We start from the raw sequence: 51977 nt of genomic DNA, 5'->3' as shown, positions 1-51977 counted from the left end.
GCCCGGGGCCGACGTGTCCCGGACCCCCGACGCCCGGACCGGCCCCGAGCCCCGGCGGCCCCGCCCCGCGCCCGCCGAACCGGTCGTCGCCGACGCCCCGCTCGAGCCGCTGCTCGACTGGGCCCTGCACGCCCTCGCCTCCGTCGGAGCCCTCACCTACGGCGACGGGCAGGCCACGCTCACCCCGCTCGGCAGCTGGGCGGTGTGGGTCAAGCTGGAGCAGATCTGCGTCGCCGCGCAGAGCCCCGCCGGGAACATCGAGCAGAGTGCCGAGGACATGCTCCGCGGCTGCGCCCAGCTGCGGCCCAACGCGGCCCGCGCCGAGTACCGCGCCTGGCTCGCCGCCCGCCCGGTCGGCAGCGCCGTCACCGAGCTGATCGGCGCCGCCCGGGGCGAGGACGCCCTGCTGCGCGGCCTCGCCTTCGAGGCCCTGCGCGTGGTCGGCGCCCCCGCCGAACCCGAGGTCCGCGCCGTGCTCGACGAGCCGACGCTGCGGCCCTACGCCCTGCTGTGGCTCGCCGAGCACGACGGCGCCGACCCCGAGGACGCCCACGAGGTCCTCACCCGCGAGGAGGCGACCTGGCTGTGGGTGGACACCGCGGCCGCCGTCGCCGACCACGGTGAGGCCCCCCTGCTGGTCCGGCACCTGGAGTCCGCGGTGCAGCCGACGGTCCCCGCACTGCTCAACGAGGTGCGCGCCGTCGGCCACCCGCGCACCGTGCAGGTCCTGGTCGCGCTCGCCGCCGCGCATCCCGATCCCGCCCTGGCCAAGGCCGTCCGCCGGGCCGCCTTCCAGGTGCACACCGGGGGCTGACACCGACGGCCGTCCCCGTCGGGCCGCAGCCCCGGACCCTCAGGTGCCGGTTCCGGTCCCGGTCTGCGGCGCGTACGTGCCGAAGCTCCAGATGTTGCCCTCGAGGTCCCGGGCCATGTAGTCCCGCGAGCCGTAGTCCTGGTCCGTCGGGGGCATCAGGATCTCCGCGCCCTGCTCCACCGCGCGCCGGTGGTGTGCGTCGACGTCGTCCACGACGATGTACACCCCGGCCGGGCCCGCGTCCTTCATCGCCGTGTCGAACACCCCGCCGCGGCCCTTGGAGCCCAGCATCACCGCGCCGTTGCCCTGCACCAGCTCGGCGTGCATCACCGTCCCGTCCTCGCCCTCGTACACCGACCGCTCCGTGAAGCCGAAGGCCTCCGTGAGCTGCCGGATCGCCGCCTTCGCGTCCGCGTACAGCAGCGTCGGAAAGATGCTCGGACGCCCGCCGTCCGTGCCTGCCATGACGATCACTTCCTTGTGTGCCGTAGCCGGACATCGCCGGACATTCCATCTGCCGCTCAGTGTGGCACCGGTCACTGACGACGCCACCGGGCCGCTCGCACGGGGCGTGGACGGGGTGGGGGACGGGGCGGGCACGGGGCGCGGCCGGTCACCGCGCGCAGAAAAAAAACTGGTTGCACGGCCCCGTTAGAATGGCTCGCATGGCCATTCTCCTCGCGCATTAGACGGCGGGAACGCCCTCAGCCGCCCACCCCGCCACCCTCCCAGGAGTCTGTCCGTGATCTCCGCTTCCGGCATCGAGCTGCGCGCCGGTGCCCGTGTCCTCATCGAGAGCGCCACCTTCCGCGTCGCCAAGGGCGACCGCATCGGCCTGGTCGGCCGCAACGGCGCGGGCAAGACCACCCTCACCAAGGTCCTCGCCGGCCAGGGCATCCCCGCCGGCGGCACCGTCACCCGCTCCGGCGAGGTCGGCTACCTCCCCCAGGACCCCCGCACCGGCGACCTCGACGTCCTCGCCCGCGACCGCATCCTCTCCGCGCGCGGCCTGGACGTACTGATCCGCAAGATGCGCGAGAACGAGCAGCGCATCGCCAACGGCCAGGGGGCCACCCGGGAGAAGGCGCTCAAGCAGTACGAGCGCCAGGAGACGGAGTTCCTCACCAAGGGCGGTTACTCCGCCGAGGCCGAGGCCGCCACCATCGCCGCCGCGCTGAACCTGCCCGACCGGGTGCTCGGCCAGCCGCTGCACACGCTCTCCGGCGGTCAGCGCCGCCGTGTCGAGCTGGCCCGGATCCTGTTCTCGGACGCGGACACGCTGCTGCTGGACGAGCCGACCAACCACCTCGACGCCGACTCGATCGTCTGGCTGCGCGACTACCTCAAGACCTACCGCGGCGGCTTCATCGTGATCTCCCACGACGTCGACCTGGTCGAGACGGTCGTCAACAAGGTGTTCTACCTGGACGCCAACCGCGCCACGATCGACATCTACAACATGGGCTGGAAGCTCTACCAGCAGCAGCGCGAGGCCGACGAGAAGCGCCGCAGGCGCGAACGGCAGAACGCCGAGAAGAAGGCCGCCGCGCTCAACGCGCAGGCCGACAAGATGCGCGCCAAGGCCACCAAGACGGTCGCCGCGCAGAACATGGCCCGCCGCGCCGAGCGCCTGCTGGCCGGCCTCGAAGAGACCCGCCAGTCCGACAAGGTCGCCAAGCTGCGCTTCCCCGAGCCCGCCCCCTGCGGCAAGACCCCGCTGATGGCCGAGGGCCTGTCGAAGTCGTACGGCTCCCTGGAGATCTTCACCGACGTCGACCTGGCCATCGACAAGGGCTCCCGGGTCGTCATCCTCGGTCTCAACGGCGCGGGCAAGACCACCCTGCTGAGGCTGCTGGCCGGTGTCGAGCAGCCGGACACCGGCGCCGTCGTCCCCGGTCACGGCCTCAAGCTCGGCTACTACGCCCAGGAGCACGAGACCCTCGACCCCGACCGCACGGTCCTGGAGAACATGCGCTCCGCCGCCCCCGACATGGACCTCGTCGAGGTCCGCAAGGTGCTCGGCTCGTTCCTGTTCTCCGGCGACGACGTGGACAAGCCGGCCGGTGTCCTCTCCGGTGGCGAGAAGACCCGGCTGGCGCTCGCGACCCTCGTGGTCTCCTCGGCGAACGTGCTGCTGCTCGACGAGCCGACCAACAACCTCGACCCGGCCAGCCGCGAGGAGATCCTCGGCGCCCTGCGCACCTACAAGGGCGCGGTCGTGCTGGTGACGCACGACGAGGGTGCCGTCGAGGCGCTCCAGCCGGAGCGGATCATCCTGCTGCCGGACGGCGTCGAGGACCTCTGGGGATCCGACTACGCGGACCTCGTCGCCCTCGCCTGAGCGGCGGCGGACCGCCCGGGGCGTCCGCGAGCGGTCAGCCCGGGTTGATCGAACGGATGATCCACTGCGTATGGATCATTCGGCTTACCCGTGATCCATCATTCGTGTGAGATCTCCTCATACCGAGGTGTGTCCTACAACGACATCGCGGCCGCGTCCCTGCCGTACCGGGGCGCGGCCGCCGCGCCTTTCTGACCTGGGGCTTCGTGGAGGAACCTGTTCGGCGGTACCGGCGGCATCGATCGGAATCTCCTCTTCCGTATGTGGGGATGCGCTCCCGTCGTCACAACCTTGTCTCACAGACCTTGCCGAATGGGTGGCCATGAAGCCCGGGAGGGGTGATCATGAGGAGACCAGAGCGCACTTCCCATGAGGAGGCACGGGTGGCCGAGACTCTGAAGAAGGGCAGCCGGGTGACCGGCGCCGCGCGCGACAAGCTCGCGGCAGACCTGAAGAAGAAGTACGACGCCGGTGCGAGCATCCGGGCGTTGGCCGAGGAGACCGGCCGCTCGTATGGCTTCGTGCACCGCATGCTCAGTGAGTCGGGCGTCACGCTCCGAGGGCGTGGCGGGGCGACACGGGGCAAGAAGGCCGCTTCGGCCTGACCCCGGGCGCCCCGCGATCCCGATGGTGGCCACCCGGTCGGCCGACTGACCGGCCGGGTGGTTACTGTGCAGTCACTTAACTGTGCCGAAGGACGGGCCCGGCCCTGCCGTACGGCACGGAAGACGACCGCACCCATCGGAGGCGCCCCATGGCTTCGTCCGCCCAGGACCTCGGTCCGGTACTCGACAAGGACGGCGTACGGCTCACCGTCGACGACGCGATCGCCACGGTGACGCTGACCAACCCGGCCAAGCGCAACGCGCAGAGCCCCGCTCTGTGGCGGGCGCTGACCGAGGCGGGCCGGCTGCTGCCCGGCTCCGTCCGCGTCGTGGTGCTGCGCGGTGAGGGAAAGTCCTTCTCCGCCGGGCTCGACCGGCAGGCGTTCACGCCCGAGGGCTTCGACGGCGAGCCGTCGTTCATCGACCTCGCGCGAGGCGGCGAGGACGAGCTGGACGCGACCATCGCCGAGTACCAGGAAGCGTTCACCTGGTGGCGGCGCAACGACATCGTGTCCGTCGCGGCCGTGCAGGGACACGCCATCGGGGCCGGTTTCCAGCTGGCCCTCGCCTGTGACCTGCGCGTCGTCGCGGACGACGTGCAGTTCGCCATGCGCGAGACCGGCCTCGGGCTCGTCCCGGACCTGACCGGCACCCACCCGCTGGTCGGACTCGTCGGATACGCCCGCGCGCTGGAGATCTGCGCGACCGGGCGCTTCGTCACGGCCGAGGAGGCCGTGAGCACCGGCCTGGCCAACCTCGCCGTGCCCGCCGGCGAGCTGGACGCGGCGGTGCGGGACCTGGCCGAGGCCCTGCTGGCCGCGCCCCGGGACGCCGTGATCGAGACCAAGGCGCTGCTGCGCGGCGCGCAGGACCGCACGTACGAGGAGCAGCGGGCCGCCGAGCGCGCCGCACAGGGCCGCCGCCTGCGGGACCTGGCCGGCCTCGGCGAATAGCCCACCGGCCACCGACGGCGGGGCCGGAAACCCGCGGCACCCGGGGACGCGCCCGGCGGTGTCCCGCGGTTGACGCCGCCGGGAGGCGGCGGGCGGTCAGTCGACCGCCGCGACCAGTACCGCCACCGTCGGGCGGTCCGGCAGTGCCTCCGACACCGCCGCGCGGACCGCCCGGGCCACGTCCAGGGCCCGGTGGTCCGTCCGGACCGCGAGGCCCACGCGCGCGTGGCGGCGGGGCAGCGCGGCCCCGCCCGGCCGCTCCGTCAGCTGCACCGGGCCGCCCGGTGCGTCCGCCAGCCGGGTCACCCCCGGCACGGCGAGCACCGCCGCCGCCACCCGCTCGGCCTCGGAGCCACCGGGCTCGACGGCTGCCCGGGGCTCCGGCTCCCGTGGCGGCTCGGCGGTCCGGTCCGGTGACGGTTCCCCGTCCAGCAGTTCCGTCACCCGCAGGTCCACTTCCGTGACCGACAGCCCGATCCGCTCCGCCGCGGCGTCGGCCAGCACCGTACGCAGGCGGGACGCCGTCGTCGGCAGCGGTTGTGCCGCCGTGGCCGCGAACTCCGCGGTCAACCGCAGCGCCCCCGGCGGCAGCGCGCTCGGCGGGGGCGGGACGACCGGCTCGTGCGTCCGGTCCGGATCGGCGAGCGCGATGCGCAGTCCGCCCAGGCGTACGCCCGGCACACCGTGCGCCGCCGCGTGCCGCAGGACCGTTTCGGCGGCACGTTCCGCGATCCACGCGCCGTCGCGCGGGCCGCCCAGGGGCAGGAACCTGCCCAGTCCCACCTGCTGCCGCACCGCATGCGCCCACCGGTCCGTCGTCATTCCTCCATCCTGCCGCATCACGGGCGCGGTACCGCGCAACCGCGCATACGGTGGTCGAAGGAGGCCGATCGAAGGGACGTACGGCGATGACGGACATGACCGGAGAGGGCTCGACGAGGGCCCCGGAGATCGAGAAGAACCTCCCGGACCCCACCGCGCGCAAGGGCCAGGGAACCCGGCGCGGCGGTGGTGACCCGTCCAGCCGTGGCCGCACCACGATCGCCGACGGCGTCGTGGAGAAGATCGCGGGGCTGGCCGCGCGGGACGTGCTCGGCGTGCACGCCATGGGCAGCGGGCTGTCGCGGACCTTCGGAGCCGTGCGCGACCGGGTGCCGGGCGGCTCCAAGTCGGTGACGCGCGGGGTGAAGGTCGAGGTCGGCGAGGTGCAGACCGCGCTCGACCTGGAGATCGTCGTCGACTACGGCGTGTCCATCTCCGACGTCGCCAGGGACGTACGGGAGAACGTCATCGCGGCGGTCGAGCGGATGACCGGCCTGGAAGTGGTCGAGGTCAACATCGCGGTGAGCGACGTCAAGCTGCCGGACGAGGAGGAAGAGGAGCCGGAGCCGCGGCTCCAATGAGGCGCCGGCGCGCGGATGCCCCACCCGGACGGCGAACCACTGAGAAGCTGAGGAGCGCACCATGAACATGGCCGTGGTCGGCATGATCGCCGGCATGGCGCTGGGCTTCGCCGGATACTTCGGCGGATTCGGGGCCTTCCTTCTGGTGGCGGCCCTGGGAGCCGTCGGATTCGTCGTCGGGCGGTTCCTCGAGGGAGACCTGGAGCTCGGCGACTTCTTCCGTTCCCGTGACGAGCGGCGGCGGTGACGGCCGTGGACGCGGGGACCGGCGAACCCGGCGGGAGCCCGGCCGTGGTCCCGCCGGGAGAGCGCGGCGCGACCAGGATCGCCGACCGGGTGGTGGCGAAGATCGCCTCCCAGGCGGCCCGCGAGGCGGTCGGAACGCTCCCCCCGGGCGCCGCCCCGCCGCACGCCACGGTCGTCGTCCACCACGACAGCGCCAGGGTCCGGGTGCACGCCGAACTCGACTATCCCGGCGACATCGGCGGCCGGTGCCGGCAGGTGCGCCGTCACGTGGTCGAGCGGGTGGGCACCCTGGCGGGCATGCAGGTGCCGGAGGTCGTCGTCCAGGTGGAACGACTGCACCTGACCGCCGAGTTCCGCGCGGCACGAGGGAGGACCCGATGAGCGAGTCCCGGAGCACCGAGGAGCCCGCGGGCGCGGTCCTGCAGCAGACCCCGCCGCCCGCGCGGGACGCGGACGGCGGAGCGGGCCCGCACCGGCGCTTCTGGTCGGCCCGCCGGGTCCCCGCGGGCCTGCTCGCGCTCCTGACGCTGCTGATCGCGGGCGCGTTCCTGTACGACATCGCCGCGGTGCGCACCGGCCGGCCCGCGATGAGCTGGCGCCGGGAGCTGGCCCGGCAACTGGCCGGACGGCCCCTGGACGACATCTGGGTGCTGGTCGGCGCCGGTGCCGCCGCCGCGCTCGGACTCTGGCTGATCCTGCTCGCCCTGACGCCCGGCCTGCGCTCCCTGCTCCCGATGCGCCGCACCCGTCCCGGCGTACGCGCCGGACTGCACCGGGACGCCGCCGCGACGGTGCTGCGGGACCGGGCCATGGAGGTGGCCGGCGTGCAGTCGGTCCGGGTGCGGATGAGGCGCGCCAGGGCCGACGTCCGCGCGGTGTCGCACTTCCGCGGGCTGGACGACGTACGGGCCGACCTGGACACGGTGCTCGACGACGCGGTCCGGGGGCTGGGCCTGGCCCGGCCGCCCGCGCTGTCGGTGCACGTGCGGCGGCCGGGCCGGAAGGGGTGAGGGCGGTGCTCGGACGCGTCAACCGGGTGCTGCTCGCGATCGCGGGCCTGGTGCTGGTCGCCCTCGGCGGGTCCGTGCTGGCGATCGGGCTGGGAGTGCCGGCGCCCTCCTGGTGGCTGCACGACGGGCGGCACGACGTGCTGCTGGACGAGGCCGAGCGGACCCGGTGGCGGGACGCCGGCTGGTGGTGGCCGGTCGTCCTCGCCGCCCTCGCCGCCCTGGTCCTGCTCTGTCTGTGGTGGCTGGTCGCGGTGGTGCGCCGACAGCGCCTGGCCGAGGTGCTGGTCGACACCGGCGACGGCGAGGGCGCGGTGCTGCGCGGCCGGGCGCTGGAGCAGGCCTTCGCCGAGGAGGCGGGCCGGCTCGACGGGGTCGCACAGGCCCGCGTCCGGCTCACCGGCCGCCGCACCGCCCCGAGCACCCGGGTCCGTCTCCACCTGGAGCCCCACGTGGACCCCGGAACCGCCCTGCACGCCCTCACCACCGGCGCCCTGACCCACGCCCGCGACTCGACGGGCCTTGCGGACCTGCCGGCGGAAGTGCGCCTGCACGGTGTCAAGCACCGGACGGAGCGGGTCAGCTGAGCACGGATCGGCCGAGCAGGTGCCGGCCGGCCACGGGCCGGCTGCTCGGGCACGCCCCGGCGCCCCGGGGCCTCGGCCACCGAAGGCCCGGCGACGGGACTAGAACCCGTGCCGTACCCCGCCGTCCACCGGCAGCATCACGCCGGACAGGTAGGACGCCGCCGGGGAGAGGAGGAACGCTGCCGTGCGGCCGAACTCCTCCGGGGTGCCGTAGCGGCGCAGCGGGATGCGGGACTCGGCCTCGCGGCGGGTGGCCTCCGGGTCGGCGGAGAGGGAGTCCAGCTCGCGGACCCGGTCGGTGTCGATGCGGCCGGGGAGCAGGCCGACGACGCGGATGCCGCGCGGACCCAGCTCGTCCGCGAGGGACTTGGCGAAACCGGCGAGACCGGGGCGCAGACCGTTGGAGATGGTCAGGCCGGGGATCGGCTCGTGCACCGAGCCGGACAGCACGAAGCCGATGACACCGCCCTCGCCCAGTTCCGCGGCGGCGGCCCGGGCCAGCCGCACCGCGCCCAGGAACACCGACTCGAACGCCGTCCGCCACTGCTCGTCGGTGGTGTCGGCGACGAACCCCGGCGGCGGCCCGCCCACGCTGACGAGGATGCCGTCGAAGCGGCCGAACCGCTCGCGCGCGGTCGCGATCAGCCGTTCGGCCGCCCCGGGGTCGGCGTTGTCGGCGGCCACCCCGACCGCGTCCGGGCCGAGCGCGGACGCGGCCTCGGCGACGCTCTTCTCCTCCCGCCCCGTCACGACCACCTTCGCGCCGTCGGCGACCAGCTCGCGCGCGGAGGCGTGGCCCAGCCCGCGGGTCGCCCCGGTGACGACGTACACCCGGTCCTTCAGTCCAAGATCCATGGCCCCTATCCTGCCTCCTCGCTCCCGAACAGGGCGAGGGCGGTGTGCACCAGGCCGATGTGGCTGAACGCCTGCGGGAAGTTGCCCAGCAGCCGCCCGCCCACCGGGTCGTACTCCTCCGCCAGCAGACCCACGTCGTTGGCGAGCCCCAGCAACCGCTCGAACAGCTCGCGCGCCTCCTTCGTCCGGCCCGTCATGTGCAGGGCGTCCGCGAGCCAGAACGAGCACACCAGGAACGTGCCCTCCCCTCCGGGCAGCCCGTCGACGGCCGCCCGGTCGGTGGAGTAGCGGTGCAGGAAACCGTCCTGCCCGAGTTCCGCGCGGACCGCGTCGATCGTGCCGAGCACCCGCGGATCGCCGGGCGGCAGGAAACCCACCCGGGGGATCAGCAGCAGGGCGGCGTCGAGTTCGCGCGAGCCGTAGAACTGCGTGAAGGTGTTCCGCTCGGGGTCGTAGCCCTTCTCGCACACCTCCCGGTGCACCTCGTCGCGCAGCGCCCGCCAGCCGTCGAGGTCGCCGTCGAAGTCGGGGTGCTCCTGGAGCGTGCGCACGGCACGGTCGGCCGCCACCCACACCATCACCTTGGAGTGCACGAAGTGGCGCCGGCCGCCGCGCACCTCCCACAGTCCCTCGTCCGGCTGCCGCCACGCCGTGCGCAGGTAGTCCATCAGGACCCTCTGCAGCGCCCACACGTCCGGCTGCGGGGACAGCCCCGAACGCCGGGCCAGCGCCAGGGAGTCCATGACCTCGCCGTACACGTCGAGCTGGAGCTGGTCCACGGCGGCGTTGCCGACTCGTACGGGCGTGGCGCCGTCGAAGCCGGACAGCCACGGCAGCTCGAACTCGGGCAGCCGCCGTTCGCCCGCCAGGCCGTACATGATCTGCAGATCCGCGGGGTCGCCCGCGACCGCGCGCAGCAGCCAGTTGCGCCAGGCCTCCGCCTCCTCCTGGTAGCCGGCCGCCAGCAGCGCGTTCAGGGTGAGCGTGGAGTCCCGCAGCCAGCAGAAGCGGTAGTCCCAGTTGCGCACGCCGCCCGGCTCCTCCGGCAGCGAGGTGGTGGGCGCGGCGACGATGCCGCCGGTGGGGGCGTAGGTGAGCGCCTTGAGGGTGATCAACGACCGGACGACCGCGTCCCGGTACGGGCCGTCGTAACGGCAACGGGCCACCCAGGCGCGCCAGTCCGTGGTGCTGTGCCGCAGCGAGGAGTACGGGTCGATCAGCGGCGGCCGCGGCTCGTGGGACGGGTGCCAGGTGAGCACGAACGCGACCCGTTCGCCCTCTCGCACCGTGAACTCCGAGAGCGTGCCGTGGTCCTCGCCCCAGGTGTGCACCTCCGGCACACTGCGCAGCCACATCGAGTCCGGCCCGGCCACCGCCACCCGGTGGCCGTCCTCCCGGCGCACCCAGGGCACGACCGAGCCGTAGTCGAAGCGCAGCCGGAGCGTGCTGCGCACGGTCACCTCGCCGCGCAGGCCCTGCACGATGCGCACCAGGTCGGGCGCGCGGTCGCGCTGGGGCATCAGGTCGGTGACCCGCACCGCCCCGTCCGGGGTCTCCCAGTCGGTGTCCAGGATCAGGGTGTCGGGCCGGTAGGCGCGGCGGGCGCACCGGTCCGCGCCGACGGGGGCGATGCGCCAGTGGCCGTTGTCCTCGTCACCGAGCAGCCGGGCGAAGCAGGCCGCCGAGTCGAAGCGGGGCAGGCAGAGCCAGTCGACCGAGCCGTCCGCGCCCACCAGGGCAGCGGTCTGTTCGTCGCCGATGAGCGCGTAGTCCTCGATACGGTGCACGGTGTGCGGGTTCCCGGCCGTGCGGCGCGGCAATCAGGGCGGAGGCGGGCGAGTGGCGGAACCGCCGCCGACCGCGCCGCCGCCGACCGGGCCGGCGGCGAGTCCGCGCGCCGGGCGGGTCCTAGACCGCCGCCGGTTCCGACTCCTCGGCGCCGGCCTTCCCGGCGGCCGCCTCCGCGCGCTCCCGGGCCTCGCGGCGGACCAGGATCACCCAGCCGACGGGGACGCCCGCGGCGAACAGCCACCACTGGACGGCGTACGCCATGTGGTTGCCGATGCCCTCGTGGTCGGGGGCGGGGATCAGCTCGGGCGTGTCCCCGGCCGGCGCGGGCTCGGTCAACTCGATGTAACCGCCGAGGACCTGCTTGCCGAGGCGCTCGGCCGCCTGCCCGCTGTTGATCAGCATGACCTGCCGGTCGGGCAGCTCCTCGAGGTTCTTGATGCCGCTGTCCTCGGTCGTCTGGTCCGGCAGCAGCCGCCCGGTGACGGTGATCTCGCCCTCCGGCGGCGCGGGGATCTCCGGGAACGTGCTCTGGCTCCGCTCGTCGGAGGGGACCCAGCCCCGGTTGACCATGAGGACCCTGCCGTCGTCGAGCACGAAGGGGGTCAGGACGTGGTAGCCGACCCTGTCGTCCGCGTTGGTGCGGCGGCGCACGACGACCTCGTCGTCGGGGGCGAAGCGGCCCTTCGCCGTCACCCTGCGGTACCGGTCGTCGTCGTCGACCTTCGCCCCGGGCGAGGTCAGGGACTCGGCCGGCACCGGCTCCGCGGCCAGGGAGTCGGCGATCACCCGGTTCAGCGCGACGCGGCGCTCGTGGCGGTGCAGCTGCCAGAAGCCCAGCTCGATCATCGTCGGGATGAGCACGAGCGCCACGAGGGTGAGGATCACCCACTGGCGGGACAACAGGAAGCGGTACACCCCACGACCGTACAACTCGGTCGTGGGGTCCATGGAGGCGGGTGCGTCCTTCACACCCGGTCGACGATCCCCGTCTTCCCCTCGGCGCGGGCGCAGTGGGCGCCGCAGTACCAGTGGCCGTCGGCCTCGACGCCCTGGCCGATGATCTGCACCCGGCAGTGCTCGCAGATCGGGGCCATGCGGTGGATCGCACAGGAGAAGCAGTCGAAGACGTGCACCGCGCCCTGCGCGTGTACCTCGAAGGTCATTCCGTAGCTGTTGCCGCAGACTTCACATGTCGCCATGCGCCACAGGGTGAGCCGTCGGCCCGGCGCGGGCGAGCGGGCGGCGGGCGAGTCGCCCGGCAATCACCCGTCCGTACGGTCCGGCCCTCCCGTGTGCCCGGATCCCCCGTCTCCGCGTCGGTCAGCCGTCCGAAGCGGGTTCGACGTCCCCGAGCAGCTGGCCGAACGCGGCCTCGTCGACGATCGGCGTGCCGTACTGCCGGGCCTTGACCACCTTGGAGGTGCCCGAGTCCGGGTCGTTGGTGACGAGGAGGCTGGTGAGCCGGGACAGGCTGGTGGCGATGTGCAGCCCGGCCTCGGTCGCGCGGTCCTCCAGCAGTTCCCGTTCGACGGAGGTGTCACCGGAGAAGGCCACCCGCATGCCCTGTTTGAGTCGTTTGCCCGGTTCGTATCGGCCCGGGTTGGGGTAGGGGCAGGCGGGCCTCTTGCGGGACGGGCGCCAGCCGGCCGACCGGTACCCGCCGGGCCCCGCCTGCTGCGCGGTGCGGGGCCGGTCCGTCCACTCCGTCAGCGGCCGGCACTCGTGCAACGGCAGCCGCACACCGCTCGCCGCCGCGGCCCGCAGGCTGGGCCGGAACGCCTCCGCCAGCACGCGCGCGTCGTCCAGCGCGTGGTGCGCCCGCCGCTGGACGACACCGAAGTGCGCGGCGAGCGACTCCAGCTTGTGGTTGGGCAGCGGAAGCCCCAGCTCCTTCGAAAGGGCGATGGTGCACAGCCGCTGCTTGACCGGCGCCTCGCTCCGGGCGCGGGCGTACTCCCGGGCGATCATCTGCCAGTCGAAGACGGCGTTGTGCGCGACGAGCACCCGGCCCTCCAGCCGGGTCGCGAACTCCCCGGCGATGTCCCGGAAGAGGGGCGCCCCCTCCAGCGCCTCGCTCGTCAGGCCGTGGATCCACACCGGGCCCGGATCCCGCTCCGGGTTGACCACCGTGTACCAGTGGTCCTCGACCTCGCCGCGCGCGTCCAGCCGGTAGACGGCCGCGGAGATGATGCGGTCGTCGCGGGCCAGCCCCGTGGTCTCCACGTCGACGACCGCGTATCCCTGCGGGTACGCGGCCGGCCACGCGGTGGGGGAGGGCGCTGCGGTCGTGAGGTCTTCGAGCATGGTTCACGAGGATACGGGCCACGACTGACAGTGCTGCCCGTCAGGTTGCCGCGCGCGGCCCGCCCGTCCGGGAAGGGGGGCCGGAGGCCGGCCGGCCCGGCCCCCCCCCCTCACCAGCGGATCGGTACCGGCAGAGCGGTCAGCAGGCCCGACACGGCGACCACCACGCCCAGTAGGTACACCTCCGCCCGCGCGGGGGTGGCGGCGGTCAGCGGATCGGACGCGCGGGCCAGCCGGACGCGGGCCCACAGGGCGAGGGCGGCGACACCGGCCATCAGGACCACCTTGGCGAGCAGGACGCGCCCGTACGCCGTGTCCGTCAGCTGCTCCAGGATCGTCTCCGGCGGCATCCTGCGCAGCGAACTGCACACCCCCGTCGCGGTGATGGCGACGAGCAGGACGGCCGCCACGCGCGCGTAGCGCCCCAGCAGCGCGCCGCCCGCCTCCGCTCCCCGCCACAGCCGCAGGGTGCGCAGCGCGTGCAGCAGACCGCCCACCCACAGCGACGAGCAGATCAGGTGCACCAGCGTCAGCCCGGAGCCGACGAGCGGGCTGTACTCGGTCGTCGGATGCGCGCGCAGGGCCTCCGCGGCGATCACCGCGGCCAGCGGCCAGACCTGGGTGCCCGGACGGGCGGACGCGGCGCACAGGGCCGCCGCGAGGAACGCGTTGACCTCCAGGAGGGCGAGCTTGCCGTCCCGGGTCGCGTACAGGCCGCCGACGTCGATGTCGGCCAGGCTGTCGGGAACCAGGTTGCCGGTGGCCACCACGGAGGCGAGCCCGAGGGCGGCCACGAAGCCGACGGCGCCCGCCGCGACGGACCAGCTGCGGGGCGCGGCCGCGGGAGCGCCGGGCACGGAACGGACCAGCCGGTTGACGAACAGCTCGCCGACGGGTACGGACAGCGCCGCGAACAGCACCGTACGCAGCAGGGCTATGCCGCCGGTGCCGGGCGCGTCGGCCTCCCCGGTGCCGTGCAGCGCGGGGGACGGGCCGAGGAGCGGTATCAGCGCGGCCAGTGCCACCAGCACGATCACGGCGACGGCCCGGCCGGCGCCGGGACGCCTGGCGCCTCTGTGCGCACCGGTCGCCCCGGACCTGGGGTTTGTCAGAGTCACCCCAGGATCTTCACAAGCGCTCACAGAACCGGGCAAGTCCGGGGTGGAAGTGACGGTGCGGCATGCCGTGCCGACGGACCGCTTCGCGCCGTCCGGCCCGTCGCACCGGCCCGCTCGTCACTCCCAGCGTGCCGGATCGGCTCCCCACGGCCCGGGCGGCCGTGCCCAGTCGTCCGGACCGCCGGCGAACGACACCGGGGACGACGCGTACCGCAGCGTCCCCAGAGGGCTGTCCCGCCGCGCGAGCCAGGCGTCGGCGGACACCTCGGACACCCCTCCGTCCGAAGCCCCGTCAATCCCCGTGCGCACGCCCGCGGCTCCTTCGAGCAGCCATCCCGCGGTCCGCGCCAGTGCCACCCGTACGACCCTGCTGCCGCCCTCGTCCATCTGCTCGGTGAGCGCCCGCAGCACCCCCGCCGCCAGCAGGTACCCCGTGCCGTGGTCGAGCGCCTGGGCCGGCAGCGCGCCCGGCCGCCCGGCCGAACCCTCGGTCGCCGCGATCCCCGTGGCCACCTGGACCAGGCTGTCGAAGCCGCGCCGGTCGCCCCACGGCCCGCGGGCACCCCACGCCGACAGCTGGGCCACCACCACGCCGGGCCGGCGCTCGGCCAGCGCCTCGGGGGTCAGCCCGAAGCGGTCCAGCGCGCCCGGACGGTACCCGGTGACCACCACGTCCGCCGTCGCGAGCAACTCCTCGAAGGTGTCCCGGCCGGTCGCCAGGTCCAGCCGCGCCGACCGCTTCCCGAAGCCCGTGTCGGCGTGCTGGTCGGGGAGTTCGGGCAGCCACGGGGCGTCCACGCGCAGCACGTCCGCGCCGAGCAGGGCGAGCGTGCGCGTGGCGACCGGTCCCGCGACGACCCGGGTGAGGTCCAGCACCCGCAGCCCGGCGGCGGGCAGCAGCGGATCCCGGCCCGCGCGCGTGCACACCCGCGTGCGGGCGGAATCCAGCCGCTCCCGCTCCACCAGAGGGAGTTTCCCCACCGCCGCGCCCTGTTCGTGCGCCGCCCACTCCCCGGGCGTCCGCAGGGCGACGGTGAGGCCCCCGGCCGCGTACACGGCCTCCTCGGCCTCCCGCGCCGACCACTCGGCGAGCGCCGCCGCCACCGCCTCCGGATGGTCCGGCACGCCCAGCGCGGTGAGCAACCGGGCCCGGTGGTGCGGGTAGTTGGCGTGCGTGCGCACCCACCCGTCGGCCGTACGCCAGAACCGCGACAGCGGCGCGAAGGCGACCGGCGCCCGCCCACCGACCCGCAGGTGCCGCTCGCTGACGAACGCCGTGGCCACCGCCCCGTCGTCCACCCGCACCGCCGGTGCGCCGGCGAGTCCGGCCCGCCGCGCCGCCAGTTCCGCGGCGGCCAGCGCGCACACGCCCACACAGGCGCGCGCCGCCTCCCGTACCGGGAGGCGCGCCCGAAGCACACCGGACCGTTCGACGGTCGACACGCGCGCGAGGAGGGCGGGATCGCCGCCCAGCGCGGACCAGGCGGAAGCGATATCGGTCATGACTGCACTATGCGGTATTGACCGAATCAACAGGAGGGGCGGCCGGTCACGGGGCCCGGACAGCGGAAGGGCCGGGCGAGACGCCCGGCCCACCGCTCTCACGGGCCCTGCCCGAGAGTCACCGCGTCACCGCGTCACCGCGTCCAGCGCGTCGGTCATGCCCCAGCCGTAGAAACCGTTGCGGTTCTTCGGGCCCTCGCACACCGCGTCGGCCTTGCCGTCGCCGTTGATGTCGTACGGGTCCGCGCACGCGGTGGCGTCGGCCTGCGCGTACAGCAGGGCCTTCACCAGCGCCGGCGAGGCGTGCGGGTGCGTCGACTTGATCAGCGCGGCGACGCCCGCGACGTGCGGGGACGCCATCGACGTACCCGCCATGTAGCCCCACTTGCCGCCGGGCAGCGTGCCCAGGATCAGGCCGCTGGTGGCGGGGGCCTCCGGCTTCTGGTACGCCGTCGAGTCGCCGCCGGGCGCGGCGATGTCGACGACACCCCGGCCGTAGTTGGAGAAGGACGACTTCAGCCCCTTCGCGCCGGTCGCCGCGACCGTCACGACACCCGGCAGCTGGGTCGGTATGTCGTAGCACTCGGACGGGTCGACGACCCGGTCCGACGGGGTGGAGTCGTTCGGGGAGACCGGGTCGGTGATCTCGTCGGCCGCGAGGTCGTAGTTCTCGTTGCCGGCCGCGGCCACGTTGACCGCGCCCTTGCGCTCCGCGTACCGCGAGGCCCGGGTGACGGCCTCGACGAGCGCCTTCTGGTCCGGGTCGTTCGTGCAGTTGAAGTACCAGGGGTCGGTGTAATAGCTGTTGTTGGTGACGTCGACCCCGTGCTCGGCCGCCCACACGAAGCCGCACACCACGGCCTCCGTGTAGAAGAAGCCGTCCGGGTTGGACACCTTGATGCCCGAGACCTTCACGCCGGGCGCCACACCGGTCATGCCGACGCCGTTCTTGGCGGCGGCGATCTCACCGGCGACATGCGTGCCGTGCGCGCTCTCCGACGGGCCGGGCCGCCAGGCGCCCTCGCTCGTGTCCGGCTTGCCCGACACGCAGTTGACCGACGCGGCCCGGTCGAAGTTGGGCGCGATGTCGGGGTGGGTGTCGTCGACGCCGGTGTCGATGACGGCGACGGTGACCTCCGGGCTGCCCAGCGACTTCTCGTGCGCCCGGTCCGCCTTGATGGCGGGCAGGTCCCACTGCAGCGGCTGGAGCGGGTCCTGCCCCTCGGCGGCCTCGGCCTCGGCGACCTCCGCCGCGCTGAGCACCTTCGGGGTGCCCATGTCGGCCGTGGCCGCCGACGGCAGCGGCGCGGTGCGGGTGGCGCCGGCCGACTGCACCCCGCGCACCTTCCGGACGGTCTTCGCGAAGTCGGGGTTCGAGGAGTGGACGACGATGACGCCGATCTTGTCGTACGACGTCACGATGGTGCCGCCGGCCCTGCCGATCGCCTTCTTCACGTGCGCCGACGTGCCGTGACCGCCACGGACGTTGACGACGTAGCTGAGCGGGGTCGCCTCGGCGGAGGTCACGGCCGCCTCGTCGGCGGCCGGCGCGGCCGTGGCCGCGGTGTTCGGCAGGAACGCGAGCGCCGTGGCCACGGCCATCCCGGCCGGGATCACGAGCGCGCGGCGGTGACGCGGGTGAGACGCAGTCATGGGGTCTCCAGTTCGTTCACGAATGCGGGCGGACGGGGCCGAAGCGCGGTGCTCCGGGGCTCACTTGACGGCGCGCAGCGCGTTGACGATGCCGAAGCCGTAGAAGCCGTTGACCCGGCTGCCGCCCTCGCACGTCGCGTCCTGCGTGCCGTCACCGTCCTGGTCGTAGGACTCCGGGCAGCCCGGGTTGTCCGCCTGCGCCTTCAGCAGCGCCTGCAACTGGGCCGGGGACGCCCACGGGTGCTTGGACTTCAGCAGCGCGGCCACACCGGCGGCGTGCGGCGAGGCCATCGAGGTGCCCTGCAGGAAGGCGTACGCGCCGTTCGGCATGGTGGACAGGATGCGCCCGTCCTTCGACGGCGTGTCCGGCAGCTGGTAGCGGCGGTCGCCGCCCGGCGCCGCGACGTCGACGACGCCCTTGCCGTACGTGGAGTAGTACGACTTGAGGTTGTGGACGCCCGTCGCGCTGACCGTGACGATGCCCGGCAGCTGGGTCGGCACGTCGAGGCACTCGCTCGGGTCGATGGTCCGCGTCACCGGCGTGGAGTCGTCCGGGCTGGAGTCGTCGACGATCGCGTCGGAGGCCAGGTCGTGGTTGGAGTTGCCGGCCGAGGCCAGGTGCAGGGTGCCCTTGCGCTGGGCGTACAGCTGGGCGCGGTTGACCGCGTCGACGATCGCCTTCTGGTCGGGGTCGTCCATGCAGTTGTACAGCCACGGGTCCACGTAGTAGCTGTTGTTCGTGATCTCGACGCCGTGGTCGGCGGCGAACACGAAGGCGCAGACGACGTTCTCCGGGTAGAAGAGGCCGTTGTCCGGGTCGCTCACCTTGATGCCGGAGACCTTGACGCCGGGGGCGACGCCCGCGACACCGATGCCGTTGCGGGCCGCGGCGATCTCACCGGCGACGTGCGTGCCGTGGTAGTCGTCGGCGGTGTACGGACGCCAGGCGCCCTCGCTCGTGTCGGCCTTGCCGCCCACGCAGTTCGCCGACTGGGACGCGGAGAAGTTCGGGGCGAGGTCCGGGTGGGTGTCGTCGACGCCGGTGTCGATCACGGCGACGGTCACCTTGCTGCTGCCCGGGTTGATCTTCGCGGCCCTGTCGGCGCCGATCGCCCGCAGGTCCCACTGGTCGGCCTCGAGCGGCTCGCTGCCGGGGGTCCCGGCGGAGGCGGCCTTCGTCCGCGCGGCCTCGGCGGCCGTCACGTAGTCGGCGGCGCCCTCGTCCGTCGTGCCGGCGCGGGTCAGCGGCGCGGTGCGGGTGGCGCCGGCGGACTGGACGCCGCGCACCTCGCGCATCTCCTTGCCGAAGTCCGGGTTCGCCGAGTGCACGACGATCACGCCGATCCTGTCGTACGTGACCACGACGGTTCCGCCGGCCGCGGCGATCGCCTTCTCCACCGACGCGATCGTGCGGCGGTCCACCTTGGTGTTGACGACATACGCCAGGGTGGGCGCGTCCGTCGCCCGCTCGGCCGCCGGCGCCGTCTGCGGGGCCGCCGAGGCCGCCGCCGGCAGGAAGCCGAGCGAGGCGGTCAGGGACAGCACGACGGGCACGGCGAGGGCGAGCCGGCGTCTGGAACGCAGATGAGCCATGGGATCTCCACATCATCCGGAAACAAAACCGGCCCGAGGCACAGGTGGTGCTCGGGCAGGTACATGACGGGTAGTGCAGGGTGAAGCTATCCCGCGATGTTGCTGGCCAGCAACGTTTTCCCGGAAGGACTTCACAGAGGAGGCCCCGGATGTCCCACAGAGGTCCCGCGCGGTGTCCCGTACGACGTCCCCGGCGGCGTGCCGCGCGACGTCCCGCGGAAAGAAGCGGACACGGTTGAACCGGTCCTCGCGTGGCGCCGTGACCTTGTGCAGGAAGCGCGAGGACACTCGGCTTCCGTCCCCGTCCGACCGCACCACTACGCGAGGAGACTCCGTGGCCGCCGAAGCACCGCCCCCCTCGACAGAGCAACACAAACTCCCCACTCCCGAGGAGTTCACCGAGGTGCAGGAGAGCGCTGAGTTCGGTGAACTGCGCCGCTCCTACCGCTCCTTCGCCTTCCCGCTGACCGTCGCCTTCATCGCCTGGTACCTGCTGTACGTCCTGCTCTCCAACTACGCGGGCGACTTCATGGGCAACAAGCTGTTCGGCAACATCAACGTCGCCTTCGTCTTCGGCGTCCTGCAGTTCGTCACCACCTTCCTCATCGCCTGGTGGTACTCCCGGCACGCCGCCGCCAAGCTCGACCCCAAGGCCGAGGCCATCAAGACCCGTATGGAGGGCGGCGCATGAGCCCCGCGATCACCCATGTCCAGCTCGCCGCGAACGAGGCCAGCGAGCACCGCGGGCTCATCATCACGCTGTTCGCGCTGTTCGTCGTCGCGACCCTCGGCATCACCGTCTGGGCCGGCCGCCAGACCAAGGACGCCGCCGACTTCTACGCGGGCGGGCGCCAGTTCAGCGCCTTCCAGAACGGACTGGCGGTCTCCGGCGACTACATGTCGGCCGCTTCCTTCCTCGGCATCGCGGGCGCCATCGCCCTCTTCGGCTACGACGGCTTCCTCTACTCCATCGGCTTCCTGGTCGCCTGGCTCGTGGCGCTGCTCCTGGTCGCCGAGCCACTGCGCAACTCCGGCCGCTACACCATGGGCGACGTCCTCGCCTACCGCATGCGCCAGCGCCCCGTGCGCACCGCGGCCGGCACCTCCACCATCGTCGTGTCGATCTTCTACCTGCTGGCCCAGATGGCGGGTGCGGGCGTCCTCGTCTCGCTGCTGCTCGGCATCACCTCCGACGCCGGCAAGATCCTCATCGTCGCCCTCGTCGGCATCCTGATGATCGTGTACGTCTCCATCGGCGGCATGAAGGGCACCACCTGGGTCCAGATGGTCAAGGCCGTGCTGCTCATCGGCGGCACCCTCCTGATCACCTTCCTGGTGCTGCTGAAGTTCAACTTCAACATCTCCGACCTGCTGGGCGAGGCCGCCGAGAACAGCGGCAAGGGCGCGGCCTTCCTGGAGCCCGGCCTCCAGTACGGCGCGACCGGCACCTCCAAGCTGGACTTCATCTCCCTCGGCATCGCCCTGGTGCTCGGCACCGCCGGCCTGCCGCACATCCTCATCCGCTTCTACACGGTGCCCAACGCCAAGGCCGCCCGTAAGTCCGTGAACTGGGCCATCGGCATCATCGGCGGCTTCTACCTGATGACCATCGCGCTCGGCTTCGGAGCCGCCGCGCTGATCTCCCAGGACGAGATCATCGCGTCCAACCCGTCCGGCAACACGGCCGCCCCGCTGCTCGCCCTGCATCTGGGCGGCGTCGACTCCGCCTGGGGCGCGATCCTGCTCGCCACCATCTCGGCGGTCGCCTTCGCGACGATCCTCGCCGTGGTCGCCGGACTCACCCTCGCCTCGTCGTCCTCCTTCGCGCACGACATCTACGCCAACGTCATCCGCAAGGGGAAGGCCACCGAGAAGGAGGAGATGCGGGCGGCCCGCTGGGCGACCGTCTTCATCGGCGTCGTCTCCATCGCCCTCGGCGCCCTCGCCCGCGACCTCAACGTGGCCGGCCTGGTCGCCCTCGCCTTCGCGGTCGCCGCGTCCGCCAACCTGCCGACCATCCTCTACAGCCTGTTCTGGAAGCGCTTCACCACCCAGGGCGCGCTGTGGTCGATCTACGGCGGTCTCATCGTCGCCGTCGGCCTGGTGCTGTTCTCGCCCGTGGTCTCCGGTGACCCCAAGGCGATGTTCCCGGACGTCGACTTCGCCTGGTTCCCGCTGAAGAACCCGGGCATCATCTCCATCCCGTTCGGCTTCCTGATGGGCTGGCTCGGCACCGTCCTGTCCAAGGAGGAGCCCGACGCCAAGAAGTACGCGGAGCTGGAGGTCCGGTCCCTGACCGGCACCGGCGCCCACTGATCCACCCGCCCCGGACGGCCGCGTCGCAGGGACCCCTGTAGGTCCCTACGACGCGGCCGTCCGGCATCTCGTCGCATCGGATCGCTGTGGGTTGTCGGTGGCGTCACGTAGGCTCGCAGACATCGGACAGGAGTGATCCGCGTCGAGGGAGGGGGCCCGCGTGCTCATCGACACCTACGGCCGAGTGGCCACCGACCTGAGGGTCTCGCTGACCGACCGGTGCAACCTGCGGTGCACCTACTGCATGCCCGAGGAGGGCCTGCAGTGGCTGGCCAAGCCGGACCTGCTCACGGACGACGAGATCGTGCGCCTCATCGGCATCGCCGTCACCTCCCTCGGCATCGAGGAGGTCCGCTTCACCGGCGGCGAGCCCCTGCTCCGTCCCGGCCTGGTCGGCATCGTCGAGCGCGTCGCCGCCCTCGAACCCCGCCCGCAGATGTCGCTGACCACCAACGGCATCGGTCTGAAGCGCACCGCGCCCGCCCTGAAGGAGGCGGGCCTGGATCGGGTCAACGTCTCCCTCGACACCCTGCGCCCGGACGTCTTCAAAGCCCTCACCCGCCGCAACCGCCACCAGGACGTCCTCGACGGCCTGTCCGCCGCCCGCGAGGCCGGACTGACCCCGGTGAAGGTCAACTCGGTCCTGATGCCGGGGCTCAACGACGACGAGGCCCCCGACCTGCTGGCCTGGGCCGTGGAACACGACTACGAGCTGCGCTTCATCGAGCAGATGCCCCTGGACGCCCAGCACGGCTGGAAGCGCGACGGCATGATCACCGCGGGTGACATCCTCGCCTCCCTGCGCACCCGCTTCGAGCTGACCGCCGAGGGCGACGACGCGCGCGGCTCGGCACCGGCCGAGCGCTGGCTGGTCGACGGCGGCCCCCACCGCGTCGGCGTCATCGCCTCCGTCACCCGCCCCTTCTGCCGGGCCTGCGACCGCACCCGCCTCACGGCCGACGGACAGATCCGCACCTGCCTGTTCGCGACCGAGGAGACGGACCTGCGCGCCGCCCTGCGCTCCGGCGCCCCCGACGAGGAGATCGCCCGGGTCTGGAAGCTGGCCATGTGGGGCAAGAAGGCGGGCGCGGGCCTGGACGACCCGGACTTCGTTCAGCCCGACCGGCCCATGTCCGCGATCGGCGGCTGAGGGACTACGCCCCCTCGGGCGCCCGCCAGTCCTCGAACCGCACGACGTCCTTGAGGAACCCGCGCACCCCGAGGAACTGCGACAGGTGCTCGCGGTGTTCCTCGCACGCCAGCCACGTCTTGCGGCGCTCCGGCGTGTGGATCTTCGGGTTGTTCCAGGCGAGCACCCACACGGCGGCGGAGCGGCAGCCCTTGGCGGAACAGATCGGCGTCTCGGGATCAGGGACCATCACACCGCCGACCCTAACCCGGTCGCCCCGGTGTGCGGGCACGGGGAGAACACGGGGAAAAGGCGACGCCGAGCAGCCACGGGGGGAGCTGCCCGGCGTCGGTCCGTCGCTCCGACGGGGGATGCGGAGCGCGTACGAAGTATGTCACGGGTCACCCCGCCCCCGGCACCGGAACAACATGATTGATCTGAGCTTTTCTTGAGCTTGGCGGGGAAGTGTCTTTCGCCCGGCGCCGTTTCCCGTCACGCCCGGTCCTCCCGCCCGGCCCTCACGACCGCTCGGGCCGCTCCGTTCGTGCGCCCGGTGCGGGCCCGGACGCCACGTCCTCCGCGCCCGGTTCCGCGTCACCGTCATGCGGCCGCGGGGGTGCGATCATCGGCTTCATCGGCGTCGTCACGAAGGTCGACGGCAGCGACGGCGCGTTCTCGCGTCCCGCGTTGGCGATCACCACCGCGATGTACGGCAGCACCGCTCCCAGAACCAGCGCCACGATCGCCACATGCCGTTCCACGTTCCAGAGCGTCGCCGCGAGGATGACCGAGATCGTACGGACGGCCATCGAGATCACGTAGCGGCGCTGCCGCCCGCGCACGTCCTCCTGGAGGCCCGCCCGGGCGCCGGTGATCCGGAACACCTGGACGCTGCCGCCGCCATGCTGCTTCCGCATCACATTCCACCATCCGCCCGCATCGGACTCTTCCCGGCCCTGACCGTCCCGTGGCCGGTCGGGGACACCGGGCCCGGACAGGTCCACGGTACGCCGCGTGCGCGCGGGCCACGAGGCCGGGTCGTCCCGTACCCGTCCGCCCGGCCTGCGCCGCAGCGCGTACGGCACCACCCGACATGCGGCGTACCGCCGCTCGGCCGACACTGGCCGTAATGCTCACGTCACGTCGTACGAGGAGGCAGCCATGGGCTGGTTGTGGGCGATCATCGTGGGATTCGTGCTCGGCCTGATCGCCAAGGCGGTGATCCCGGGCAAACAGCACATCCCTCTGTGGCTGAGCACCATCTGCGGCATCCTCGGTGCCATCGCGGGCAACGCCGTGGCGCGGGGCTTCGGCGTGGACGAGACGCGCGGCATCGACTGGAGCCGGCACGTCTTCCAGGTGGTGGCGGCGATCGTCATCGTCTTCTTCGTCGACATGCTGTACAACGCGATGCAGCGCAGAGGGCGGCAGCGGGTCTGACCGCCTCGCGGTACGGCGACCACGCACCGGGCGGCGGGCGCACGACGAGGGGGCGGCCTCCGTCACCCACCGGAAACCGCCCCTCGCGGGCCCGCGGACCGAGGCCGTCCGCCCGCGCCGGTCTCAGCCGGCCGTGACCTCCACCGCCGCCAGGTTCTTCTTGCCCCGGCGCAGCACCAGCCAGCGCCCGTGCAGCAGGTCCTCCGTCACGGGCACGGCGTCCTCGGCGGTGACCTTGGCGTTGTTCACGTAGGCACCGCCCTCCTTCACCGTGCGCCGCGCGGCCGACTTGCTCGCCACCAGACCGACCTCGGCGAACAGGTCGACGACCGGGCCGAGCTCGGACACCCGGATGTGCGGCACCTCGGAGAGGGCCGCCGCCAGCGTCCGGTCGTCCAGGTCCGCCAGCTCGCCCTGGCCGAAGAGGGCCTTGGACGCGGCGATCACGGCGGCCGTCTGGTCGGCGCCGTGCACCAGCGTCGTCAGCTCCTCCGCCAGGGCGCGCTGCGCGGCCCGGGCCTGCGGCCGCTCCTCCGTCTGCCGCTCCAGCTCCTCCAGCTCCGCACGGGACCGGAAGGACAGGATGCGCATGTAGCGCGAGATGTCCCGGTCGTCCGTGTTCAGCCAGAACTGGTAGAACGCGTACGGCGTCGTCATCTCCGGGTCGAGCCAGACGGCGCCGCCCTCGGTCTTGCCGAACTTGGTGCCGTCCGCCTTCGTCATCAGCGGCGTCGCGTAGGCGTGGACGGTGGCGTCCGGCTCCAGCCGGTGGAGCAGGTCCAGCCCCGCCGTGAGGTTGCCCCACTGGTCGCTGCCGCCCTGCTGCATCGTGCAGCCGTACCTCCGGTACAGCTGGAGGAAGTCCATGGCCTGCAGCAGCTGGTAGCTGAACTCCGTGTAGCTGATGCCCTCGGAGGACTCCAGGCGCCGGGCGACGGAGTCCTTGGTCAGCATCTTGTTGACGCGGAAGTGCTTGCCGATGTCCCGCAGGAACTCGATGGCGGAGAGGTTCTGCGTCCAGTCGAGGTTGTTGACCATCGTGGCCGCGTTCTCGCCCTCGAAGGACAGGAACGGCTCGATCTGGCGGCGCAGCCGCTCGACCCAGCCGGCGACGGTCTCCGGCGGGTTCAGCGTGCGCTCCGCGGTCGGGCGGGGGTCGCCGATCTGGCCCGTGGCGCCGCCGACCAGCGCCAGCGGCCGGTGACCGGCCTGCTGGAGCCGGCGCAGGGTGAGCACCTGCACCAGGTGCCCCACGTGCAGCGACGGCGCGGTCGGGTCGAAGCCGCAATAGAACGTGACGGGACCGTCCGCGAGCGCCTTGCGCAAAGCGTCCTCGTCAGTGGACTGGGCGAACAGCCCGCGCCACTTCAGCTCGTCGACGATGTCCGTCACGGTTCTCGTGTCTCCTTGATGATCTTCGGCCGGTCGGGTGACAGCCGACTGCGAACGCCTACGAGGTTATACGCCCTGGCTGACGGAGCTCATGTTGAAATCGGGGACCCGCAGCGCAGGCATCGCCGCCCTGGTGAACCAGTCCCCCCACTCCCGGGGCAGCGTCTTCTCCGTACGCCCCGCCTCGGAGGCCCGGCCCAGCAGGTCCACCGGCGACTCGTTGAACCGGAAGTTGTTGACCTCGCCGGTCACCTCGCCGTTCTCGACGAGGTAGACGCCGTCCCGGGTGAGACCGGTCAGCAGCAGCGTCGCCGGGTCGACCTCGCGGATGTACCACAGGCAGGTCAGCAGCAGCCCGCGCCCGGTCGCCGCGACCATCTCCTCCAGGGAGCGGTCCGAGCCGCCGTCGAGGACCAGGTTGTCGATCCCCGGTGCCACGGGCAGCCCGGTCAGGCCCGCGCTGTGCCGGCTGGTGGTCAGGTGCGTCAGCTCGCCCTCGCGGATCCACTCCGTGGCCGTCAGCGGCAGCCCGTTGTCGAACACCGACTGGTCGCCGCCGGAGGAGTGCGCGATCACGAAGGGCGCCGACTCCAGACCCGGCTCGTTCGGATCGCTGCGCAGGCTCAGCGGCAGCTCGGTCAGCCTCTCGCCGATCCGGGTGCCGCCGCCCGGCTTGGAGAACACCGTGCGGCCCTCGGCCGCGTCCCGGCCCGAGGCCGACCACATCTGGTAGATCAGCAGGTCCGCCACGGCGGTCGGCGGCAGCAGCGTCTCGTACCGGCCCGCGGGCAGCTCCAGGCGCCGCTCGGCCCAGCCCAGCCGTACGGCCAGCTCGGCGTCGAGCGCCGCCGGGTCCACGTCCTTGAAGTCCCGCGTGGCCCGGCCCGCCCACGCCGAGCGCGTACGGTCCGGCGACTTGGCGTTCAGCTCCAGCGTCCCGTTCGGCTGGTCGTGTCGCAGCCGCAGTCCCGTCGACGTCCCCAGGTAGCTGGAGACCAGCTCGTGGTTGGCGAAGCCGTACAGCTCCCGCCCGCCCGCACGCGCGCGTGCGAACGCCTCGCCGAGCGCCGGCGCGAAGTCGGCGAACACGGCGGACGAGGTCTCCGCGGGCGCCTCGGTGAACCCGGGGGACCCGGTGACCCCCGTGACCAGCGGCTGAGCGTCCTCGGCCGGTCCGGCGCCCCGCGCGGCGGCCTCGGCGGCCCGCACCAGCGGCTCCAGCTCGTCCGCGGTCACCGCGGACCGGGACACGACCCCGGAGGCGGTGCCCCGAGCGCCGTCCACCGTGGCGATGACGGTGAGCGTGCGCCCGCGCGTGACGCCGTTCGTGGTCAGCGCGTTGCCCGCCCAGCGCAGGTTGGCGGTCGAGTGCTCGTCGGCGATCACGACACAGCCGTCGGCCCGGGACAGCTCCAGAGCGCGCTCGACGATCTCGTGCGGCTTGGTGATACGCGCGCTCATCGACCCGCCTCCTGCGTGGTGTTCAGAATGTTGACTCCCTTGAACAGGGCGGACGGACAGCCGTGCGAGACCGCCGCCACCTGCCCCGGCTGGGCCTTGCCGCAGTTGAAGGCACCGCCCAGGACGTACGTCTGCGGACCGCCGACGGCGGCCATGGAGCCCCAGAAGTCGGTGGTGGTCGCCTGGTAGGCGACGTCCCGCAGCTGCCCCGCGAGCCGCCCGTTCTCGATCCGGTAGAAGCGCTGCCCGGTGAACTGGAAGTTGTAGCGCTGCATGTCGATGCTCCACGACCGGTCACCGACGACGTAGATGCCCCGGTCCACGCCCCCGATCAGATCCTCCGTCGACATCCCCGCGGGATCCGGCCGCAGCGACACGTTGGCCATGCGCTGCACGGGCACGTGTCCGGGGGAGTCCGCGTAGGCGCACCCGTTGGACCGCTCGAACCCGGTGAGCTTCGCGATCCGGCGGTCCAGCTGGTAGCCGACCAGGACGCCGTCCTTCACCAGGTCCCAGGACTGCGCCTCGACCCCCTCGTCGTCGTAGCCGACGGTCGCCAGGCCGTGCTCGGCGGTGCGGTCGCCGGTGACGTTCATCAGCTCCGAGCCGTAGCGCAGCTTCCCGAGCAGGTCGAAGGTGGCGAACGAGGTCCCGGCGTAGGCCGCCTCGTAGCCGAGCGCGCGGTCCAGCTCGGTGGCGTGCCCGATGGACTCGTGGATGGTCAGCCACAGGTTGGACGGGTCGACGACCAGGTCGTACAGTCCCGGCTCCACGCTCGGCGCCCGCATCTTCTCGGCGAGCAGCTCCGGGATCCGCCCCAGCTCGTCGTCCCAGTCCCAGCCGGTGCCCCGCAGGTACTCCCAGCCACGGCCGACGGGCGGTGCGAGGGTCCGCATGGAGTCGAACTCGCCGCTCGACCCGTCCACCGACACGGCCGTGAACACCGGGTGCAGCCGCACCCGCTGCTGCGTGGTCACGGTCCCGGCGGTGTCGGCGTAGAACTTGTTCTCGTGCACGGTGAGCAGCGAGGCGTCGACATGGTCCACCCCGTCCGCCGCCAGCAGTCGCGCGCTCCACTCGGCCAGCAGCCCGGCCTTCTCCTCGTCGGGCACGGTGAACGGATCGATCTCGTACGACGACACCCAGGTCCGGTCGGCGTGCACCGGCTCGTCGGCCAGCTCCACCCTCTCGTCCGACCCGGCCGCCCGGATCACCTGGGCGGACAGCTTCGCCATCGCCACGGCCTGCGAGGCGACCCTGGCGGCGGCGTCGAGGGTCAGGTCCACACCGGACGCGAACCCCCACGTCCCGCCGTGCACCACGCGCACCGCGTACCCGAGGTCGGTGGTGTCCGACGACCCGGCCGGCTTGGCGTCCCGGAACCGCCAGGACGCACTGCGCACCCGCTCCAGGCGGAAGTCCGCGTGCTCCGCCCCGAGCGCACGCGCGCGTGCCAGCGCGGCGTCGGCGAGGGCCCTCAGCGGCAGTGCCAGGAACGACTGATCGACTTCATGGGGCACGGTGTGGTTTCCCTTCGGGGTGCGTGCCGGGGTGACCGTCACGGGCAGTGAATCATGCCGCACAGCCCGCGCTCTCCGGAAAATCCGCACACCGGCGTTCCCGGTCCCCGGGAGCCCCGGGGACCGGCGGTGCCGGCGGGCGCGTGACTGTAGGGATCCGACAGAGCGGCCCGTCGGCCACTGTCGGTGCCCGAATGTCCTCCGGCGGACCCGGACCGATAGGTTTTCGGAGTAGCCGCCTGTCATCGTCGCCTGTCGTCCGGGTGTTCGGGCGGAGAACGAAACCGCTATCGAAAGGGTGATCCGTTGAGCCGCTCGGTTCTCGTCACCGGAGGAAACCGGGGCATCGGCCTCGCCATCGCCCGCGCGTTCGCCGACGCCGGCGACAAGGTCGCCGTCACCTACCGCTCGGGAGAGCCGCCGGCCGGCTTCCTCGCCGTCAAGTGCGACATCACCGACACCGAGCAGGTGGAGCAGGCCTACAAGGAGATCGAGGAGGCGCACGGCCCCGTCGAGGTCCTCGTGGCCAACGCCGGCGTCACCAAGGACCAGCTCCTGATGCGCATGTCCGAGGAGGACTTCACCTCGGTCGTCGACACCAACCTCACCGGCGCCTTCCGGGTCGTCAAGCGCGCCAACCGCGGCATGCTGCGCGCCAAGAAGGGCCGTGTCGTGCTGATCTCCTCGGTGGTCGGGCTGCTCGGCTCCGCGGGGCAGGCGAACTACGCCGCCTCCAAGGCCGCCCTGGTCGGCTTCGCGCGCTCCCTCGCCCGTGAGCTGGGCTCGCGCAACATCACCTTCAACGTCGTCGCGCCCGGCTTCGTCGACACCGACATGACCAAGGCGCTCACCGACGAGCAGCGCGCGAACATCGTGTCGCAGGTGCCGCTCGGCCGGTACGCGCAGCCGGAGGAGATCGCCGCGGCGGTGCGGTTCCTCGCCTCGGACGACGCCTCGTACATCACTGGAGCCGTCATCCCCGTTGACGGCGGACTGGGAATGGGTCACTGATCACCATGAGCGGAATTCTCGAGGGCAAGCGCGTCCTGATCACCGGTGTGCTGACGGAGGCCTCCATCGCCTTCCACACCGCGAAGCTGGCCCAGGAGCAGGGCGCCGAGGTCATCCTGACCGCGTTCCCGCGCCCCACCCTGACCGAGCGCATCGCCAAGAAGCTGCCCAAGCCCGCCAAGGTCATCGAGCTCGACGTCACCAACGACGAGCACCTCGGCCGCCTGGCCGACCTCGTCGGCGAGGAGCTCGGCGGTCTCGACGGCGTCGTGCACTCCATCGGCTTCGCGCCGCAGGACGCGCTCGGCGGCAACTTCCTCAACACGCCGTTCGAGTCGGTCGCCACGGCCATGCACGTCTCGGCGTTCTCCCTGAAGTCGCTGACCATGGCCTGCCTGCCGCTGATGCAGAACGGCGGCTCCGTCGTCGGCCTCACCTTCGACGCGCAGTACGCCTGGCCGCAGTACGACTGGATGGGCCCCGCCAAGGCCGCCCTGGAGGCGACCAACCGTTACATGGCCCGCGACCTGGGCAAGCAGAACATCCGCTGCAACCTGATCTCGGCGGGCCCCCTCGGCTCCATGGCCGCCAAGTCCATCCCCGGCTTCAGCGAGCTGGCCTCCGTCTGGGACACCCGCGCCCCGCTGGAGTGGGACCTGAAGGACCCGGAGCCGGCCGGCCGCGGTGTCGTCGCCCTGCTGAGCGACTGGTTCCCGAAGACCACGGGCGAGATCGTCCACGTCGACGGCGGTCTGCACGCGGTCGGTGCCTGACCGAGCGCCTCGCGAGGGCCCGCGTCCCGGGAGGGCGCGGGCCCTCGGCGGGTCCGGGCGCGTCACCCGTTCGGCTCAGCAGTGCGGGCGGGACGGGACGTCGGCAGGGCATCGTGGAGGAGCGCGTCCGTCGCGCGATCCCCTCCCCAGCACGGCCGAGGAGGTCCCCTTGTGCGTTTGTCCCGCCTGGCCTCAGCGACCGTCGCCGTCGCCTTCGTGCTCGCCCTGCCGTACGAGGCGAGGGCGCACGCGCGCGTGCACCCCGCCGAGACGCCGTCCGGCGATCCGTTCGGCGCCGCCTGCCGGATCCGGGTCGACGGTTCCCACGTGACCGCGTACTGCCACAACCCCTATCCGGACACCGATCACGTCAGCCTGCACGTCGAATGCGTCCGCTGGTGGGATCTCGACAGCGACGGTTCCCCGGTGGCCGCCGGGCCCGCGGAGACCGTGGAGCTGACCGGGCGCTGCTGGAAGGAGGTCCGCTCGGCGTGGGTCAGCCACCGCAGGGCGGACTGAATCACTCACCGGCGGGCCGTCGGTCACCGGTGGACGGGCCGAACCGCCCCGGACGGCACAGGAACGGATAGGCGGCGGCCTCCTCGGCCGCCGTCGCCCCGTCACCCGCGCGGATCGCGTCCACCAGCCGCCCGTGGTCCATGTGCGTCTCCGGGGTCAGCTCCCGGCCCACGTCCTCGCGCAGCCAGTCCCGCAGCACCTCGCTCAGATCCGCGTACATCGCGGTCATCACGTCGTTGTGCGAGGCGGCCACGACGGCCAGGTGGAACGTCGCGTCCGCCGCCACGAACGCCTCCGCCTCGCCCGTCTCCCACGCCTCCTCGCGGCGCAGCAGCAGCGTGTCGAGCTGCTTGAGGTCCTTCTCCGTGCGCCGCTGTGCGGCCAGCCGCGCCGCGGCCGACTCCAGGGTGGAGCGGAGCTCGGCGATGTGCCGGGGGTCGGCGCCGGCGAAGCGGCGGTGCATCACGCCGGCCAGCTCGCTCGTGGCCACCACATACGTGCCCGAGCCCTGGCGGATGTCCAGCAGCCCGTTGTGCGCGAGCGCGCGGACGGCCTCGCGGACCGTGTTGCGGGCGACCCCCAGCTGCTCGACCAGCTCCGGCTCGGTCGGGATGCGCGAGCCGACCGGCCACTCGCCCGAGGTGATCTGGGCCCGCAGTGCGGCGATGACCTGCTCGGACAGCGCCGAACGGCGGGGATGGCTCAAAGGCATGGCCCACCTTCGCACGACAGCGGCGCCGGACGGCGACCTCGACAGGGACAACCTGGACAACCAATCATCCCATGATTCTATGATGGGTCCCATGGCTAGCGAGGAAACCCGGACCATCGAGTCCACGACCGCAGGCACGTCGGCCACGCCCGGAGCCCCGGAGACCGGAGGCACCGCGACGCGCGCGTGGACCATGCGGCTGCTCGTCGTCGGCATCGTGCTGGCCGCGCTGAACCTCCGCCCCGCCATCACCAGCCTGGGCGCGCTGCTCGAGGAGGTCCGCGACGGGCTCGGCATGAGCGGCAGCGTGGCCGGGCTGCTCACCTCGGTGCCCCCGCTGTGCTTCGCCGTCTTCGGCGTCACCGCGCCCCGGCTGGCCCGGCGCTTCGGCCCCGGTGCGGTGGTGTGCGCCGGCATGGCGGCCATCGGCGCCGGCCTGCTGATCCGTCCGTTCGCGGGCGGCACGGCGGGCTTCCTGGCCGCCACCGCCCTCGCGCTGATGGGCATCGCCGTCAGCAACGTCCTGATGCCGGTCATCGTCAAGCGCTACTTCCCCGACCGGGTCGGTTCCATGACCGGCCTGTACTCGATGGCCCTCGCCATGGGCACCGCCACGGCGGCCGCGGCGACCGTGCCGCTGACCGACGCCGTGGGCGGTGACTGGCGGTCGGGCCTCGCCCTGTGGGCGGCCCTCGCCGCCGCCGCCGTGCTGCCGTGGATCCCGTTCCTGCGGGAACGGGGAGCGGCGCAGGCCGAGCGGGCACCCGGTGGGCGCGCGCGGGGGGAGGCGCCCGCGGCGCCCGGGCGCGGGGAGGCACCCGCGCTGCGCATCACGCGCAGCCGTACCGCCTGGGCGCTGGCCGTCTTCTTCGGGCTCCAGGCGACCGCCGCCTACATCACCATGGGCTGGATGCCCCAGATCTTCCGGGACGCGGGCGTGCCCGCGAGCACGGCCGGACTGCTGCTCGCGGTCACCATGGTGATGGGCGTGCCGCTGGCCTTCGTCATACCGCGCCTCGCCGCGCGGCTGCCCCACCAGGGCCCGATCGTGCTCGCGCTGGGTGCGAGCGGCCTCGCCGGGTACGCCGGCCTGTACCTCGCACCGGCCGCCGGCGCCTGGGCCTGGGCGCTGCTGCTGGGCGTCGCCAACTGTGCCTTCCCGCTGGCGCTCACCATGGTCGGGATGCGGGCCGGGACCGGCGCGGGCGTGGCCCAGCTGTCGGCCTTCGCGCAGAGCACCGGCTACCTGATCTCCATCCCGGGGCCGCTCCTGGTGGGCGTGCTCTACCAGCACAGCGGCGGCTGGGAGCTGCCGATCGCGCTGATGGCCGCCCTGATGGTCCCGCAGACGATCGTGGGCGTCCTGGCGGGCCGCGACCGTACGGTGGAGGAAGAGGCGACCGCCCGCTGACCCCGCCCGGCGGGGCGGAGCCGGCGCGCGTTCCCTCCGACCCCGGGGGCCGCCGCGGGGGCGGGGGGTGCGAGACTTGCCGTATGCCAGTCCTCGACCCGAATCCGCAGAACGGCCAGAAGAAGATGCTGCTCGTCTTCGGCGCGTTCTTCGCCATCTTCATCGTCATCGGCGTGATCGCGACCGTCCTCGCGCCGTGACGGCCCCCGCCGCCGCCCCTCCGGCGGGCGGCCATGGTGGTGCTGGCCCCCCATCCCCTAGGGGGCCAGGCTCAGGGTCAAGTGGGTGGATCACCGGATGGGTTGAAGCCCGGGGAATCCGTACTTTCGAGAGGTGACCGCGAGACGCGGATCACGGACGGTGCGAAGAACGGAGGCCTCCCATGTCGGTGCGCACGCACACCCGGCCCCACCCGGCCCTCCGGGAGGGCGTCGACACCAGGCTGCCGTGGTGGGCCCTCGCCCTGCCCGTGCTCGCCTTCGTCGCTCTGCTCGCCCTGGTCCTGGACCCCTCCGACGCCCACACGGCCGCGGGGGAGCCCGCGATCACCCGCCTCGTCGAGCGCGCACAGCAGCTCATGGCCCGCTGAACACCCCGGGAGCGGCCGTCAACTCCCTGCGCCCCGTGGCCTGTTTCATGCGAAGCTGGGTCCCATGAGCGTCGCAGAACCCCGCAGGATTGTCCTTTTCCGGCATGCGAAAGCCGACTGGCCCCCGGTCTCCGACCATGAGCGCCCGCTCGCCGAGCGGGGTCGCATGGACGCCGCGGTCGCCGGGCGCAAGCTCGCCGATACCGGCATCGCCTTCGGTCTGGCCCTGTGCTCCACCGCGGTCCGGACCCGGGAGACCTGGAAGCTCGCGGTCCAGGAGTTTCCGCAGCGACCGAAAACCGTCTACGAGGAGCGGATCTACGAGGCCTCGCCCGGCGAGCTGATCGCCCTGCTCAACGAAACCCCCGACGACGCGCAGAACGTCCTCCTGGTCGGCCACAACCCGGGCGTCCAGGGACTCGCCGACATCCTGGCCGGCGCGGCCGAGGGCGACGCCCGTGAGCGGATGAGCCGCCGCGGCTACCCGGCCGCCGCCTTCGCGGTCCTGTCCTTCACCGGCTCCTGGAAATCACTGGAGCCCGGTGTCGCCACGCTGCTCGACTACTGGGCGCCGACCGAATGACACACCCGGCACGACAGGGGCCCGGCACTCCGTGGGCGAGGGGAAGCCGGGCCCTGCCCGTGCCGTGACCCGGCTCCGACGGCTCAGCCCGCGTCGAGCGTGTCGGCCGCCTCGACCTCTTCACGGGTGATGCCCAGCAGGTACAGGACCGTGTCGAGGAAGGGGAAGTTCACCGCGGTGTGGGCCGCCTGGCGCACCACCGGCTTGGCGTTGAAGGCGACCCCGAGACCGGCCGCGTTGAGCATGTCCAGGTCGTTGGCACCGTCACCGATCGCCACGGTCTGCGACAGCGGCACCCCCGCCTCGGCCGCGAACCGGCGCAGCAGCCGGGCCTTGCCCGCCCGGTCCACGATCTCGCCGGTGACCCGGCCGGTCAGCTTCCCGTCGACGATCTCCAGGGTGTTCGCCTGGGCGAAGTCCAGCCCCAGCCGCTCCTTCAGATCGTCCGTGACCTGGGTGAACCCGCCGGAGACCACGCCCACCTGGCAGCCGAGTCGCTTCAGCGTACGGATCAGGGTGCGGGCACCCGGCGTCAGCCGCACCTCGCTGCGCACCTTGTCCACCACGGAGGCGTCCAGCCCCTCCAGCAGGGCCACACGCGCGTGCAGCGACTGCTCGAAGTCCAGCTCCCCGCGCATCGCCGCCGCCGTCACCTCGGCGACCTTGTCCTCACAGCCGGCGTGCGCGGCGAAGAGCTCGATCACCTCGTCCTGGATGAGGGTCGAGTCCACGTCCATGACGACCAGACGCTGTGCCCTCCGGTACAGCCCCGCCGCGACCACGGCGATGTCGACCCCGAGCCGGGCCGCGTCGGTCACCAGCGCGGTGCGCAGCGGTTCCGTCTCCACCCCGGACACCGCGAACTCCACCGCCGTCACCGGGTACTTGGCGAGCCGGAAGATGCGGTCGATGTTGCCGCCGGCCTTCGTGATCCGCGCGGCGATCGCCGCCGTCGCCTCCGAGGTGAGGGGGTGGCCCAGCACGGTGACCAGGGAACGGCCGAGCCCGCGAGGACGGTTGTCGCCGATGCCCGAGATGATCTCCGCCTGCATCTTCATCGACTCCGCCCAGCTGTGGACGGTCGCCCGCAGATCCCCTTCCAGCCCCTTGGGCGGCTCGGTCACGAGCGCGCAGAGCACGATGCGGCCGCGGGTGACGACCTGCTCGATGTCGACCACGTCGACCGAGTAGGCGGCGAGGGTGTCGAAGAGGCCGGCCGTGATGCCCGGCCTGTCCTTGCCGAAGATCTTGACAAGGAGAGTGGGGACGTCGGAGGTCTGCGATGCGCTCATGGTGTTCCCACCGTATCCGGCACCCAGTGCCCTGCGCCCCCGAGGTCCGCCTGGCGGACAGCGGACACCGGGTGCCGCCGAGGCGTCCCGGACCTTGCGCCCCGCCTGCCGGCAGCCGCTGCCCACCGTCCGTCGTCCCCGCCCGTGCCGCCGTCTCCGCCCGGCTCTCGCGGATCAGCGCCCGCCGTCCTCCGGCTTGCGCGGCGCCGGGGGAGGGGACGGCGGAGGCGCTGGTACCTCGTCCGGCCACAACGAGGACCGCTCTCCGCCCCGCGACCCGCCCCGGCCCCGCGGCCCGCGACCCCGCCCGGGCCCGTGCCGGGGCGGGGTCACGGGCCCGGTCACCGTGGGCGCGCCGTAGACGTCACCGGGCCCGCCACGGTCACCGGGGGCCGGCGGACCGCCGGGCGGCCGCGCGCCCTCGGGCGCTCCCGGCTCCCGCGGCCCCTGCGGTTCCCGTGATCCCCGGAGCACCCGCAGGTACGGATCGGTGCCCGGATCCGGTGGCCGGTACGGAGCCCCCGGTGTGTACGGACCGGGCCGCGCGGCGGCGGGGCGCACCCCGTGCTCCCGGCCCCCGAAGTCCTCCGCGGGCCGCACGCCGCGCCCCCCCGGCGCCCTCGGTCTCCCTGTCACCCCGTGCCGGCGGGGCCGCCCGCCGCCCGGCGGCCCCGCTCGCCCGGGCCAGCAGCGCCCCCACCGCGCCCGCCCCCGCGCCCCAGGCGGCGCCCAGCAGGAACGCCACGCCGAGGTGCCCGCGCAGCTCGATGCCGGCGCCGAACGCGTCGAACCCGAGGACGGACAGCGAGGCGTTCACGGACACCTCCGTCAGCCGGACCAGCAACGGCAGCGTCAGGGCCGTCGCGACGCCCAGCCTCAGGGCACACCGCGCCGCGAAGCCGGCCGTTCCCGGAGCCCGCGCCGCCGCGTGCCCCACCGGCGTCCGCGCCGCCGTCAGGACCCCCGCCAGCAGCATCGCCGACGCGCCCGCCACCCCCAGCAGCCACACCCGCCCGTCGAGCTCGGCCAGCCGTCCCAGCGTGACGGCCTGGTCGGAGCCCGCCCTCAGGAGCTCGTCCAAGGGATCGGGAAGCACCCCCAGCAGAATTCCGCCCGCCCGCCCGTCCCACGGCACGAACAGGCCGATCGGCAGGCCGAGCCACACCCCGTTCGGCGCCCCCAGCAGCGCCGCTCCGGCGATCCGCCGGGGATGGTCGTCGCCGATCGCCGCGTACCCCGCCGCGGCGTACCCCGCCGCCACCGCCACCAGCCCCACCGTGACGAGGGCGGACACGGCCGGCCGGACGGCCCGGTGCACGGCGTCCCAGCCGCGCGGCAGGGGAGTGCGGCGGGACGCCAGCAGCGCGACGAGCAGGACGCCGGCCGACCAGCCGAGGCCACCGAGCAGCGTCGGTGCCGTGTCGACGGTGAACCCGACCTCCGCCTCCGCGCCGACGAGATCACCGATCCGGTCCGGCAGCAGGCCCTCGGCGTCCCCGGGACCACCCGGCCCCGGGACCTCGAACCCACCCCCGCCCGGCAGGCCGGCCGGCCCCGGCGAACCCCCGTCGAGGGTGACGACGTCGTGCCCGGCCCGGACCGGCCCGCCCGCCATCGCGGCGAACAGCGTCACCACGGTGCCCGCGCGCGCCAGGAGTTCGGCTCCGGAGACCACGACCCCGGCCGCCCGCAGGGACCGCAGGAAGAAGTACGACAGCAGCAGCGCGCCCACCAGGCTCACGCCCAGTGGCGTGATGTCGACGGCCGCGCCGGCCTCCGCCCCCGGCAGTCCGAAGGCGGCCACGTCGCCGGACGGCGTGACCGAACCGCCCGCGCCCAGAGCCACCACCGCCGCGGTCATCGGCCCCAGGGAACCCGCCGCGTCCGCGCCCAGCAGGCGCAGCCCGAGTGCGGCGGTCCCCGCCATCCCGATCAAAGCCCAGCTCACCGCGGCGACCGCGGACATGACGACATCCGCCCACGGCACGCGCGCACCGTGCTCCGCGGCTCCGGCGCTCGTGGCAGCACCCATGGGCAGACCCCCCGATCCGCGGCGCGGCGAGGCGGCCGCGCATGTCCCCCTCGCGTGGTTTACCACTCTCCGGGCCGATTTCAACCCCGGTGACGAAGACGGTGGATGCGTTGGTGCGCGGTCGTGACAAGGCCCGACTTTCGGTCAGAGGGCCGAGCCTGAAATAGTTCCCCCCGATGTTCGACATCCCTAGACTCCCTGCGATGGGGGAAACTCGGGGGACAACTCAGTGGGGCATGGAGTGCCGGAACTCGTACTGGAAACAAACGGACGGACCTGGACGCTCGATCCGTCCAGGTCCTACACCCTCGGACGTGATCCGCAGGGGGACGTGGTGCTGGACGATGCCAGGGTCTCCTGGCGTCACGCCACGATCAGCTTCAACGGCCGCAGTTGGGTCATCGAGGACCACGGCAGCACCAACGGCACGTTCGTGCAGGGACAGCGGATCCACCACCTGGAGTTCGGCTCCGACACGGTGCTGAACCTGGGCAACGCGAACGACGGACCGCGCGTGACACTGTCCGGCGCCGGCGTCGCGACCCCGGCCGCCGCGCCGCAGGCCCAGCCGCAGCAGCCGTACGCGGCCCAGGGGGCGAATCCGGGCTGGGCCCAGCAGGCACCGCAGCAGCAGCCGCCCGCCGCGCAGGCAGGCTGGCAGCAGCACGCGGCACCGCAGCCGTCCGCGCCGCACATCCCGCAGCAGCAGGGCCCCGGCGGTGGCGCGGGGGCGCCGCCGGTCTACGGCGACCGCAGCCCCACCACGTTCCACCAGTTCTCGCTCGGCCGCGTGATGCGCATCGGCCGTGCCCTGGAGAACGACCTGGTCGTCTCCGACCTCCAGGTGTCCCGCAACCACGCCGAGTTCCACTCGACGCCCGACGGTCGCATGGAGATCCGCGACCTGGGCTCGCACAACGGCACCTACGTCAACGGCCAGCCGATCCCCAAGGGCGGCTCGCAACTGCTCGGCCCCACCGACATCGTGGGTGTCGGCCACTCGACGTTCCGGATCGTCGGCGACCGGCTCGAGGAGTTCGTCGACACCGGTGAGGTGTCCTTCTCCGCGCGGCACCTGACCGTCACGGTCGACGGCGGCAAGCAGATCCTCAAGGACGTCTCCTTCGGCGTCCCGGAGAAGTCGCTGATCGCGGTCATCGGCCCGTCCGGCTCCGGCAAGTCGACCCTGCTCAAGGCGCTCACCGGGTACCGGCCGGCCGACCAGGGCGAGGTCCTCTACGACAACCGGAACCTGTACAAGCAGTTCGCCGAGCTGCGTCAGCGCATCGGTCTGGTCCCGCAGGACGACATCCTGCACAAGGAACTGACCGTCAAGAAGGCCCTCACGTACGCGGCCAAGCTCCGCTTCCCGGCCGACACCACGGCCGCCGAGCGCCAGGCCCGCATCGACGAGGTGCTGCGCGAGCTGAAGCTCGACATCCACAAGGACAAGAAGGTCACCTCCCTCTCCGGCGGTCAGCGCAAGCGCGTGTCGGTCGCCCTGGAGCTGCTGACCAAGCCGTCGCTGATCTTCCTGGACGAGCCGACCTCCGGCCTCGACCCGGGCATGGACCGCGACGTCATGCAGCTGCTGCGCGGCCTCGCCGACGACGGCCGTACGGTGCTCGTCGTCACCCACTCGGTGGCCGAGCTGGCGCTGTGCGACAAGCTCCTGGTGATGGCGCCCGGCGGATCCGTCGCCTACTTCGGCCCGCCCGAGGAGGCGCTGAACTTCTTCGGCTACGACACCTGGGCCGACGTCTTCTCCGCCTTCGAGAACTACCGCGACTACGACTGGGCGGGCCGCTGGAAGGGCTCGCAGCACTACCAGATGTACGCCGCGGACATCGACGCCGTCGCGCCGCAGCCCGTACAGGTCCCGGCGATGCAGGCCATGAGGCCGCCGAAGCCGCAGGGCTGGATGTCGCAGTTCGTCACGCTGGTGCGCCGTTACGTCTCGGTGATCGCCTCCGACAAGGGCTTCCTCGCCCTGATGGTGATCCTGCCGGCCGTCCTCGGCGCGGTGAGCCTGCTCATCGACCCGGACCGCGGCCTGCTGCCCAACCCGCCCAACCCGCAGACCGGCCGGATCATCCCGAACGGCACGGCGACCACGGTCCTGCTGATCCTCGCGGTCGGCGCCTGCTTCGCCGGTGCCGCGAACTCCGTGCGCGAGCTGATCAAGGAACGGGTCATCTACGAGCGGGAGCGCGCCACCGGCCTGTCCCGCTCGGCGTACCTGATGTCCAAGGTGTTCGTGCTCGGCATGATCACCGTGCTGCAGGGCCTGATGGTCGGCGTGATCGGCTTCTCCAGCCGGGAGATCCCGCAGGAGGGCCTGCTCCTCGGCGGCGCCACGCTGGTCGAGCTCTCCCTGCCGATCATGGCGCTGGGCTTCACCTCGATGATGTTCGGCCTGATCATCTCGTCGCTGGTGAAGACCGCCGAGAAGACCATGCCGCTGCTGGTGATGTTCGCGATCATCCAGGTCGTCTTCACCGGCTGCCTGTTCGCCCTGAACGGCACGGTCGGCGTCAACCAGTTCTCGTTCCTGATGCCGTCGCGCTGGGCGGTGGCCGCCGCCGGCGCCACGCTGGACTTCAACAGGATCAGCCCGCCGGAGGAGGGCGGCGACACCGACCCGCTGTGGGAGCACACCCTCGGCACCTGGGGCATGGACATGGCCGCCCTGATCGCCCTCGGTGTGATCTGCGGCTTCTTCGTGGCCCGCTTCCTGCGCCGCCACGAGCCCGAGGTCATGCGCAAGTAACCGGCGCCGTACGGCCCCGAAGGGCGGCACCTCGTCAGGAGGGTGCCGCCCTTCGGCGTCTGTGTTCGCGAGAAGAGGTCCGCGCCGACCTCAGTACGCGCTGTCGACGTTGTCCATCGAGCCGTAGCGGTCGGCCGCGTAGTTGCAGGCCGCGGTGATGTTGGCGACCGGGTCCCAGATGTTCTTCGGGGTGCCCGGGACGTGGTAGGCCTCGAACGTCGGCGGGATCACCTGCAGCAGGCCCTTGGACGGGATGCCGTTCTGGGCGTTGATGTCCCACAGGTTGATGGCCTTCGGGTTGCCCGAGGACTCCCGCATGATGTTGCGGTGGATGCCCTCGTAGGAGCCCGGGATGCCGTGCTTCTTCATGATGGCCAGGGACTCGCGGATCCAGCCGTCCAGGGTGTTGCTGTAGGTCTTCGGAGCGGCCTTCTTCACCTCGGCGCGCTCGGCGGCACGGCTGGCGGCCTCCTTGGCCTGGCGCGCCTTCTCGGCCTTCTTCTTCGCGGCGGCCACGGCGGCCTTCTTCTCGGCGGCGGCCTGGGCCGCGGCAGCCTTCTCCGCCTCGAGCTTCGCCTCGATCTTCTCGATCTTCAGGCTGGCGCCGGCCATCTGGTCGGTGATGCCGGCCTTGACGTCCTTGATCTGCTCGGTGCTGTACGCCACCTTCGCGGCGGGAACGGCGGCCTCGCTCGTGGTGGTCGTCGACGCGTTGCTCGGCACCGCCGAGAAACCGATGGCGGCGGCACCGAGGGCGGCGACACCGGCAGCGGCGATCTTGTGATGGCGGTTCAGAGCACGACTATGACCACGGGTGAGGAAGTTCTTCGGCATGCGGAGTGGACCTCTTCGAATAGCGCGGAGGTCGCTCAGTGTCCGGTGGGGGACAGGGATATTTCCGGCAAAACGCCGCGAGCGGGACCCGCGGCGCTGAGCGACGGCAGCCATTCTTAGCGGCCGCAAAATGGCCAGGCAAAGGTGTGACGTACGAAGTCGGATAGTGGATCGGGAGGGGTAAATCGTGACAGAGGGGACTGTTTGTCCCGCTCATATGGTCGGTATGTCTCTCCTAATCCTCTTCGTACGTGATGTGTGCCCTATGTGCGGCCTCACATCGTCCGCCCGTGGACCTCACTGATAGTTGCTGAAGCAATTCAATGTGTGAGGGTGATGCCCTTCACTCCTCCGGCAGTACGAGGTGCACGTCCCCGAACTCGTGCCACAGGTAGCGCCCGCGCAGCGCCTCCTCATAACCGCGGTCGACCGCCGCCCGTCCCGCGACCGCCTCCAGCATCAGCAGATGCGAGGCCTCCGGCTCGTGCAGCCCGGTCAGCAGCCCGTCCACCACCCGCACGCCGCGCTCCGGCGTCACCACCAGGCCGGTCCACCCCGCGCTGGCCCGCACCACCCCGTCCGCTCCGGCCGCCGACTCCACCGCCCGCACGGCCGTCGTCCCCACCGCGATCACCCGGCCGCCGGCCGCCCGCACCGCGCCGACCAGCCGGGCCGACGCCTCCGGCACCACGAACCGCTCCGGGTACGGAGGCTCGTGCGCCTCCGCCGACGCCACCCCGGCGTGCAACGTGACCGGCGCGAACTGCACTCCGCGGCTCACCAGCTCCACCACCGTCCGCGCCGTGAACGGCCGCCCCGCGCTCGGCATCTCCGCGCTGCCCGCCCCGTCCGGCGACGGCAGCGCGAACACCGTCTGGTACGCCGACAACGGCTGGTCCCGCTCCGTGTAGGCGTACCGGACGGCCCGCCCGTGCTCCCGCAGGATCCCGAGCACGTCCCGCGACACGCGTGCCCACCACAGCCGCTCCCCGTGCGCGCTCAGCGGCGCCTCCAGGACCAGCCGCGCGCCCCCGACCAGCCGCACCTCCGTACCCGCGGGCGCACCCGCACGCGCGCGCGTGGTGCCGCGTCCGTCGGGATCCCGCAGCTCGACCGCCCACCGGCCGTCGTCACCGCGCGTGGAGAAGTGCACCACCACGCGTGCGTGCCCGATCCACCCGTCGACGGCCGCCGCCAGCGTGGACGAGGTGTTCACCACCAGCAGGTCCCCGGCCCGCAGCAGCCGCGGCAGCTCCACGAAGGCGTGGTGCGACACCCTCGTGCCCCGGGACACCAGCAGCCGCACCGAGTCCCGGTCGAGTCCGGGCCCGCGCTGCTCGACCGGCACCCGCGCCGACAGCTCCTCCGGCACTCGAACGGTCAGGCTCACCGCGCTCCCTCCAGCAGCGCCGGAGCCGCGTAGCGACCGCTCACCGGCCGCTCGTCCAGCAGCCGGAGGAAGGCCGGCACCACACTGGCCGGCTCCGGCAGCGGACCCTCGACATCCGGTACGGCCGCCGCGTACAGGTCCGTGTCCATGTCCCCGGGGTCGACCGCCCACACCCGCAGCCCCGGCTCCTCCACCGCCAGCACCGCCGCCAGCCGGTCCAGGGCCGCCTTGGAGGCCCCGTACCCGCCCCACGTCGCGTACGCCTCGACGGCGGCGTCCGAACTGACCACGACCACCGAGCCCGCCCGCGCGGCGCGCAGCAGCGGCAGTGACTCCTGCACCAGCCCCAGCGCGGCCACCAGGTTCACCTCCAGCGCCCGCCGCAGCCCGTCCAGGGACAGCTCCTCCAGGCGTACCAGCGGCTCGGCGCCCAGCGCGCTCGCGTTGTGCACCAGCAGGTCGACCCCGCCCAGCCGCCCCGCCGCCGCCACCAGCTCCGCGCGGTGCCCGGCGTCCGTCACGTCCCCGGGCAGGGCGGTCACGCGCGTACCGTGCGACGACACCAGGCCGGCCGCCTCCGCGAGCAGGACCGGGCTTCTCGCGTCGAGCACCAGATCCCAGCCGCGCGCTGCCAGCCCCCCGGCCAGCGCCAGCCCCAGTCCCTTCGAGGCCCCCGTGATGATCGCAACCGGCATGACATCCGCCCTCTCGTCCTCGACTCCGCCGGATCGGCGTGCCCTCAACCTAGGAACCGGGCCGCCCCCACCGCCTCGGGCCCCGGACGCAGCAACCGGGTCCCTTCGCCCTACGTCCCCCTCCCCGGGCCGCTGGTCCTAGGACCGGGGACCGGACCACGGCCGTCACAGGTCCGATCCGCGCTGTCACAGCCCGCCGGTACGGTGAGGACATGAGCCACGGCCCCCGGTCCGGCCTCGCCGCGGTGAGCTCCGCGTTGCTGGCCATGAGCAGGCACCTCGAGGTGCGCGACGTCCTCAAGACGATCGTCGCCTCGGCCCGCGAACTGCTCGACGCGCAGTACGCCGCACTCGGGGTGCCCGACGACCACGGCGGCTTCGCCCAGTTCGTGGTCGACGGCGTCAGCGACGAGCAGTGGAAGGCCATCGGCCCCCTCCCGCGCCAGCACGGCATCCTCGCCGCGATGCTGAACGAGGCCAGGCCGCAGCGCCTCGCCGACGTGCGCCAGGACCCCCGCTTCGAGGGCTGGCCGAGCGCCCACCCCGATCTGGCCGACTTCCTCGGCCTGCCCATCCGCGACGGCGACGAGGTCATCGGCGCGCTGTTCCTCGCGAACAAGCTGCGTCCCGCGGAGGGACACCCCCCGTGCCCCAGACCCGAAGGCACCTGCGGCTTCACCCAGGACGACGAGGAACTGCTCGGCATCCTCGCGCAGCACGCCGCGATCGCCCTCACCAACGCCCGGCTCTACGAACGCAGCCGCGAGCTGACCATCGCCGAGGAACGCTCCCGCCTCGCCCACGAACTCCACGACGCCGTCAGCCAGAAACTCTTCTCCCTCCGGCTGACGGCCCAGGCCGCGGCCCGCCTCGTGGACCGGGACCCCTCCCGGGCGAAGGGCGAACTCCAGCAGGTCGCCGCCCTGGCCGCCGAGGCCGCCGACGAACTGCGCGCAGCGGTCGTCGAGCTGCGCCCCGCGGCCCTCGACGAGGACGGCCTCGTCGCCACCCTCCGCACCCAGATACAGGTCCTCGACCGCGCCCACACCGCGCGCGTCACCTTCGCCGGCCACGGCGTGCGCGCCCTGCCCGCCGCCCAGGAGGAGGCCGTGCTGCGCGTCGCCCAGGAGGCGCTGCACAACGCCCTGCGGCACTCCGGGGCCGACCACGTCGACGTCACCCTGGACCGCCGCGGCAGCGGAGCCGTCCTGCGGGTCACCGACGACGGCAGCGGCTTCGACCCGCAGGCCGTCCGCCGCGCGGGACGCCATCTGGGCCTGGTCTCCATGCGGGACCGGGCGAGCGGGGTCGGCGGAAGGATGACCGTGGAATCGGCGCCCGGCAAGGGCACCACGATCGAGATGGAGGTCCCCGGTGGCTGACGCAATCAAGGTGCTGCTGGTCGACGACCACCAGGTGGTACGCCGGGGCCTGCGCACCTTCCTCGAGGTGCAGGACGACATCGAGGTCGTCGGTGAGGCCGCGGACGGGGCCGAAGGAGTGGCCCGCGCGCAGGAGTTGCAGCCCGACGTCATCCTCATGGACGTCAAGATGCCGGGCATGGACGGTGTGGACGCGCTGCGCCGGCTCCGCGAACTGGGCCATCCCGCGCGCGTGCTGATCGTCACCAGCTTCACCGAGCAGCGCACGGTGGTCCCGGCCCTGCGCGCGGGCGCCGCCGGATACGTGTACAAGGACGTCGACCCCGACGCGCTCGCCGGAGCCATCCGCTCCGTGCACGCCGGCCACGTCCTCCTCCAGGCCGAGGTGGCCGGTGCCCTGCTGTCCCAGGAGGAGACCAACGCGGGCCAGGGGCGCGCCGGGTCGCTCACCGAACGGGAGCGCGAGGTGCTCGGCCTGATAGCGGACGGGCGTTCCAACCGGGAGATCGCCCGTGCCCTGGTGCTGTCCGAGAAGACCGTGAAGACGCACGTCTCGAACATCCTGATGAAGCTCGATCTGGCGGACCGCACCCAGGCCGCCCTCTGGGCCGTACGCCACGGCCTGAGCGGCTGACCCGCGACGCCCCGGACCGCGTGGAAGGTTCCCTTCCGATCAGAGATTCATACCGTCGTGGGAATGTCCCCCGAATGGCGCATCCTCCCCCGGGTGCCCGCCGTTCTCCAGTGCGTGCCGCGGCACCTGCCGCGGTCATCGCAAGGAGGGCTTGGAAAGTGAAGAACCTGAAGAAGGCAGCGGCCGTGACGATGGTGGCCGGCGGCCTGCTCGCCGCCGGTACGGGCATGGCCTCCGCCACCGAGGGCGCGCACGCCGGCGGCAAGGCCGTGGGCTCCCCGGGCGTCGTCTCCGGCAACGTCGTCCAGGTCCCGGTCGACGTCCCGGTCAACGTGTCCGGCAACAGCGTGAACGTCATCGGCCTGCTGAACCCGGCCTTCGGCAACGTGGCCGTCAACGACTGACGCCTGTCACCGGACCGGTGAGGACCCGGCCTCCCGGCCCCACCCGGGAGGCCGGTCGTATGCCGCCGCCGGCGGCACCCCGGCAGCGCCGGGCGCGCGACCGGCACCGCCTCGGCGCCAACGCCGGCCACCACGACCGAGGGACGTCACCGCACCCCCCGCTCCCGCTCCTCCACGACGGAGTTGTACGCCGCCACCTGCGCCCGCCGAGCCGTCCGCTCCACCGGCCGCAACGCCTCCCCGCGCGCCGCCATCTCCGAGGCGCTCACCGCACCCCCGTGCCCGCAGGCACCCGCCAGCGCGATCAGCGTCCCCACGCGCTGCGCCAGCTCCAGCACCCGCGCCGCCCGCGGCGGATACCCCGGTGCCAGTACCTCGCGCCCCCGCCCGCCCCCCACCGAGGCGTTTCGCGCCGTCCCTTCGACGCGCGCCCGGTAGGCGTCGATCGCGGCCTCCGCCACCGGCCCCGACCCGGCCACGTCCAGTCGCGTCAGCGCCTCGGTCGCCTCCCTCAGCGCCTCCGCCAGCTCCCGCTCGGCCTCACCGAGCGAGGGCACGTCGGCGGGCGGTGCCTCCCGCACCGGCAGGCAGTGCCACACGACCTCCACATGCACATCACCCTCGGGCCCGGCCTCGTGCACCTCCGGCACCAGCCCGAAGGCGGCCCCGTGGCAGACCACCGCCTCCTCCGCCTCCAGCGCCCGCGCGTTGAACTCCGGCGGCCCGCTCAGCCCCAGCGGGTGCCCCGGGGCCGGCAGCGCCACCCGCAGTCCGGTCACCCCGAGCGTCCGCAGCCGCCCCAGCGCCAGCGTGAGCCCCACGGGCGCGGACTCACCCGGCAGCCCCTCCACCCGGTGCACCGCGTCCTCACCGACGATGGCGAGCACGGCGTCATCCGGCGAGGCGAATCCGGCAAGAAGGGCATTTCCCCAAGCGGCGAGGCGTCCAGAGCGCGGTTCCGAGAGCATGCCCCCAGCCTAGACAGGCCCAACAACCGGACCGATGGAATGCCCGGCCCGGCCGGTGGCGTAGATTTCATGGAGGGCTGCGCCCACGGGTGCGGCGGACCGACGCACAGGCGTACGCGACAGCCGAGACCGGCCACACTGCAAGGGGAGACAACGCGCTCATGAGCGATGTTCTGGAGCTTCAGGACGTATCCGTGGTTCGCGAGGGCCGGGCTCTGGTGGACCAGGTCTCCTGGTCGGTCAAGGAGGGTGAGCGCTGGATCATCCTCGGCCCCAACGGCGCCGGCAAGACCACCCTCCTCAACGTCGCGTCCAGCTACCTCTACCCCAGCAAGGGCACCGCCACCATCCTCGGCGAGACCCTCGGCACGCCCGGCACCGACGTCTTCGAGCTGCGCCCGCGCGTCGGCATGGCCGGCATCGCCATGGCCGACAAGCTCCCCAAGCGCCAGACCGTCCTGCAGACCGTGCTCACCGCCGCCTACGGCATGACCGCCGGCTGGCAGGAGGAGTACGAGGACGTCGACGAGCAGCGCGCCCGGGCCTTCCTCGACCGCCTGGGCATGAGCGAGTACCTCGACCGCAAGTTCGGCACCCTCTCCGAGGGCGAGCGCAAGCGCACCCTCATCGCCCGCGCCCTGATGGCCGACCCCGAGCTGCTGCTCCTCGACGAACCCGCCGCCGGCCTCGACCTCGGCGGCCGCGAGGACCTCGTGCGCCGCCTCGGCCGTCTCGCCCGCGACCCGATCGCCCCCTCCATGATCATGGTCACGCACCACGTCGAGGAGATCGCCCCGGGCTTCACCCACGTCCTGATGATCCGTCAGGGCAAGGTCCTCGCCGCCGGTCCGCTGGAGCTCGAACTCACCTCCCGCAACCTCTCCCTCTGCTTCGGCCTGCCGCTCGTCGTCGAACAGGTCGGTGACCGCTGGACCGCCCAGGGGCTCCCGCTGTCCTGAACCCCTCCGGCGCTCAAGGCGCCGAGCGCCAAGGCCCTTTCGCGCTGATCGCGCCCTGTCGGTGACCGGGCGCACGGTCCTACCATGTCCCTGTGGACATCGACGCATGGCTGTGGTGGCTGATCGGCGCGGCGGCGCTCGGCATCGGGCTCGTGATCACCGCGATGCCCGAACTCGGCATGCTCGCGGTGGGCGCCGTCGCCGCGGCAGTGGTCTCCGGGATCTTCGGCGGCGGCGCCGTCGCCCAGGTCGCGGTCTTCGCCGTCGTCTCGACCGCCCTCATCGCCGTCGTACGGCCCATCGCGAGCAGACATCGCGCGCAGCGGCCCCAATTCGCCACCGGCGTGGACGCCCTGAAGGGCAGACAGGCCGTCGTCCTGGAACGCGTCGACGGCTCCGGCGGCCGGATCAAGCTGGCCGGTGAGGTCTGGTCGGCGCGCGCCCTCGACGCCGACCGTGCCTATGAAGCGGGCCAGGAAGTGGACGTCGTGGACATCGAGGGAGCCACGGCCATCGTCATGTGACCTCGCACGACGCAACTGAGCCGAACCACCCCCGAGTTCCGCTGCGGTCTGTCAGACTCGACCAGCAAGATCTTCAACAGGCATAGGATCTGCCCAAGGCGCCGAGGCGAAGAAGGGGACGGGGAACCGACGATGGAACCGATCATCATCGTCCTGATCATCCTGGTGGTGTTGGTCTTCATCGCCCTGATCAAGACGATCCAAGTCATCCCACAGGCCAGCGCCGCCATCGTCGAGCGCTTCGGCCGCTACACGCGGACACTCAACGCGGGCCTCAACATCGTCGTCCCGTTCATCGACACCATCCGCAACCGCATCGACCTGCGCGAACAGGTCGTTCCGTTCCCGCCGCAGCCGGTGATCACCCAGGACAACCTGGTCGTCAACATCGACACCGTCATCTACTACCAGGTGACCGACGCGCGGGCCGCCACCTACGAGGTCGCCAGCTACATCCAGGCGATCGAGCAGCTCACCGTCACCACCCTGCGCAACATCATCGGCGGCATGGACCTCGAGCGGACCCTGACCTCCCGCGAGGAGATCAACGCGGCCCTGCGCGGCGTCCTCGACGAGGCCACCGGCAAGTGGGGCATCCGCGTCAACCGCGTCGAACTCAAGGCCATCGAACCGCCCACCTCCATCCAGGACTCGATGGAGAAGCAGATGCGCGCCGACCGCGACAAGCGCGCCGCCATCCTCCAGGCCGAAGGTGTCCGGCAGTCCGAGATCCTGCGCGCCGAGGGCGAGAAGCAGTCCCAGATCCTGCGCGCCGAGGGCGAGGCCAAGGCCGCGGCCCTGCGCGCCGAGGGTGAGGCCCAGGCGGTCCGCACGGTCTTCGAGGCGATCCACGCCGGCGACCCGGACCAGAAGCTGCTGTCCTACCAGTACCTCCAGATGCTCCCCAAGATCGCCGAGGGCGACGCCAACAAGCTCTGGATCGTCCCCAGCGAGATCGGCGACGCGCTCAAGGGCCTCTCCGGCGCCGTGGGCAACTTCGGCGCCATGGGCGGCGGTTCGGGCGGCAACGGTGCTTCCGGGGGCAGCGTCCCGGCCCAGGAGCGCCGCGAGAAGCCGTCCATCGACTGACATGACGCCGACGCCGACACCGACATGAACGACGGGCCCGCTTCCCCGAGGGAAGCGGGCCCGTCGCACGACGTCCGAGCCGGAGCTAGGCCGCGGGCTGAGCCAGCCACTCCGGCAGCGCGTCGAAGTCCTCCTGCCCCAGCGCCAGCAGCATCGCGTCGGCCGGCGTCGGCTCGAACGGCTGCCGCAGCAGCGGCATCCCCGCCTCCTCCGGAGTCCGGTTCGCCTTTCGGTGGTTGTCCTCCGCGCACGAGGCCACCGTGTTCAGCCAGGTGTCCCCACCACCCTGCGACCGCGGCACCACGTGGTCCACGGTCGTCGCCCGCCGCCCGCAGTACGCGCACCTGTGCCGGTCCCGCACCAGGACACCCCGCCTCGACCATGGCGCTTGTCTTCGGAACGGCACCCTCACGTACCGGCAGAGCCGGATCACGCGGGGCGCCGGTATGTCGACCGCGGCTCCCCGCATCCGCAGTTCGGGGTGGGCCTGCTCGACGACGGCCTTGTCCTGGAGCACAAGAACGACGGCTCGGTTGAGCGTCACTGTCGACAGCGGCTCGAAGCTCGCGTTCAGTACCAGCGTGTCCCGCATACCAGCCCACCTCCCGTGTGCACCGGCCCACCCCTCGGCGGGCTGGGATCAACTCTGGCCGGGCACGCCGGGATGGACAACGCAATATCCGCTGCTCCAGCGGGAGGCGACTCCCGCGACCTCCGGTGACAAAAGTGCCCGCCCCTGATCAATTCCAAGACCAGGGACGGGCAAACGTTCCGTGAACGCTCGGATCGCTCAGGACTCGGCGGGAACCTCGTACTCACCGATCAGCTGGGCGCGCGCGATCGTGTGGAACCGCAGGTTGAAGCCCACCACGGCGGGAGACGCGTCCGCGTCCGGACCGAGCTTCTCCTGGTCCACGGCGTACACCGTGAACACATACCGGTGCGGCCCGTCGCCGGGCGGCGGCGCGGCACCACCGAAGTCCTTGGTGCCGTAGTCGTTGCGGGCGTGGACCGCGCCCGCCGGCAGCCCCTCGAACTTCCCGCTGCCCGCACCCGCCGGCAGCTCGGTCACCGAGGCCGGGATGTCGAACACCACCCAGTGCCAGAACCCGCTGCCCGTCGGGGCGTCGGGGTCGTAGCAGGTCACGGCGAAGCTCTTGGTCTCCGGCGGGAAACCCTCCCACCGCAGATGCGGCGAGGTGTTGCCGGCCGCGTAGACCTGAGCGTCCCCGAGCGTCGCCCCCTCTTCGACGTCCTCGCTCGTCACCGTGAACGACGGCACGGGCGGATGGAAGTCATGGGGGAGCGGCCGCCGCTTGAGCTCGGTCACCTCGGTACCTCCTGATCGTTTACGTCCGGTGGGAACCGAGCCTAGAACCAGTTGCGCTTGCTGCCGACCTCCGACAGCCACTGGTTGAGGTACGCCGTCCAGTCGGTCCCCTGGTAGTCGTTCAGCCCCACCTCGAAGGACCGGAAGGTGTCGCTGCCCTCGCTGAACAGACCCGGCTTCTTGTCCATCTCCAGCACGACGTCCATCGCCCGCTCGTCGGCCACGAAGCTCAGCTCGACCTGGTTCAGCCCCCGGTACTGCTGCGGCGGGAGGAACTCGATCTCCTGGTAGAACGGCAGCTTCTGCCGGGTGCCCCGGATGTGACCGCGCTCCATGTCCGCGTTCTTGAACCGGAAGCCCAGCTGGACGAACGCGTCCAGGATCGCCTTCTGCGCCGGCAGCGGGTGCACGTTGATCGGGTCCAGGTCACCGGAGTCCACGGCCCGAGCGATCTCCAGCTCGGTGGTCACCCCGATGTTCATCCCGCGCAGCGCCTGCCCGTCGATCATCGTGATCGGCGTCTCCCACGGGATCTCCAGGCCGAACGGCACCGCGTGCACCGCACCCGCCTGAAGCTCGAAGGCACCGCCCAGCCGGGACTTCGCGAACTCGATGTCCTGCTTGTACTCCTGGTCGCCGCTCTCCACCTCGACCTTGGCCTGCAGCCCGACCGACAGCCCCTCGATCTGCTGGTTCACGGACCCGCCCTGGATCCGCACCTCACCCTGGACGACACCGCCCGGCACGACGTTGACCTCGTTCAGCACCGTCTCGACCGAGGCCCCGCCTGCTCCCAGACTCGCGAGCAGCTTCTTGAACGCCATGTCTCTCCCTCTCCGGGCGACCCCCGTGGGCCACACCTGATCCGTCGTCCTGCACCGACTCGTGCGAAGGGACCCTTGATCCCTCACAACGCGATCCGGCCGTGGCCGGTTCCGTGCCCCACCCTGGCAAGCGCGGTGCCCGGTGACCACCCCGTGCCACCGCTCGCCTCCAGTACCCTGGGACGGCATGATCGCGACCCCCGACCGTACGCCCCTGCCCAGGAAGTTCTTCGACCGCCCCGTCCTCGAGGTCGCTCCCGACCTCCTCGGCCGGATCCTGGTGCGCACCACCCCCGACGGTCCGATCGCCCTCCGCCTGACCGAGGTCGAGGCCTACGACGGCCCGAACGACCCCGGCTCGCACGCCTACCGCGGTCGCACGGCCCGCAATGACGTGATGTTCGGTCCGCCCGGCCATGTGTACGTCTACTTCACCTATGGGATGTGGTTCTGCATGAACCTGGTGTGCGGTCCCGAGGGCCGGGCGAGCGCGGTCCTGCTGCGCGCCGGCGAGATCGTCGAGGGCGCGGAACTGGCCCGCACCCGTCGACTCTCGGCCCGCAACGACAAGGAACTGGCCAAAGGCCCGGCCCGCCTGGCCACGGCCCTGGGTGTCGATCGCGCCCTCAACGGCACGGACGCCTGCACCACCGATGACACCCCCCTCCGCATGCTCACCGGCACCCCCGTGCCCTCCGGCCAGGTACGCAATGGTCCGCGCACCGGAGTCTCCGGCGAGGGAGCCGTCCACCCCTGGCGCTTCTGGGTCGCCGACGACCCGACCGTGAGCCCGTACCGGGCCCATGTCCCGAGGCGCCGACGAAGTTGACTCGATCTTGGTGGATGCGTAACGTAGTCCGAGCCGCTTGAACCGGGTACGGCGATCGCCTGCAGCCGGAAGCGGCCAACCCACTACTTACGATCAGCCCTCAGCGGGCTCGGTTTCGACATGTCCGCATGTCTGAATTCCGAACCGCAGAGTTCGATTATGAATCGAGCGGGGGAATCGGCTAACGTAGTGAATGTCGAAAGGCCGACAGGCGAAAGCCGAAGGTCGACGGCAAATCCCGCCGACAGGGAATCGGGTCCGAAAGGATCTGATAGAGTCGGAGACGCAAGACCGAAGGGAAGCGCCCGGAGGAAAGCCCGAGAGGGTGAGTACGAAGGAAGCGTCCGTTCCTTGAGAACTCAACAGCGTGCCAAAAGTCAACGCCAGATATG

At 72.4% G+C, this 51977-nt stretch carries 52 protein-coding genes and 2 pseudogenes; 28 read left to right on the top strand and 26 right to left on the bottom strand.

The genetic code is table 11. The features are described 5' to 3' along the window. Positions 1 to 814 (top strand): annotated as a pseudogene (locus RIM90_RS07990) (hypothetical protein); the annotation flags it as partial. 39 nt (positions 815 to 853) lie between these two features. Here RIM90_RS07990 and RIM90_RS07985 read toward each other — a convergent pair. Next, a complete protein-coding gene (locus tag RIM90_RS07985; RefSeq protein ID WP_309059877.1) occupies positions 854 to 1279 on the bottom strand; it encodes a VOC family protein in 426 nt (141 codons plus the stop codon). A gap of 277 nt (positions 1280 to 1556) precedes the next feature. Here RIM90_RS07985 and RIM90_RS07980 point away from each other — a divergent pair, with 277 nt between their 5' ends. The 3 genes from RIM90_RS07980 to RIM90_RS07970 all read left to right on the top strand — a co-directional run bounded on the left by RIM90_RS07980 (position 1557) and on the right by RIM90_RS07970 (position 4713). Continuing rightward, complete coding sequence (locus tag RIM90_RS07980; protein ID WP_309059876.1) at positions 1557 to 3155, top strand: ABC-F family ATP-binding cassette domain-containing protein; 1599 nt, start codon at positions 1557 to 1559, stop codon at positions 3153 to 3155. A gap of 383 nt (positions 3156 to 3538) precedes the next feature. After that, the gene (locus RIM90_RS07975) at positions 3539 to 3760 is read left to right on the top strand and encodes a helix-turn-helix domain-containing protein (RefSeq protein WP_018567695.1); all 222 of its coding nucleotides are present in this window, start codon (positions 3539 to 3541) and stop codon (positions 3758 to 3760) included. Between the two features lie 149 nt (positions 3761 to 3909). Further along, positions 3910 to 4713, top strand: a complete 804-nt coding sequence (locus RIM90_RS07970; protein WP_309059875.1) for an enoyl-CoA hydratase/isomerase family protein — start codon at positions 3910 to 3912, stop codon at positions 4711 to 4713. Positions 4714 to 4809: 96 nt separating this feature from the next. Here RIM90_RS07970 and RIM90_RS07965 read toward each other — a convergent pair whose 3' ends face one another. After that, the gene (locus tag RIM90_RS07965; protein ID WP_309059874.1) at positions 4810 to 5535 is read right to left on the bottom strand and encodes a nucleopolyhedrovirus P10 family protein; all 726 of its coding nucleotides are present in this window, start codon (positions 5533 to 5535) and stop codon (positions 4810 to 4812) included. 86 nt (positions 5536 to 5621) lie between these two features. Between RIM90_RS07965 and RIM90_RS07960 the strand changes: the two genes are divergently transcribed. The 5 genes from RIM90_RS07960 (at position 5622) to amaP (ending at position 7956) form a co-directional block, all read left to right on the top strand. Next, a complete protein-coding gene (locus tag RIM90_RS07960; protein ID WP_309059873.1) occupies positions 5622 to 6116 on the top strand; it encodes an Asp23/Gls24 family envelope stress response protein in 495 nt (164 codons plus the stop codon). A 61-nt stretch (positions 6117 to 6177) separates the two neighbouring features. Next, the gene (locus RIM90_RS07955) at positions 6178 to 6363 is read left to right on the top strand and encodes a hypothetical protein (protein WP_073937463.1); all 186 of its coding nucleotides are present in this window, start codon (positions 6178 to 6180) and stop codon (positions 6361 to 6363) included. After that, positions 6360 to 6743, top strand: a complete 384-nt coding sequence (locus RIM90_RS07950) for a hypothetical protein (protein ID WP_309059872.1) — start codon at positions 6360 to 6362, stop codon at positions 6741 to 6743. Before RIM90_RS07955 ends, RIM90_RS07950 begins: the two co-directional genes overlap by 4 nt. Further along, positions 6740 to 7372: a DUF6286 domain-containing protein gene (locus RIM90_RS07945; protein WP_309059871.1), complete on the top strand. Its 633-nt coding sequence runs from the start codon at positions 6740 to 6742 to the stop codon at positions 7370 to 7372. Before RIM90_RS07950 ends, RIM90_RS07945 begins: the two co-directional genes overlap by 4 nt. After that, positions 7369 to 7956, top strand: a complete 588-nt coding sequence (gene amaP, locus RIM90_RS07940) for an alkaline shock response membrane anchor protein AmaP (RefSeq protein WP_309059870.1) — start codon at positions 7369 to 7371, stop codon at positions 7954 to 7956. The genes RIM90_RS07945 and amaP overlap by 4 nt, the downstream gene beginning before the upstream one ends. A gap of 99 nt (positions 7957 to 8055) precedes the next feature. Here amaP and RIM90_RS07935 read toward each other — a convergent pair whose 3' ends face one another. The 9 genes from RIM90_RS07935 to RIM90_RS07895 form a co-directional block, all read right to left on the bottom strand. Beyond that, a complete protein-coding gene (locus tag RIM90_RS07935; protein ID WP_309059869.1) occupies positions 8056 to 8811 on the bottom strand; it encodes an SDR family oxidoreductase in 756 nt (251 codons plus the stop codon). 5 nt (positions 8812 to 8816) lie between these two features. Beyond that, positions 8817 to 10598: a glycoside hydrolase family 15 protein gene (locus RIM90_RS07930; protein ID WP_309059868.1), complete on the bottom strand. Its 1782-nt coding sequence runs from the start codon at positions 10596 to 10598 to the stop codon at positions 8817 to 8819. Between the two features lie 121 nt (positions 10599 to 10719). Beyond that, positions 10720 to 11517: an SURF1 family protein gene (locus RIM90_RS07925; RefSeq protein ID WP_309059879.1), complete on the bottom strand. Its 798-nt coding sequence runs from the start codon at positions 11515 to 11517 to the stop codon at positions 10720 to 10722. Between the two features lie 50 nt (positions 11518 to 11567). Further along, positions 11568 to 11801, bottom strand: coding sequence for a hypothetical protein (locus RIM90_RS07920; RefSeq protein ID WP_309059867.1), 234 nt, complete (start codon positions 11799 to 11801; stop codon positions 11568 to 11570). A 121-nt stretch (positions 11802 to 11922) separates the two neighbouring features. Further along, positions 11923 to 12906, bottom strand: a complete 984-nt coding sequence (locus RIM90_RS07915) for a DEDDh family exonuclease (protein WP_309059866.1) — start codon at positions 12904 to 12906, stop codon at positions 11923 to 11925. Positions 12907 to 13016: 110 nt separating this feature from the next. Beyond that, positions 13017 to 14024, bottom strand: coding sequence for a CopD family protein (locus RIM90_RS07910; RefSeq protein ID WP_309059865.1), 1008 nt, complete (start codon positions 14022 to 14024; stop codon positions 13017 to 13019). Between the two features lie 117 nt (positions 14025 to 14141). Continuing rightward, on the bottom strand, positions 14142 to 15527 hold the full coding sequence (locus RIM90_RS07905; protein ID WP_309059864.1) for a CoA transferase: 1386 nt from the start codon (positions 15525 to 15527) through the stop codon (positions 14142 to 14144). A gap of 126 nt (positions 15528 to 15653) precedes the next feature. Then, positions 15654 to 17180: a S8 family serine peptidase gene (locus tag RIM90_RS07900; protein WP_309059863.1), complete on the bottom strand. Its 1527-nt coding sequence runs from the start codon at positions 17178 to 17180 to the stop codon at positions 15654 to 15656. Between the two features lie 60 nt (positions 17181 to 17240). Further along, entirely contained in the window at positions 17241 to 18773 is a 1533-nt protein-coding gene (locus RIM90_RS07895; protein ID WP_309059862.1) for a S8 family serine peptidase, read from the bottom strand. Between the two features lie 334 nt (positions 18774 to 19107). Between RIM90_RS07895 and RIM90_RS07890 the strand changes: the two genes are divergently transcribed. The 3 genes from RIM90_RS07890 (at position 19108) to moaA (ending at position 22239) form a co-directional block, all read left to right on the top strand. Further along, positions 19108 to 19464: a DUF485 domain-containing protein gene (locus tag RIM90_RS07890; protein WP_309059861.1), complete on the top strand. Its 357-nt coding sequence runs from the start codon at positions 19108 to 19110 to the stop codon at positions 19462 to 19464. Continuing rightward, positions 19461 to 21089: a cation acetate symporter gene (locus RIM90_RS07885; RefSeq protein ID WP_309059860.1), complete on the top strand. Its 1629-nt coding sequence runs from the start codon at positions 19461 to 19463 to the stop codon at positions 21087 to 21089. Before RIM90_RS07890 ends, RIM90_RS07885 begins: the two co-directional genes overlap by 4 nt. A 160-nt stretch (positions 21090 to 21249) precedes the next feature. Continuing rightward, a complete protein-coding gene (moaA, locus tag RIM90_RS07880) occupies positions 21250 to 22239 on the top strand; it encodes a GTP 3',8-cyclase MoaA (protein ID WP_309059859.1) in 990 nt (329 codons plus the stop codon). Between the two features lie 4 nt (positions 22240 to 22243). On the opposite strand, the gene RIM90_RS07875 is transcribed toward moaA, so the two are convergent. Beyond that, on the bottom strand, positions 22244 to 22468 hold the full coding sequence (locus tag RIM90_RS07875; RefSeq protein WP_309059858.1) for a hypothetical protein: 225 nt from the start codon (positions 22466 to 22468) through the stop codon (positions 22244 to 22246). Between the two features lie 268 nt (positions 22469 to 22736). Further along, entirely contained in the window at positions 22737 to 23135 is a 399-nt protein-coding gene (locus RIM90_RS07870) for a DUF3099 domain-containing protein (RefSeq protein ID WP_309059857.1), read from the bottom strand. Between the two features lie 244 nt (positions 23136 to 23379). Here RIM90_RS07870 and RIM90_RS07865 point away from each other — a divergent pair, with 244 nt between their 5' ends. Continuing rightward, complete coding sequence (locus RIM90_RS07865) at positions 23380 to 23658, top strand: GlsB/YeaQ/YmgE family stress response membrane protein (protein ID WP_309059856.1); 279 nt, start codon at positions 23380 to 23382, stop codon at positions 23656 to 23658. A gap of 123 nt (positions 23659 to 23781) precedes the next feature. Here RIM90_RS07865 and tyrS read toward each other — a convergent pair whose 3' ends face one another. The 3 genes from tyrS to RIM90_RS07850 form a co-directional block, all read right to left on the bottom strand. Beyond that, positions 23782 to 25050: a tyrosine--tRNA ligase gene (gene tyrS / locus RIM90_RS07860; protein ID WP_309059855.1), complete on the bottom strand. Its 1269-nt coding sequence runs from the start codon at positions 25048 to 25050 to the stop codon at positions 23782 to 23784. 66 nt (positions 25051 to 25116) lie between these two features. Further along, entirely contained in the window at positions 25117 to 26511 is a 1395-nt protein-coding gene (locus RIM90_RS07855) for a metallopeptidase TldD-related protein (protein WP_309059854.1), read from the bottom strand. Continuing rightward, positions 26508 to 28031 carry a TldD/PmbA family protein gene (locus RIM90_RS07850; RefSeq protein WP_309059853.1) on the bottom strand — a complete coding sequence of 508 codons (1524 nt, stop codon included), beginning with the start codon at positions 28029 to 28031 and terminating at the stop codon, positions 26508 to 26510. Before RIM90_RS07850 ends, RIM90_RS07855 begins: the two co-directional genes overlap by 4 nt. A 306-nt stretch (positions 28032 to 28337) precedes the next feature. Between RIM90_RS07850 and fabG the strand changes: the two genes are divergently transcribed. The 3 genes from fabG (at position 28338) to RIM90_RS07835 (ending at position 30334) form a co-directional block, all read left to right on the top strand. Next, entirely contained in the window at positions 28338 to 29042 is a 705-nt protein-coding gene (fabG, locus tag RIM90_RS07845; RefSeq protein ID WP_309059852.1) for a 3-oxoacyl-[acyl-carrier-protein] reductase, read from the top strand. A gap of 5 nt (positions 29043 to 29047) precedes the next feature. Then, a complete protein-coding gene (fabI, locus tag RIM90_RS07840; RefSeq protein ID WP_309059851.1) occupies positions 29048 to 29815 on the top strand; it encodes an enoyl-ACP reductase FabI in 768 nt (255 codons plus the stop codon). 171 nt (positions 29816 to 29986) lie between these two features. Beyond that, positions 29987 to 30334 (top strand): hypothetical protein, encoded by a 348-nt coding sequence (locus RIM90_RS07835; RefSeq protein ID WP_309059850.1) that lies wholly within the window; start codon positions 29987 to 29989, stop codon positions 30332 to 30334. 1 nt (position 30335) lies between these two features. Here RIM90_RS07835 and RIM90_RS07830 read toward each other — a convergent pair whose 3' ends face one another. Then, positions 30336 to 31046 carry a FadR/GntR family transcriptional regulator gene (locus RIM90_RS07830; protein ID WP_309059849.1) on the bottom strand — a complete coding sequence of 237 codons (711 nt, stop codon included), beginning with the start codon at positions 31044 to 31046 and terminating at the stop codon, positions 30336 to 30338. Between the two features lie 79 nt (positions 31047 to 31125). Between RIM90_RS07830 and RIM90_RS07825 the strand changes: the two genes are divergently transcribed. From RIM90_RS07825 to RIM90_RS07810, 4 genes are all read left to right on the top strand, one after another. Further along, positions 31126 to 32457: an MFS transporter gene (locus tag RIM90_RS07825; RefSeq protein ID WP_309059848.1), complete on the top strand. Its 1332-nt coding sequence runs from the start codon at positions 31126 to 31128 to the stop codon at positions 32455 to 32457. 83 nt (positions 32458 to 32540) lie between these two features. Continuing rightward, positions 32541 to 32657 (top strand): SGM_5486 family transporter-associated protein, encoded by a 117-nt coding sequence (locus tag RIM90_RS07820; RefSeq protein ID WP_006132620.1) that lies wholly within the window; start codon positions 32541 to 32543, stop codon positions 32655 to 32657. 182 nt (positions 32658 to 32839) lie between these two features. Then, complete coding sequence (locus tag RIM90_RS07815) at positions 32840 to 33046, top strand: hypothetical protein (protein WP_309059847.1); 207 nt, start codon at positions 32840 to 32842, stop codon at positions 33044 to 33046. A gap of 64 nt (positions 33047 to 33110) precedes the next feature. Next, entirely contained in the window at positions 33111 to 33629 is a 519-nt protein-coding gene (locus tag RIM90_RS07810) for a histidine phosphatase family protein (protein ID WP_309059846.1), read from the top strand. A gap of 83 nt (positions 33630 to 33712) precedes the next feature. On the opposite strand, the gene serB is transcribed toward RIM90_RS07810, so the two are convergent. Then, entirely contained in the window at positions 33713 to 34921 is a 1209-nt protein-coding gene (gene serB / locus RIM90_RS07805; RefSeq protein WP_309059845.1) for a phosphoserine phosphatase SerB, read from the bottom strand. Between the two features lie 174 nt (positions 34922 to 35095). Continuing rightward, positions 35096 to 36953, bottom strand: a pseudogene (locus tag RIM90_RS07800) (streptophobe family protein). A gap of 241 nt (positions 36954 to 37194) precedes the next feature. On the opposite strand from RIM90_RS07800, the gene RIM90_RS07795 reads away from it, so the two are divergent. Further along, positions 37195 to 39723, top strand: coding sequence for an FHA domain-containing protein (locus RIM90_RS07795; protein ID WP_309059878.1), 2529 nt, complete (start codon positions 37195 to 37197; stop codon positions 39721 to 39723). Between the two features lie 90 nt (positions 39724 to 39813). Here the strand turns inward: RIM90_RS07795 and RIM90_RS07790 are convergent, their stop codons facing one another. The 3 genes from RIM90_RS07790 to RIM90_RS07780 all read right to left on the bottom strand — a co-directional run bounded on the left by RIM90_RS07790 (position 39814) and on the right by RIM90_RS07780 (position 42642). After that, a complete protein-coding gene (locus tag RIM90_RS07790; RefSeq protein WP_309059843.1) occupies positions 39814 to 40557 on the bottom strand; it encodes a transglycosylase SLT domain-containing protein in 744 nt (247 codons plus the stop codon). A gap of 343 nt (positions 40558 to 40900) precedes the next feature. Then, a complete protein-coding gene (locus tag RIM90_RS07785; RefSeq protein ID WP_309059842.1) occupies positions 40901 to 41947 on the bottom strand; it encodes an S-adenosylmethionine:tRNA ribosyltransferase-isomerase in 1047 nt (348 codons plus the stop codon). Next, the gene (locus tag RIM90_RS07780) at positions 41944 to 42642 is read right to left on the bottom strand and encodes an SDR family oxidoreductase (RefSeq protein WP_309059841.1); all 699 of its coding nucleotides are present in this window, start codon (positions 42640 to 42642) and stop codon (positions 41944 to 41946) included. The genes RIM90_RS07785 and RIM90_RS07780 overlap by 4 nt, the downstream gene beginning before the upstream one ends. A gap of 212 nt (positions 42643 to 42854) precedes the next feature. Between RIM90_RS07780 and RIM90_RS07775 the strand changes: the two genes are divergently transcribed. The 3 genes from RIM90_RS07775 to RIM90_RS07765 all read left to right on the top strand — a co-directional run bounded on the left by RIM90_RS07775 (position 42855) and on the right by RIM90_RS07765 (position 45062). After that, complete coding sequence (locus tag RIM90_RS07775) at positions 42855 to 44024, top strand: GAF domain-containing sensor histidine kinase (protein WP_309059840.1); 1170 nt, start codon at positions 42855 to 42857, stop codon at positions 44022 to 44024. Then, positions 44017 to 44658: a response regulator transcription factor gene (locus RIM90_RS07770; protein ID WP_309059839.1), complete on the top strand. Its 642-nt coding sequence runs from the start codon at positions 44017 to 44019 to the stop codon at positions 44656 to 44658. Before RIM90_RS07775 ends, RIM90_RS07770 begins: the two co-directional genes overlap by 8 nt. Before the next feature lie 158 nt (positions 44659 to 44816). Further along, a complete protein-coding gene (locus tag RIM90_RS07765; protein ID WP_309059838.1) occupies positions 44817 to 45062 on the top strand; it encodes a chaplin in 246 nt (81 codons plus the stop codon). A 146-nt stretch (positions 45063 to 45208) separates the two neighbouring features. Here RIM90_RS07765 and RIM90_RS07760 read toward each other — a convergent pair whose 3' ends face one another. Beyond that, entirely contained in the window at positions 45209 to 46030 is an 822-nt protein-coding gene (locus tag RIM90_RS07760) for a hypothetical protein (RefSeq protein ID WP_309059837.1), read from the bottom strand. Between the two features lie 161 nt (positions 46031 to 46191). Between RIM90_RS07760 and RIM90_RS07755 the strand changes: the two genes are divergently transcribed. The 3 genes from RIM90_RS07755 to RIM90_RS07745 all read left to right on the top strand — a co-directional run bounded on the left by RIM90_RS07755 (position 46192) and on the right by RIM90_RS07745 (position 48602). Beyond that, on the top strand, positions 46192 to 46989 hold the full coding sequence (locus tag RIM90_RS07755; RefSeq protein WP_309059836.1) for an ABC transporter ATP-binding protein: 798 nt from the start codon (positions 46192 to 46194) through the stop codon (positions 46987 to 46989). A gap of 92 nt (positions 46990 to 47081) precedes the next feature. Next, positions 47082 to 47513, top strand: a complete 432-nt coding sequence (locus RIM90_RS07750) for an NfeD family protein (RefSeq protein WP_309059835.1) — start codon at positions 47082 to 47084, stop codon at positions 47511 to 47513. A gap of 132 nt (positions 47514 to 47645) precedes the next feature. After that, entirely contained in the window at positions 47646 to 48602 is a 957-nt protein-coding gene (locus tag RIM90_RS07745; RefSeq protein ID WP_309059834.1) for an SPFH domain-containing protein, read from the top strand. A gap of 85 nt (positions 48603 to 48687) precedes the next feature. Here the strand turns inward: RIM90_RS07745 and RIM90_RS07740 are convergent, their stop codons facing one another. From RIM90_RS07740 to RIM90_RS07730, 3 genes are all read right to left on the bottom strand, one after another. Beyond that, positions 48688 to 49194 (bottom strand): HNH endonuclease, encoded by a 507-nt coding sequence (locus tag RIM90_RS07740; protein WP_309059833.1) that lies wholly within the window; start codon positions 49192 to 49194, stop codon positions 48688 to 48690. A gap of 198 nt (positions 49195 to 49392) precedes the next feature. Further along, entirely contained in the window at positions 49393 to 49932 is a 540-nt protein-coding gene (locus tag RIM90_RS07735; RefSeq protein WP_309059832.1) for a YbhB/YbcL family Raf kinase inhibitor-like protein, read from the bottom strand. Between the two features lie 41 nt (positions 49933 to 49973). Beyond that, positions 49974 to 50756, bottom strand: coding sequence for a sporulation protein (locus RIM90_RS07730; protein ID WP_309059831.1), 783 nt, complete (start codon positions 50754 to 50756; stop codon positions 49974 to 49976). 187 nt (positions 50757 to 50943) lie between these two features. Between RIM90_RS07730 and RIM90_RS07725 the strand changes: the two genes are divergently transcribed. Then, positions 50944 to 51585: a DNA-3-methyladenine glycosylase gene (locus RIM90_RS07725; protein ID WP_309059830.1), complete on the top strand. Its 642-nt coding sequence runs from the start codon at positions 50944 to 50946 to the stop codon at positions 51583 to 51585. Positions 51586 to 51977 lie beyond the last annotated feature (392 nt).

It is taken from the genome of Streptomyces sp., from assembly GCF_031181555.1.
GTDB lineage: Bacteria > Actinomycetota > Actinomycetes > Streptomycetales > Streptomycetaceae > Streptomyces > Streptomyces fimbriatus.
This window is presented reverse-complemented; position numbering and strand designations above follow the sequence as displayed.

Coding starts and splice junctions, on each gene's coding strand:
- RIM90_RS07815 (WP_309059847.1), top strand. CDS start 32,840: ATGTCGGTGCGCACGCACACCCGGCCCCACCCGGCCCTCCGGGAGGGC.
- RIM90_RS07745 (WP_309059834.1), top strand. CDS start 47,646: ATGGAACCGATCATCATCGTCCTGATCATCCTGGTGGTGTTGGTCTTC.
- serB (WP_309059845.1), bottom strand. CDS start 34,921: ATGAGCGCATCGCAGACCTCCGACGTCCCCACTCTCCTTGTCAAGATC.
- RIM90_RS07760 (WP_309059837.1), bottom strand. CDS start 46,030: ATGCTCTCGGAACCGCGCTCTGGACGCCTCGCCGCTTGGGGAAATGCC.
- RIM90_RS07985 (WP_309059877.1), bottom strand. CDS start 1,279: ATGGCAGGCACGGACGGCGGGCGTCCGAGCATCTTTCCGACGCTGCTG.
- RIM90_RS07775 (WP_309059840.1), top strand. CDS start 42,855: ATGAGCCACGGCCCCCGGTCCGGCCTCGCCGCGGTGAGCTCCGCGTTG.
- RIM90_RS07740 (WP_309059833.1), bottom strand. CDS start 49,194: ATGCGGGACACGCTGGTACTGAACGCGAGCTTCGAGCCGCTGTCGACA.
- RIM90_RS07960 (WP_309059873.1), top strand. CDS start 5,622: ATGACGGACATGACCGGAGAGGGCTCGACGAGGGCCCCGGAGATCGAG.
- RIM90_RS07935 (WP_309059869.1), bottom strand. CDS start 8,811: ATGGATCTTGGACTGAAGGACCGGGTGTACGTCGTCACCGGGGCGACC.
- RIM90_RS07915 (WP_309059866.1), bottom strand. CDS start 12,906: ATGCTCGAAGACCTCACGACCGCAGCGCCCTCCCCCACCGCGTGGCCG.
- RIM90_RS07790 (WP_309059843.1), bottom strand. CDS start 40,557: ATGCCGAAGAACTTCCTCACCCGTGGTCATAGTCGTGCTCTGAACCGC.
- RIM90_RS07825 (WP_309059848.1), top strand. CDS start 31,126: ATGATGGGTCCCATGGCTAGCGAGGAAACCCGGACCATCGAGTCCACG.
- RIM90_RS07875 (WP_309059858.1), bottom strand. CDS start 22,468: ATGGTCCCTGATCCCGAGACGCCGATCTGTTCCGCCAAGGGCTGCCGC.
- RIM90_RS07780 (WP_309059841.1), bottom strand. CDS start 42,642: ATGCCGGTTGCGATCATCACGGGGGCCTCGAAGGGACTGGGGCTGGCG.
- RIM90_RS07725 (WP_309059830.1), top strand. CDS start 50,944: ATGATCGCGACCCCCGACCGTACGCCCCTGCCCAGGAAGTTCTTCGAC.
- RIM90_RS07900 (WP_309059863.1), bottom strand. CDS start 17,180: ATGACTGCGTCTCACCCGCGTCACCGCCGCGCGCTCGTGATCCCGGCC.
- RIM90_RS07870 (WP_309059857.1), bottom strand. CDS start 23,135: ATGCGGAAGCAGCATGGCGGCGGCAGCGTCCAGGTGTTCCGGATCACC.
- RIM90_RS07810 (WP_309059846.1), top strand. CDS start 33,111: ATGAGCGTCGCAGAACCCCGCAGGATTGTCCTTTTCCGGCATGCGAAA.
- RIM90_RS07855 (WP_309059854.1), bottom strand. CDS start 26,511: ATGAGCGCGCGTATCACCAAGCCGCACGAGATCGTCGAGCGCGCTCTG.
- RIM90_RS07920 (WP_309059867.1), bottom strand. CDS start 11,801: ATGGCGACATGTGAAGTCTGCGGCAACAGCTACGGAATGACCTTCGAG.
- RIM90_RS07945 (WP_309059871.1), top strand. CDS start 6,740: ATGAGCGAGTCCCGGAGCACCGAGGAGCCCGCGGGCGCGGTCCTGCAG.
- fabI (WP_309059851.1), top strand. CDS start 29,048: ATGAGCGGAATTCTCGAGGGCAAGCGCGTCCTGATCACCGGTGTGCTG.
- RIM90_RS07895 (WP_309059862.1), bottom strand. CDS start 18,773: ATGGCTCATCTGCGTTCCAGACGCCGGCTCGCCCTCGCCGTGCCCGTC.
- RIM90_RS07885 (WP_309059860.1), top strand. CDS start 19,461: ATGAGCCCCGCGATCACCCATGTCCAGCTCGCCGCGAACGAGGCCAGC.
- RIM90_RS07820 (WP_006132620.1), top strand. CDS start 32,541: ATGCCAGTCCTCGACCCGAATCCGCAGAACGGCCAGAAGAAGATGCTG.
- RIM90_RS07865 (WP_309059856.1), top strand. CDS start 23,380: ATGGGCTGGTTGTGGGCGATCATCGTGGGATTCGTGCTCGGCCTGATC.
- RIM90_RS07970 (WP_309059875.1), top strand. CDS start 3,910: ATGGCTTCGTCCGCCCAGGACCTCGGTCCGGTACTCGACAAGGACGGC.
- RIM90_RS07730 (WP_309059831.1), bottom strand. CDS start 50,756: ATGGCGTTCAAGAAGCTGCTCGCGAGTCTGGGAGCAGGCGGGGCCTCG.
- RIM90_RS07955 (WP_073937463.1), top strand. CDS start 6,178: ATGAACATGGCCGTGGTCGGCATGATCGCCGGCATGGCGCTGGGCTTC.
- RIM90_RS07755 (WP_309059836.1), top strand. CDS start 46,192: ATGAGCGATGTTCTGGAGCTTCAGGACGTATCCGTGGTTCGCGAGGGC.
- RIM90_RS07965 (WP_309059874.1), bottom strand. CDS start 5,535: ATGACGACGGACCGGTGGGCGCATGCGGTGCGGCAGCAGGTGGGACTG.
- RIM90_RS07830 (WP_309059849.1), bottom strand. CDS start 31,046: ATGCCTTTGAGCCATCCCCGCCGTTCGGCGCTGTCCGAGCAGGTCATC.
- RIM90_RS07905 (WP_309059864.1), bottom strand. CDS start 15,527: ATGACCGATATCGCTTCCGCCTGGTCCGCGCTGGGCGGCGATCCCGCC.